Source organism: Gemella parahaemolysans (assembly GCF_053758945.1).
Genome location: NZ_JBSMTP010000004.1, coordinates 1 through 57671 on the forward strand (window position 1 = coordinate 1; position 57671 = coordinate 57671).

Here is a 57671-nt window from a genome sequence, read left to right on the forward strand (position 1 = left end):
AGTCGTTTCCATTGATTGTTACTTTTGATCCTTCTGGATAGTTGTTTCCGTCTGGGTCTGTTACTTTATATGTTACATTTCCACTTGTTGGATCTTGGTTTTCTTTCGCAATCCTTGGTACTTTACTATCTACTAGTTTCGCTGGTACTTCTACTTCGTTTCCTGCTTTCGGTAGTTTTCCATCTTCTTTTACTTTTGGCGTTTCATTTGTTTTCGCTTCTGGTAATTTGTCGTTTGGTACTGTTACTGTTCCGTCCGCTGCTACTGGGTAGTCGTTTCCATTGATTGTTACTTTTGATCCTTCTGGATAGTTGTTTCCGTCTGGGTCTGTTACTTTATATGTTACATTTCCACTTGTTGGATCTTGGTTTTCTTTCGCAATCCTTGGTACTTTACTTTTCGGTAATGTATTCACTGGAACTTCCACTGTTTCTGTAGAACCATCTGGATATGTCACAGTTGCTGTTACATACAATGAACCATTTTCTTTTGTTTTTACTACTTTATCAGATATAAATGTTAATCCTGTTACATCTTTATTAACATTAACTGTTCCTTTATCTGCAGTAAATGTTAATGTGTCTTTAATTTTATTAAATTCTTCATCTGATAATGATGCACCCGGTTCTGTAATATCTCTTTCAATTACTGGAGCAACCGTAGTTGGTGTGTACTTCGCTGCTTGTGTTTTAACTTTGAAAATTACACGGTAAGGATTTGTAGTGACATTATCTCTACTTCCATTTTTTTCCTTAATATTATTTTCTGCAGCATCCATTGCTGAAACATATCGACTTACAATTACGTCACCATTATTCCATAATGTATTAGCAGATTTTTCTCTACTTAGTGTACCTGTAACATTTAGTGTATAAGGTGCAGGCGTAATAGTATCTCCATTTCGTACAAGTTTATTATAAGTAAGTCCATAATTTCCTAGTGTTATATCTTTTGTACTTTGATCGAAGATTACTGCTTCTAATAATTTATTAGAATTATCTGTTATTGTTGCAATATCAAGATTTGTTTCTTCAGTTGGTGTGATATATACTACACGGTTTCCTTGTGCATCTATTTCTACATTCTTGAAATCAACTGTTGGTAGAATTGCATCTCCATTACCTGCTATTGCTGTTACAGGGGTACTCTCAACACCACCTGTAGCATCTGTCGTAATAGCCTTAGCAGTTACTGTTGAACCATCTTTAACCTTAATGTCTTTTAGTTTAAATACACCTGTTGTTGGATCAACTGTCAGTGGCGCACCTGAACCAAATTCCCATACTCCGCTACTATTTTTCTTAGCCGTGTATATTACTTCTGACGGATTTGTTCCTTCTTGTGGCGTAAATGTTACACTAACTTTATCGACATTTGTTTGATTTGTTGGTGTAATTTCTACATCACCATTATCTTTTGGAGTCACTGTTGGCGCTGTTGGTTTAACAAGGAATATTACGTCTTTTTCAATCGTTGTAGGTGTAAATGTTTTAACACCATTTACAGTATAGAATCCTGCACCGCCTTTGAATTTAACAACCGCTTTATAACCAGTTATTCTACCCGGTTCATTTAGTTTTGTATCATTTGAAACAACCTGATCATTCTTTTTCCATTCGAAGATCATTCCACCTGGATATAGAGAATCTGGATTGCTTACTGTAAGATCCGCTTTATCTACTGCCGCGAATGCGTGAGAATCACCTAATTTAGTATCTAAAGGTACTTCTTTTGGACTATTAACAAGATTAACATCCACAACTGTATACTTAAATTTATACGTTTTAGTATTTCCTGCAGCATCAGTTACAACTACGCTTGCTTCACGTGTTCCTGTAGTAGCACCACTTGTAGCTGCATCATCACCTTCTAGATTAACATTCGTTCCATTAGGCATTGCTTCTGTTTTATTTACACTTCGACCATTTGGAAGATTAGTGATATTAATAGAAGCCGTTGTTCCAGAATTATCATCCACTATAAATGTTGGATTAAACGTTGCACCTTTAAATATAACAAAACGATTATCTTCAGCATTTTCTGTTAAAGCTACTGGCGTGTTGTTTCCTAATTTAATTTTCGCTGTTGGCGCTTCTTTTTCTAGTTGCACCGTAACTGGTACAATTTTTGATTGTTGTACTTGAGTTGCCCAAGGACCATTTTCTACTGTCTTCGGTAATGTTACTTTTACATAACGAGTTACTGAGCCCTGTCCTGTCACAGTCTTATCAGTAAGAGCTGAACCATCTTGATTTACCCATTCATACGTAGTTCCAGTTGGAAGTTCTGGAGAATTGTCTGTTTTTATTACAGCTGTTTCTGCTTGGCTATCTGTTAAAGAATCTCCTGAGTTTACTGTGATTTCATTAGTATTTGCTTTTACATCAAACACCGTATGAACAATTTCACCTTCACGTCTTAATTTCGATAATTCATCTGTAGCCGTTGCAGTATATCTACCTTTTGGATAAGTTGCTCCTAGAATATATTTATATTCACCTACTCCTCCTGTTGTCGGATCAATGTCTTTATTAATTTCTCTAGGCATAACATGCTCATTAGGATTAGCTTTCGGTGGTACATCTTTGAATACTTTTTGCCCATTTTCTTCTGTTTCTTTTTTCACATACCAATTCATACCTTGAACTAGTCCACGATTTAAATAGTAGTTAGGATCCGTACTATTACGACGTACTCCTGCAAAATCATATACTTTGCTAGCTACTGGGAATGATAAATCTACATTATAAGTAACTTCTTTAGTAGTTGTAGCTCCATTTGGTAATTTGATAGTCGCAACAGCTTTTTTGCCTTGTCCATCAGTATCTGTATCAAATGTAAGCTGAACTGTAGAACCAGCTGGTAATTCATCAGTTTGTCCGCCTTCATTGACTTGAATTAATGTTCTCTTTTCATCGTCTGTTAATTTTTCAAATTGAATTAAATTAATTACCGGACGAACCGTTAAGTTATAACCAACTTTGAAGAATCCTAGACTTTCTTTTTCAGAAATATTTCCAGAAGTATCTGTTGCTTGACCTACTAGTTCATAAGTTGCTGGGTCAGCAGTTTTAATAAGACTGCCTAAGACTGTTTCACCTGTAGTTGTAGTAAGTTCTTGACCATTTCTAACTACTTGAGTTTCAACACCATCTTTTTTCACCCAAACATTAAGTTTATTACGAACGCTATTAGAATTTGAATCCGTTACGTCATCTTTATCATAGTTATCTGTTACTTTTACAAGTGAAGATGCTGTTATAGAAGTATCTGTTAATCTTGGAGCATCGTCTGCTGATGTTCCTAAATTATTAGAATCTGAACGTCCTACTATTGGTTTTATTGAATCGATTGGTACGAAATATAAGTTTACAACGTTTGTTGTATTATCTTTTGTTTCACCATTACGTTCTGCCAATGTTCCTGATGTCACCCATTTTGGACGTAAGTAAACTTGCGCTTTATGAATAGCTTGTTCACCATTTACTACATTATTTAATGTAAATTGTGGTAATCCATTTGCTGCAGCAATTGTCACATTTTGAAGAGTTGTACCTGTTCCCCCAGCTTTACCATTCTCAACTAATTTGTTCGCAGAATTTGATACATTTTTAGCTCCACCTAAACTTGCTTTTTCTACTAAATCAATAACATTAATGTAATTTCCATCTTTAAGGAAAGCTGTTGATGGTTTTTCTTGGCTAAATCCATCTCTACCTTGTTCTCCTTTTACTTTATTCACACCTTGAGTTGCAATAAATGATGGATTTTCAGTATGGTTAACCGTCCAACCTTCTTTAAGATTTAATAAATTCAATACTTCGTTAAAGTTAAACGACTGACCTTTTGTTGCATCGTAGTAATAAATTAAGCTACGATCGCCATTCACATTATCTTTAGATGTACTATTTGACCATGCGAATCCTTTATCTGTATCACGTCCTGGAACTTTTAATCCTTCGATATTTTCAAATTTGTAGTCTTTTCTAATATCCGCAAAACGAGTAATAAATCCTGTCGTTGTATTACCCTCTTTTTTGTTTGGATTTGCTTGTAAGAAAGCACGTTTTTTGTCTTTTGTAATTACGATTTCTCCACTATCAGAGATTTCAATATCTTCATCATTTAGATTTAGACGTTGGTTAGCATTTCTTAATGCAATACGAATACCTGTTTTTTCTGCATCGTTTAATTTTTGATCATTTGCTTGAATTATACGATTTGTTGAGTTTTCAGTTACAGGTAGTTTTGCTGTAACTTCTTTTTCATTACTATTTCCAGATAAAGTAGATACTCCACGGTGCGTAACTTTTACTCTAGAGTAAAGTGTTTCATCCGGTAAAAGACCATTAGGTCGAGATGTAGCATAATCGCTTCCACGGAAAGTATATTCTGTTTCTCTACTTCCTTGTGCAAATGCATGTTCAGCGATTGGGGTGTTTGGGTCACGATCACTATAAAGTTGAATAGTACGAATAGCAAATTTATTTACTGTTCCCACATCCGCATCACTTTCACCAATATTAACAATTTCTTTAACTTTAATATCAGGTCTCTCTCCTGCTTTACCGTAAAGTAGATCTTCTCCGCCATCAATTGTAGGTGCAGATGGATCTACGGCAACTAATAGTCTTCGATCTATAGTTCTTGGAGTGAAGATCGTTCTTGAAGTACTATTATCATTTGCAATATCTCCAACTTTATCACCCTCTCCAGCTCTAGTGAAATCTACAGAAACACCTCGTGCATAGTGTCCCATCGCAACAGAAGCTCCTTTAGACTTATCTGCTGGATTAGATGAAATAGCTCCACCACCGATACTATAACTCACACCTTCAGGAAGATAAGCATATCCTCTGTCAGTTTTATTAGCATCATCAATAACTTTCCAGTAATCTTTAGGATTGATATTATTGTCACCATTAGCTAGATTTACTGATTGACCGTTTTTAAGTCCGATAACATAACTCTTACCTGTTTGTTGTCCAGTATCAGTTGTTTCATATCCATTTTTAAACTCCATGTCAACAACACGGTATTTGAATTTCAATACACTCGTATCTTTTGATCCATCACCTTGAACTGTCAATGTTGCTTCATATTCACCTAAAGCCTGATCAGCAGGAACTACCCCGTTAGATAACCTTGCAGTGTATTTACTGTTTTCGCTTCCTGTTTGGACTCCACCTGGGAAAGGCGTAGCTGTTACATTCGTTGGTAACCCTGAAATTGTTACATTAGTGATTTTCCCTGAGTTATCCCATGCTTCTAGTTGCGGGTTAAAGTTAGCACCTCTAAACACTGTGAAGATTGGATCCCCAGCTGTTTGCCCGATTGAAATACCATTTAATGTTGCCTGAGGTTTTGCATTATCTGCTAAGTTAAATGTAACATTCTTTTTAATTTGTTTTGGTGCATAGATTGTAATACCAGCTGCTGTTGTTCTACCATTTAGTGCTGTATCTGGGAATTCTACAATAGCTTCCTTCGTTACAGTTTGAGCTGAATTTGGTAATGTCGTCTTACTAGTTTCATTATTTGCCCATAAGAACTTCATATCACCTGGGAAATACACATCAGCATTTGAAGTAGTTCCATTAAGTGTTGATGCCACGAATTGGTGAGAATCTCCAAGTTCACTTCCTGTAGCTACAGATTTTGGAGAGTTTTTCAATAATACATCAGCAATAATGTATTGGAATTTATACTCTGCAGCATTTCCGTTTTTATCACGAACAGACACAATTGCTTCACGAGTTCCTAATGGTGTAATAGGATCCACTACTTGGTTAGAGAAAGTAATTTCTCTACCATTGCTAACGCCTGTATGAGGAACATCTCTTCCACCTTGTTTATTAAACCATACTCCATTAGGAATATTTCTAATCATGAAGTTATCAGTTGTTCCTGAGTTATCATTAACAATAAATGTTGGGTTAAATGTAGCACCACGATAAACTAAGAATTTATTATCTGCAGCATTCGCTGTTAATGTACGAACTCTACCATCACCAGTTTTTATCGATACAGTTGGAGCTTCTCTATCAGGGTTTTTCGCTGTATCTCGAGCAGCGTCACTTGTATCACTGTTTAAGAATGTAGCTGTTGCTGTTACTGTAGATTGGTCTTTTACAGTTGGTTCTGTAATCGTAATTTTACCACTTCTACTATCTACTGTAATTCCATTTGGACGAGTACCTTGAATTGCCCATGAGTTTCCATCCTTTTTAGCGATAATCGTTTTAGGATTAGTTTCATTTGTAGGAACGTATTGGAATATTACTTTATCTGTATCTCCTTGTGGAGTAATACTTACCGTACCATCTGCAGGGCCAACTACTGAAGGTGCTGTAGGTTTTCTCCCTTTCATAGGTGTTAATAGACGAGTTTGTCCATCTGGATAAGTTACTTTGATTTTATCCGTATTTCCTGCTGTTGTATCGTACTCAAACTTCACTCCAGCATTAACTAAGTCTGGGTTGGCATTTTTAACATTTTGTAATACTTGATTTTTTACTTCTGGTTTTATTGCACCGTTTTGAACGTCAGCACCTGTAATCTCACGTACTGCAGGCTCATTTGGAACTGCTGATAGAAGTTTTACTGTTAGTGTTTTAGATGGTGTTGCTGTGTTTGTCCAGTTATCAGCTTTATCTTTTGCATTTAATGTGACTGTTAATCCACCATTAGGAATTGTAGTTCCGTTTAATTTCACTTTTAATAGAGCATTTACAGTTTTACCACCTGTTACTCCACCTTTAGCAGTAAATGTTGTAGCTCCAGAATTGTGGGCACCCGTAATACTATATTTTGCATTTCCATTAGCCGCTGAAGAGAATGCATTCATTCCATCTCCTAATTCATCATCCTGGATTTGAACGTCTAGAGAAACTTCACCTTTATTATTTGGTGTTACGAATAATGTTACTTGATTATTAGCAGGTGTTGTTGCTAAAGCTTTTCCTGTTTCTCCAACTTTTATAGTCGGAGCCATACCGTCGCCACCTACAGTTACAAGAGCTGATTTATCAGATCTTACATCTGTATGTTTATTATTTTTATAATCTAAGTACGCTGAAGTTGGAATAATAGACTGTGCGTAATATTTACCACTTTTAATTAAAACATCATTAAAGACTGCACTTCCATTTCGACCTGCGTTAACTGTTTTTACTCGTTCTGTTTTTGGAACTCCATTTTCCACATATTCACGGAATAAAGTGATCGGATAACCATCAGTACCATTTGAAACAGTTAATGTTTTAACTTGACCACGAGCTTTCGATAAGTTTTCAGTAAATGTAGGAGTTTTCGGCTGAATAGCAAACTTAATATTCAAGAAGTCTGATGATTTATCAGCGAATGTACGTTTTACTTTATATTCTACTAAACCTGGCTTATCAGCACCATGCATCCCGATTTGAGAGGCTGATAATTTATTCCCCTCTTTATCGTAGAATTCAAATTTTTGTCCTGCTGTAGTTGCTTTATTATCTGATGAAGGTGTATCACTTCCTACTCGAGCAGTATATTGGTGCATATCAAAGTTACTGTTATAGGCACCAGTAGCATCATAACCTAAGATACCATCAGCTTTAAATGGTTGATAGTCAAAATTACGTCCACCAAAACCATATGCCCCTTGTGGATATGCTGTATTATAGTGTTTTCCTTGTTTAATCAGGAATGTACCATTTCCTACTACGTGTAGTGGGAATCTGTCTGTATCATCTTTATCATACGCATGACGTCCATGCCATTGTTCCGCTAAGATACGACGTCCCCATTGTTGAACACGGTATCCAGATGCATAGTACAATTTATCCATTCTCGTATTGTTCGTGTTAGTCGTTTTGAACGAGATAGAATACGAATCACGCCCGTGAAGTTGGAAACGATAAACAGATTGAGTATTATCAGCAATTCTATTGAACATGTCATCTGATTTACGTGTTTCGCCATTAGCTTCTTCCAGACGACGGTAATAATACCCTGCATAAGCTTTACTTTTAGCTAATCCTTCTAAGCTCTCTTCCTCAGGTCCACCGTTTCTTCTTATTCCAATTTCTCTTCCTCTAAGGCTAGAGTTGGGATGAATATTCTGAAGTCTATTTAGCAAATCTCCAGATCCGCTTATTTCTGCTTCGTTACCATTTTGATCTGTTTTAACAATATTAATACTGTTATTTTCTACTCTTTGTCCCTTTGGAATTGAGAAGAAAGCATATCCGTCTTGTTGATCTTCATGGGCAGCATTAAAGGTAATCGTCCATAAATATCCACCATTAACTTCGTTTACTTCTTCATATACTAAACGTCTAACATCTCTTACAGGCGAGTGATTAGCGTTATTAGCTACTAAACTTTCTGTAAACGTATGGAATACATACGTATATTTATCATATGGTGAAGAACCTTTCGTACCATCTTCATAATAGTACTCTTTAGCAATGTTAAAATGATTTGACCCCTCACGAATTTGCCCAATCGCACGTGAACGACGAGTTACTGGTAACGCTTCAGATTGAGTACTAGATTGATTTTTAAGGAATCCTTCAGTAAAGTCACGAGCTTGTTTAAGGTCTGCTAGTGCTTTATTGAAATCTTCTTCAGATAATACACCATCTTCATGAGCCCCTAAAATTTCGTTTAACTTGTCATAATTAGCTTTGATTACAGCTACCTTAGCAGCATCTGCCCCATTTTTTCTAAGATAAGTGACAATATTCCCCATCTCTTCAGCTAATTTATAAGTATCTGCTCCGTTTTTATACGTCGGTAATTCTTTTGATGCAGTTTCTTTGTTAGAAGCCGCTGCTTCTACTTTTGGAGTTTCGCTTGTGCTAGCTTCTGGTTGAACTTCTGTAGTTCTTCCTCTTCTTCCTCGAGAGCTTCTAGCTGGTGTTGAGGTTTCTGTATTGGCAGCTTCCACCGTAGCACTACGATTTTCTCCTATTTGCTTAGTTTCTTCAGCTTTTTTATCAGTTTCAGCAACAGTCTCTTCTAATTTCTTTGTAGCTTTAGTTAATTCTTCAACTTGCGTCTTAACTTCTTCAGCTGTTGCTTTTTCATTTTTTAATACTTCTTTAGCATCTGATAGAACCTTATCTAGATCTTTTGAAATATTACTGATTTTTTCTTTTTCCGTAGACTTCACTAAAGTTTCTAATTTAATAGCTAGTTTACTTAGTTCTTCTTTTTCTACTTTTACCGCTGGTAGCGCCGCTACTGGCACATCGACTTTAATAGTCTTGTTTGCATTCCCAGAATCACCGCTAGCATCCTTATCGACATTTGGCGCAGCATTCGAAGTATTTCCAACATTTTGACTATCTTGTGACACTGGAATATTTTCTGCCTTAGCTGACATTCCACCACCAAAGAAAATAAGCGATGCTACAGCTACGCTGGCTGCACCAAAGTGATATTTTCTTATTGAAAAGCGCGTCAGTTTTTCGCCATCTTTATATTCATATCTCATAATATATATTTGTATCTCCTTTATATTTTTTTATTATTTAATTAGATGTTGTATAATCACATCTAGATATTTAGGATATAGTTACATAAATAATATAACAAGATAATAATTACATATATATAATACTTGCATAAATAAACTAGTGTATACTTCACAACAATCCTAAACATAATAATTATAATACACCAAAACTCTTAAATCAAATAAAAACTTACATTTATCAATACTTGATTCCATAATAAAATCTCTAAAAAATTAAAAAAATGGAAAATATAGAGATATTTTAAAATGCTTAAATATTTAAACATGTAGAAAACCCTTTATTTAAAAGTATTTATACAAAAAAAAAAAAAACTTTATAAAAACATAAAAATATACGTAATTTATTCTTTATTTTAAGTTTTAAAAAAAATTTTATTTTAACTGTTTTAAAGATATAATTTTATAGTTCAAAAATATGTTTATGATACCTATTCTGAAAACTTTTTTCTAAGTGTATAATTATTCATTCATATTTTTTCTTTCGAACTAAAAACGAACCATTATTACATATAAAACTAAAATAATAATTGTATATATCATATCAATATAATAAAAAATAATATATTGTTATATTTCAACATTATTTCCTCACTTGAATAAACTTTATTTTTATTACTCCACTTTAATTAATTAACTTTCATTACTTAATTTACATTTGTTAACAATTCTAAATAATTTTTTTAAAAGATACTGTTTTTTATACACCATCAACTAAAAATGTTAATTACACAAAATATATAATTATATATTAAAAATCTGCTTCTAAAAAAATAAAACAAAAATTTATCCTAGCAAAAGTAATTTCCCCTTATAAATCTAATACATATTTATTTTTTAATTAAAATATTAATTAAAAAAACTATTTGATTTCTTTTTTTGAAATAAATATTGTATAATTACATCAAAGGAGTTGACTTATGTTAAATTTTATAAAAAATAAAACAAATTTATCGATATTGATTTTTTATTTTATATTTAGTTTTTCTAGTTTATTATTTATATTACTAGCTGAATATAATAACAATAAAACACCTACATTATTCCTTAAGCAATTTGTTTTCTATTTCATTGGTCTTGGAATAATATACTTACTTCAGAAAATATCAATAGATTTTATAGAAAAATTCTCTATAGCATTCTATTTATTTACACTAGTTCTTTTGGTTGGAATATTCTTAGTACCCAATAATTTTGCTCCTATCGTAAATGGTGCACGTAGCTGGTACAATCTCGGACTATTCACCTTACAACCATCTGAATTTGGTAAAATAGCCACAGTAGCTATGATTAGTATGTTGATAAAAGAAAAGAGTTTTAAAGATAATACAGATACTGTTAAACTTTTAAAAATATCATTAATAATTTCAATACCTTTCGTACTAGTTCTAAAAGAAAATGACTTAGGTAATGGTTTATTTTTCATCTTTTTATTCTTAGGTTTAGTATTTTTAGTCTGCAATAAAGGAAAGACATTATTCAGAATTTACTCTGTAGTTATAGCTGGGCTAGCAATTATTATTCTTGCTGCCTTATATTTCCCAAGACTTCTAAGTCTAGTTGGATTAAAATCTTATCAGCTTAATCGTATCCTTTCATGGTTAAATCCTGAAGCATACAAGCTAGATTATTCTTACCAAATCACTCAAGTTCTTAGTGAGATTAAATTAGGTGGGCTTACAGGAACATTCGCTAAAAATAAAAACTATATAGATGAACAGTTTAATGATTTTATCTTTTCTATAGTTGCTAAAAACTTTGGATTTATCGGTGCTGCAATATTCTTAATTATCTTCTTTATATTCATACTAAGATTATTCAATATAATGAAAAAATGTGAACAAGGTAACTACAGCTATTACTTTATTTTATTAGCTATTTGTAGTTTTTGCTTCTCATTCTTCATCAATATTTTTTCAACACTTAGTATTATTCCTGTAATTGGTATAAGCATGCCATTTATAAGTTATGGTGGAAGTTCATTAATAGCCAATAGTATTCTCTTTGGAATAATTGTCAAAATTAATGCTACTATACACGAAGAATATATGGAAGATGAATATTACGAAAACTACGAAGAAGAATATGATGAAGCTCAATATATTGATGATTCTCATCCTTTAAATCCTATATACGAGAGTAACAACAATAACTATTACGAGGAAGAACCTCAACAATATAGAAGAAGTAAAAGAAAAAGATAAAAAAATGAGGATAGAAATTTTTTCTATCCTCATTTTTCTTTTTATTTTCTTACATCTTCAATGAATTTATCATCGATAGTTTCCAATAATTTTCCTAAAATTGATTTAGCTGCGTAGTAATCACGGATATCGAATACTGCATTATGAGTGTGAATATAACGTGCACAAATACCGATTACAGTTGTTGGAATACCATTTAATGCTTGGTGAATATTACCAGCATCTGTTCCTCCTGGTGAAGTGAAGTATTGGTATTTAATTCCATTTTCTTCAGCAAGTGCTACGATTTTTTCTCTCATATTAGCACGAAGTACCATAGTTCTATCAACTAATCTTACTAAGAATCCTTCTCCTAAGCGTCCGTTACTAGTTTCTTTTCCATCCATGTCGTTTGCTGGACTACAGTCTACAACGAAACATACATCAGGTTTAATCATATTTGCTGCCACAGTTGCTCCACGAAGACCTACTTCTTCTTGAACAGTAGCACAAACTACTAGATTGAAGTCTAATTCTTTATCAGCAAATTCTTCTAAGATTTCTGTAATAATTACACATCCGTAACGATTATCAACAGCTTTACTCATAAATCTGTTTTCAGTAAGTTGTTCGAATGTTGTTTTTGGTGTAACAAATGCACCTTCGCAAATTCCCATTTCTAAAGCTTCTTCTCTTGAAGATGCACCTACATCTATAGTCATATCGCTAATTTTTACATTTTGCGCTACTCCTGCAGTGAAGTGTTTAGGAATTGATCCTATTACTCCAGTGAATTTTTTCCCTTCATATGAAGTTACTGTGTAAGTTTGAGCTAAAAGAACATCTTCCCTAAAACCACCAAGTGTTTCAAATTTAAGCATACCATTTGGTAATACTTTAGTTACGATAAATCCAACTTCATCCATATGAGCTGAAATCATAACTGTTTTAGCATTTTCTTTTTTAGACTTTTTAATAGCATAGATTCCACCAAGATTATCGAACTTAATCTCATCAGCATATTTAGATAAATTTTCTTCTAAATATTTTGAAATTTCACTTTCAAATCCTGATGTTCCGTCTAACATTGTTAATTCTCTGAATCTTTCTATTGATTTACTCATTTTCTTATACCTCTTTTATGTACTCTATTGTTTCACTTTCTTTATTATAACGTACTTCATACTCGATATTGTTATTATCAAAATAGAACATTAAATATGAGTTTTCTTTTAAGTTTAGCGTATAACTATCTATAACATCATAACCTAATGCAATTAATTTGTTTCTACACCTGTCTATGTGATCATTGTTTAATTCTTGTTCTTCTGTTTTTTGATAAACTCTATATCCTGCATAAGCTGCAGCTAATGGCAATAATATTCTTTTTAATTTCATATTTTACCTCTTATCTGAATTCATCACATAACGAGTTAAATAATTCCTCACTAAATTCTAGATTTTGATGAGCAATAGGTTCATCTCGTTTATAATTACGTAAAGTGTCTTCGTAATGAGGTTTTTTCTCATTTTTATAGATTACCCCTGTAACAAGATCATTATGTTCTTCTAAGACTCTATACGCTTCTAATTTATTAGTATTATCATAACCTTCGATATCAGAAAGTTTTGTTAAGTTTTCTTTATACCACGCTGGTGTATTTTTGTAGTTATATGTTTTACATGGGCTAAACACGTTAACTAGTGAAAATCCATCATGATTGATAGCTTCTTCGAAGATTTGCATCATCTCTTTCATATCACCAGTGAATGCTTGCGCTAAGAATGTAACTTCACAAGATAATGCAATTTTCATAGCTGACAATGGTTTTTCCATTACACCTTCTAGGGTTGTCGTAGTTACTAAACCTTCATCAGATTTAGGTGACATTTGTCCTTTTGTTAATGCATAAAGTTGGTTATCCATTACTACGTATGTCATATTTACATTACGTTTCATAGCATGAACAGCGTGTCCAATTCCGATAGCATATCCGTCACCATCTCCACCCATTGCGAAAACTGTTAGGTCTTGGTTGGCTAGTTTTATCCCTTGTGCAACTGGTAGTGAACGTCCATGCAATCCTTGAACCCCATATGCTCTTGTGTATCCACTAATTTTCCCAGAACATCCAATCCCTGCAGAAATCACAACATTTTCAGGTTTAATTCCCAGATTTACAACAGCTCTATTTATACCCGCAAGTACCGAGAAGTCTCCACAGCCAGCACACCAATCGGGCTTAACATCATTTTTATAGTCTTTTAATGTTACTTTCAAATTATTTCTCCTCCTCTAGTAATTGTTCAACAAGTTGGTGAGTATAATAAATATCCCCATCATATTTTAGTAAACTTCCTATTTTTTCTGAATTGTGATATTTACTTGCAATCACTGTACGTAACTGTTTATTGTGATTATGTTCAACAATATATATTTTTCTATATTTGTCAAATGTATCTCGAATAGCTTGAGCTACTGGATAGATTTGACGAATATGCATAGTATCAATTTTCATACCTTGTTCTTGTAATTGCTTAGCTGCTTTATTTAGAACACCGTATGTTGAATTTACACCTACTAGAAGAATATCTTTTTCTTCATTGTGTTCATTTAGGACAAATGGTCTTTCTACTAATGCTGATTCTATCTTATTAGCACGTTTTTCTTTTTGACGTACTGTGTTACGTTTCACCTCAGAAGGTAATCCTACAACAGAGTGTTCATAACTGTTTGCGTTGTGGATTCCACCTTTTTGACCTGGGATAGTTCTGTTTGAAACTAATACATCAGTCGCATAACGTTTGAAGTAAATAATATCCTCTTCTGTGATTTCTTCTTGTTTTAATAGATTACCACGATCGATTTTCACTTGACTGAAATCAAAGTTAGGTACAGTTTCTTTATTCATACCTAATTGTAAATCCATTAAAACAATAACTGGCGTTTGATACTTTTCCGCCATATTAAACGCATCAATCATAGTGTAGAAACAATCTTCAACAGATGTTGGAGCTAATACAATACGAGAAGCGTCCCCTGTTCCACCGTATACTGCGTGGAAAATATCTGATTGCTCGGTTTTTGTCGGAAGCCCTGAAGAAGGTCCACCCCTTTGAACATCGACTATAACAACTGGTTGCTCTGCCATTGCTGCCATACCTAAGAACTCAGTCATTAATGAGATACCAGGTCCTGAAGTAGCTGTCATAGCACGTACTCCCGCGAAGTTCGCTCCAATAGCTACACCTAACGCTGCAATCTCATCCTCTGTTTGGATATATGCACCATTTACTAGTGGAAGTTTGTCGAATAAATATTCCATAATTTCTGTAGCTGGTGTAATTGGATATCCTGCATACATTCTACAACCTGCTGCTAATGCACCAAGACCTGCCGCATGGTTTCCTATTAACCACATATTTTTGTGAGTTGGATTTAATTTTTTTAAATAATATTTGTCATTAATATTATTTTCAATCATAAAATCATTCATAATCTCACGCCCTTTATCAAAGGCTTGAATATTAATATTTACTATTTCTTCACCTTTACTTGAAAATTTTGCTTCAATCATGTCGTAAAATATTTTTGAATCAATATCTAATAACGCTGAGCAAATACCAAGTGTAATTATATTTTTGATAATCGGATTAGCTATCTCTTTTGCCAACTCCGTTATTGGGAATACTGCAACTAATCCTTTAATTTCTTCTGAAATCTCTGGTTTAATTTTAGCATCCGCAATAATAATACTATTTTCATCTAATTCTGGAATATAACTGTCCAATGTAGATTGGTCAAATGCTATAAGAATATCTGTCTTATAATCTATAACATTTATTTTTTCTTCCGAAATACAAATTTTACTATTACTGTGTCCACCTTTAATTCTACTTGCGAAGTCTCTTGTAGAATACATGTGGTAACCTAGTGTATTTATTACTGTAGAGAAAATTTCAGCTGTACTTTCTAGCCCTTCACCTTGTTCTCCACCAATTTTCCATCCTAATTTATTAATCATATAATCTCCTTTAATCTCTTTCATTAGAAATTTAATCGTTGATTTCTCAATACTTTATTTTACCATATTTAAGAAAATTTTTCCATCCAATAACATTTATTATCAATACTATAATTCTCGTAAAATATAATAACTTCATAAATTCCTTCAATATATCCTTTGAATGTATTACTCATGAAATTTGTATAATATTTAGCAAAGCATAACTTTTTTAATATTTCTTTTTGTAAAATTTAATATACCTATAATCTATCTTACAAATTAAACAAATAACCATATTTACAAAATTATTTTAATACTTATCCTACAATTACAATATTATTAAACAAAGCCAATAATATTATAAAGATTAATATCATTACACAAAGAAAAAAGCCCTCGTAGAAGCAATTAACTTCCACAAGGACGTATCTATAGACGTGTTACCACCTTGATTTATAGTATTTTCACAAGTACTATCTCAATTAGTACTTAAAATATTACTATATAAGTACTCTCTGCTCTAACGGGCTACCCGTAGTAGTCTAACTATTCAACTACTAACACGAAAAGACCATCTTCATAGTATCAAATTTGATCCCTTTCCACCTAACGAGACTCTCTAAGCAAATATCAACTATTACTCTTCTTTCCAAAGTGTAATTTTAATTTTGTTATTTAAGTATAACAAGTTAGAAAAACCTTGTCAATGTTTTTTGAAAAACTTTAATACTATATATTTCTTAATCTCTTTATCTATTTTTTCTTTTTTCTTAATAATACTGCAGTTAATAATGCAACTACACCAAATGATGCTGTAGCTACTGAATTAATACCAGTGTTTGGTAGTTTTCTCTCAATATTTGTATCTCTAGATTTTTTTACTCCATACACATGGGTTGTAATACCATCTTTTTTAGATGTTTCAACTGTGTTATATCCTTTTGAGCTTAATAGAGGAAATTTTAAAATTTGTTTATACTTTTTAGCTTCATCTAAACCAAAGTCAAATTCGTGGTTTCCTACAGCCATAGCATCGTAATTCATTTTATTTAAAATTTCAGCACGCGCTTCCTCTTTTGTTGAATTAGAGATAGGTAAGCCTTGGAATGCATCCCCTGCATCTAGAACTACTGTTGTTTGATCTTTTTTGGCACGTTCATTTTCAATTACTGTTGCTAATTTAGCATCACCAACAACTGATGTATTTTTATCACGACCTTTTTCCTCTACGATACGTCCATGGACATCATTAGTATGCACTAATACTATGTCTTTTTCAGTTGTTTTTGGTGCAACTGCTGATGATGGTGCTGTAGTATCGGTTGGTAATAATGATGGTTTTACAGCTCCTGTTTTTGGAGCTACTGAAACCTCAGATGGCTCTGATGATGGTGTAGCTACTGGTGAAGTTGCTGGAGCTGGTGTTGACTCATCTGCGAATGCAGCTCCTCCTGAAGTTGCTATTGCTAACCCTACGATTGTAGCTGACGCTAGTGTGTAATTTTTTTCTTCATAATAACTTTTTTCTCACTTTCTTATTTGTAAATTAATAGTTAAACAATATCACAAATATACGGTTTTTCAATGCACTTTGTATAATTTTATAATGATAATATTTAAAAAACGAACTTTTTTAATGAAATTATTTTTCTTTTCTTTAAAAAAATAAAAAAAATCGAAATTAGATATAATCCAATCTCGATTCAATATTCTTATTTAAACATTCTTAAAAGTATTCTATCGCTTAATCTTGGGAATAATTGACTAATTTTAACAGCTAAAACTAGCTTAAATGGTAAATTAACTTCACGTTTTTTCTGCTCAATACCTTTTATTATCTTACTGACAACTAGTTTAGGCGTTAATGTTTTACCACCCATTGCTTTTTGATAACTCTTGTCTTCATCAGCGATATTAAAGAAATTTGTAGCTACTGGTCCGGGATTTACAGTCATAACATGAACATTGTCATTTTTTAGTTCTAGACGTAAAGAATTAAAGTATCCAATTAGAGCAAATTTTGTAGCAGAGTAGACAGAACTCTTTGGTGTTGCTATTTTTCCTGCCAGAGAAGCAATAGTAACAATAGTTCCAGATTTCTTTTCTCTCATTCTTTTAGCTATTTCAGTAGTTAATTGAATAGTTCCTATAACATTCGTATCAAACATATTAACAACATCATGATCGCTAAATTCACTAAAATCTTTCATAATCCCATAGCCTGCGCCATTGATAAGTATATCTATATCTTTTACAGATGAAAGTAGGTGCTCTACCTGTTCTTGAGAACCAATATCCACACTATATACTCTAGTCTTGACATTTTCAAAAGCTTCACATTTTTTAGCAACTTTTTCTAGAGCTTCTTTTCTACGTGCTACCAATATCAATTCCACATTCCCTTTTTGTGCATATTGGTGCGCCAATTCACGGCCTAAACCGCTAGAAGCTCCCGTTATTAGTATTTTTTGTTTACTATTTTCCATGTAATAATCCCTCTCTTATCCGTGTTTCGCCGCACAACTACATTGTCCTTTTAGACACTTACACGTAATAACCTCAGCTGCTGTTTTTCTTTTTTCTTTAAGCAACTCTATAATTTCATCAATATTACTTTTACTCAAATTATCTGTTTCAATTATGTTCCTAACAATAATATGAGTTCTTCTTTCACAAATTCTCTCTAAAAAATTTTGTGTTAATATATCTAAACATTCATCTTCAACGCATTTTGCTGAATATAAAAACTTATTTCCTTGTTTTCTAGTTTCTAAAAATCCTTTTTCTACTAACCTTGAAAGCAGGGTTTTAATAGTAGAAGGAGTCCAAGACTTCTCTTCTCCTAGCGTATCAATCACAAATTTACTTGTAGTTTCTTCATTACTCCAAACTACTCGCATTACTTCCCATTCAGCTTCCGAAATATTAATTTCCATTTATTATCATCCTTTTTTTCAGTTACATCTGTAACTATAATACTATTTTAGGAATATAATGTCAATTCTTAAAAAAGGAGTAACTCAAAAATCTTGATTTCTCATAAACCAATTTTGTCAAGTTACCCCGTACAGTTTATTATATATCTAAAAGCTTTTATAAAGCGAATTTAGATATCAATATTCCACTGTCTCTGTAAGTTTTCTTATAAATTTTTTAAAATTTAAGGCTTTTGAGACAACTCTTTAAGATTTTTCTTTAATTGGATGTCTAATAACTGTTTTAAGTTTCTCCGGTAATGTTTTTCTCACATCAGATATATAAATTTCATGGTGAAATCTTGTCTCGTTAATGTCTAATTCATACCCTTCAGAAATCATATATTCATGCATCTTAGCGACAGTTTCTAGCTCTTTATCATAAGGGCCAATATGCATACATTGTACACATTCTCCTTCATCATAGGTGAAAAATTCAACTTTCGAAAAATCTTCTTTTTTCTTTTCCGTTACTTGCTTAATAGCCCACTCAAATACTTCTTTTGTAACAAAATCTGGCATACGTATTAACGAAACAAACTTAAAATTTTGTTTATTAGCGTAATCAACACCTTCTACTCCTTCTTACCACCAAAACCCTTCTAACGGCGGAACGACAAAATCAAAGTAATTAGGGATTTTATAATCTCCCTTTTTACTCATCTTTATAGCGTATGCTACTGGATATAAAAGGTTTATCGATTTCTTATATTCACTATTTTCATCATTTGGATCCCCACTCCCCCTAACTGCAATATAATTAGCTTTCTCTACATTAACAATACTTGGTTTAGTCTTAGGGGCATATAAATGCTTAAGAGTTTTTTTAAAATCAACTGCCATGCTACTTCTCCAAAATAAAAATTATTCTATCTGATTCAGTATATCTTTTATTGTTTTTATCAAAGTCACAGAAATAATCTTTAACTTTAAATCCAATATTTTGAATTTCAGCAAGAACTCTTTGAATTTCATAAGTTCTTTGTGAGTGAAACTGTTCTAGTTTTTTATATAAACCATTGTTTTCTTTGATAAAGAACGATAGTTCACTCTCCACTTCCAATTCATTCTCTGTCTCATATGTAAACCAAAGATAACTAATCTCCTCATCTTCATAACCGAAAACTTGTTTTTCTAGCATATCTGTAACTTTTTTTGGAGTGTGGATATCAAATACAAATTTTCCACCTTTTTTTAAAGACAAGTATACTTCTTTTAATCCTAGTTTAAACTCTTCAAAATCTGATAAATAATTAAACACATCAAATGTACTTAATACAAAATCAAATTCCATATTCAATGATGATATTTCTAATAAATCCATCACAAAATAATTACAACCAGGAACTTTTTCACTAGCTATTGCTAACATTTGTTCACTGTTGTCCACTGCGAATACTTCTCCATATTGTTTTAGGGTTTGTAGCATAGTACCACTACCACAACCTAAATCAAGAACTAGAAGATTTTCTCTATCTTCTAATTCTTGACTAATAATATTTTTATAAGCATCGTAGTCGACATCCATAAGTTTATCATAAACAACACTTAAATTTTCGTACATATTATACACCTTTTATAGGATATTTCTCAAATAGTGCATCTAATTCATAGTATTCTCTATCGTCACGAGTCATGATATTTACTACTACGTCACCTAAGTCCATAAGAATCCATTTAGCTTCTCTTAGACCTTCTGTGCTATGAATTTCTCCACCGTTTTCTAATACTTGTTCTCTTACTTCTTGAGCGATCGCTTCTACTTGTCTGTTTGTAGGTGCGTGACAAATTACAGAATAGTCATATAATACTCCTGCTTGAGTTAAATCATAAGCAACGATATCATAACCGTGTTTATCATCACATGCATCTACAACAACTTTTAATAAGTTTTCTACTTCCATTTTCATCCTCTTTCTTTATTTTATTTTTTTATAATATGGAACATTACCACATATAATACATCATCTTCTGGGTATCTTTTTGCTAATTTATCGATTAATTCATCTAGAGTAACACCATAATACTTAGCATAACGTTCTGTTAAAGTATCCCTTGTTACAGGCTTAACTAAATCAACTTCTAATGTAGCAAACACTGTATCAGGATCTTCATAAGTCGTAGCTTCTAATAAATCACCTTTTTTAAAGTGAGCTTCACTCTTATTTCTAATTGTGATTGTTTTTTCATCAGCTAAGATTTTATCTTTATTTTTTTCTTTAAATCCAACACGATAGTTTTTAATATTATAATAGTTATAACAATCTAATAATGATGGGTAAATTCTTTCATCATTATCGATTAAATAAACTAACGTATACTTAGCAGCAAGTCTTACCGCTTCATCCAAATCATATTGAGATACTTCTGTAACCTCTGCTAGATGTGGGTGTTTTCTTTGTGGATCAGTATAGTCAGCTATGAAGATTATTTTTTCTAATAATGTCATGTGCTTTCTACCGAATGTGTGGTTAGCTACAGCAAGTTTAACTTCCTCATCTGCTACACCAAATTCTTCTTCGATAAATGCACTTGCTACAGGTCCATGAAGCACTTCTACTGGGTAGTCTAATAGTTTCCCATCTAAATTATGTAAAATTACATATTTTTTCATTAATACTTCATCCATTGGTTTACAAACATCATGCACTAATGCCGCTAATGCTGCTTTTTCTACGTTTGCTCCATGAATTTTCGCAAGATGTTTCGCTACTTCCACAACTCTTAATGTGTGCTCGTATCTTTTTTCTGGTAATATTTCTTTTACTCTATTTTGAATTTCTTGATATTCCATATAAACCCAACTCCTCTATATATGACCTACATTCATCTGTAATCATATACTTAATACTTTTCTTATTTTTTAAATTTTTCCTAATTAAACTAGAACTTATCTCGATTATTGGTGATTTCATTATCTCATAATTAATAGATTTATAAAACTCATCCCCTTCTACAACCTTACATAAATCCTCTTCATCACGAGCAACAAAAATAAAAGTTACAAGTTTTGCTAGTTCTCTTATATTATACCATTTTTTTAAGTCTTTGGCTCTATCTGTTCCAATAATAAAATAGATTTTTTTATTTTTATACAATTCACTAAAATACTTAACAGTATTATAACTATAACTTACACCCTCATTTGATATTTCATAGTTACTTACTTCAAACTTTAAGTTGCCTTTAATACTTAGTTTCGTCATCTCAAACCTACTTTTATCACTAGCTTCAAGTTCTCTACCTTTTAACGGTGTAATATACGAGGGAATAAAAATAACTTTCTCTAAATCATAAGTATCTAGTGCTGTTTCGGCAGTAATTAAATGACCAATATGAATCGGATCAAAACTACCACCATAAAGCGCAATTGACATCTTATTTCACCAACTCTATTTTTCTATACTTTTCCTTAGAGCTTTGTTTGTATAATACAATAGTGTGTCCAATTACTTGAACTAATTCAGATGAAGTGCGTTCTGATAAAATTTTTGCAACCTCATCTTTATCTTCTTCACAGTTTTGTAAAATACTTACTTTTAATAATTCACGTTTTTCTAACGCATCTCTAATTCCTTGAATCATGTCACTATTTACACCTGATTTTCCTACTTGGAAAATTGGTGATAAATGATGAGCCAATGCTCTTAATTGTCTTTTTTGTTTTCCTTTTAACATCTTATCCTCTTTTCTTATACTATATTATCGATTCACGTACAAATACTTCGATTTCTTCTGGCACATGAATATCAATCTTGCATCCACTATCGCTATTAACAGTAATCCATCCTAATCCAGAAATCACAATATCCATCTTTCTACTATCGATTGTGAAACTTTTCTTAACTTGATTATTGAAGATAGAAATATTATCTTCAAACGGCGGTTTCAATAATGTCCCTAAGTGCTTTTCAAACAGTTGATCTGCGTTACTTAGCTTTGTACGATGAATTTCTACTAAATTAGATGCATATAATGTGAAACTTTGACGTTCCCCTTCTACAAAATCCATTCTAGCCATACCACCGAAGAATAAACTTTGCTCTGCATTTAACTGGAATACACGAGCCTTAATCTCTTTTTTAGGCATTACTAGTTTTAAGCTCTGTGCATCTAGATAATGAGCTATATCATAATCCAGTATAATTCCTGGTGTATCATAAATACTAGTAGCGCGGTCTAACGGTATCTCTATCATTCCTAGTGTTGTCCCAGGGAAGTGAGAAGTTGTAATAACATTCTTATCCCCTGTTGTAAGTTCAATAAGTTTGTTAATGAATGTAGATTTACCAACATTTGTCGCTCCTACTATATAAACATCCTTACCATTTCGTAATTCATCTATACGACTTGCTGCTTCTTCAACACCTTGATTTTTTATCGCACTAATTAGAAGAATATCTTTAACTTTAATCCCCTTAGCTTTTAGCATCTTAAACAGCCATTGTTTTACTTTGTTTTGTTTAACAGATTTAGGTAATAAATCCAGTTTGTTAGCTACAAGTACTATATCTTTATTATTTCCTACAATATCCACTACATCTTCAATCCAACTTCCAGAGAAGTCGAAGATGTCTACTACTTTTACTATTAATGCATCTTTTTTTGATAGTGTTTTGATAAGTTGATAAAAATCGTCAGCTCCAAGTTGAACATCAGATACTTCATTGTAATTTTTTAATCTAAAACATCTTTTACAAACAAGATTACCATCTATACTTTTTTCTACTACACTTTTTGGTAAATAACCTTGTTTATTTTGATCTTCACTTTGAATCTCAACACCACAACCTATACAATAAACTTTATTACTCAATATGGCCTCCATTTTCTTTCTTACTATTTTAATCGATACCCTACTTTTTTCATTTTAGGGAATTTTTTTCTTCTTGTTAAATTTTGGATTATTAACCCTTCAAAAAATCTATTAATTCTAGTTTTAAATGCATCTGTTTTAGATATAGGCTTCACAAGAACACTCATAACTCCAAAACTTTTTGCTCCTAGTACATCAGTTAAAACTTGATCTCCTAAAATAATCGCTTCTTCGGGCTTTCTATTTAATTTTTGTAAAGCTCTTTTAAATCCAATTGTCAACGGCTTTTTTGCTCCAGCTACATATTGAAGATTTAATTTTTTGCAGAACTCTTCAACACGTTCTTCTGTATTATTAGACACTACAATAATATCGAAACCAGCTTTTTTCATCTTCTTTAGCCATTTATTCAATTCTTTTGTATCTTTTTTACTATCCCATGATATTAAAGTATTATCTAAATCAGAAATAATAACTTTTTTGTTGTGCATATTCATATACTCAACATCTATAAACTCATACTTTTCTATAAAATCATCTGGTGAAAAATATCTTTTTAGTACCATTTTCTTCTACTCAATAGCCTATAAAATAGTAGCTATTTTCTCTCCCATCTTGATTTCTCTATTTTCTAAATTCTCTTCAAGCAATATATTATCTTTTTCAAATAATAATACCACAGTAGAACCAAACTCAAAGTATCCTAATTCTTCACCTTTTTTTACATAAATACTCTCGTATGTAGGAATAATAGAATTCACATTTTGAGCACCTACAGGTATCATTGTATAATTAATTTTTCCATTAAGTTTATACACTTGTCTATAATTATAGCTTAGAATATTATCTCCCAATTCCAGACCTAGATTATTAACTGGATATGAATATTTACCTAAACTATAAGCATCCTTTACCTGACTATTCATCGGGAAGTGAATGCGATGATAATTTCTTGGACTAAGATATATTATCAGATATATACCATCCTTATATTTATCAGCAAGTTCACTATCCCCTACTAAAGTTTGAACATTATAAACTTGACTTTTCACAACGAATGTACTATCTTCACCTATAACACCTACCTCTGAAATAATACCATCAGTAGGACTTACTAACGAGTCTTCATCCTGATTAATTGGTCGAGCATCGGGACGTAATTTTCTAATAAAGAACTCATTAAGATTTTTAAAATCATCAATCTCATCTAAAATTTCATCAGTATTAATATCATAAACTTTAGCAAAAGGCTGTATCATTAATCTACTTAAATTAGACTTAGTTAATTTTTTTAGAGCCTTAGAACTCATATCACCATTTGTTAATTCAACACAAAGCTGAAACATTTTCTTTTTTAACATACCCGTCTCCTTATTAAATATCATGTTTTATTTTACTATAAAAATCTATTAAATACAAATGTTGAAAGGGGAAATCAAAAAATCAATAATATCCAGTAATAAAATTCATTTTTTTTATTTTTCAATAATTATTATATTATTTTATTCAATTCACACTTAAAAATACACATAAAATTATATTCTATAACTATACAAAAATACTATCAACAATACATTTGTATATTCAAATATATTAGAAAATTTTTATTTTATATCGTTGATTTTAATAATATAAAATTGTATAATATAATTATAATATATAAGCAAGGGAGTGAATCGACATGACGTTAAATAATAAAGTCAAAGAAAATATTATATTAACAACTGTCCAAAACGTTTGAACTAAGGGCTATTCTCTGACAAGTGTTCAGGATATAATAAAAAAGGCTAAGGCCCCTAAAGGAAGCGTTTATTACTATTTTCCTAAAGGAAAAGATGAAATTTATCTAGAGGCACTAGATAAAATTAACAGTAATGTAAAAAAAGAATTCAAAACAATTTCTCCAAAACTAGGGACTTTAGAGGAATATTTAACAAATGTTTTTGATCTCTTTATATCAAAAGGTAAAGCATGCAAACAAAGTGGTTTTTCACTGACATTATTAGCAATGGAAACTGCAGAGCTTTCTCCAATAATCGCAGAAAAATGTAGTGATGTATTAGAAAATTGGCGTTTATTACTCGCTGATGGGCTATTTGACAGAAATATTCCAGAAGATGTATGTAATCCAGTCAGTGAGTGGCTATTTACTAGTATTCAAGGCGCGTTAACCGCAAACAGAATCCACAAAGATGAAGCTTTTCTTTTTAATATAAAATCTTCAATAAAATTTGTTTCTACAGCCTCTCCTGAAACACTTAGAGAAGTATTCTCTAAGTCAGATGAAGACGAAGTTGTCGCATAAAAAATACTCTCTACCAAAAATTAAACATTATGGTAGGGAGTATTTTTATTTTAAATTGTATTTATCATTTGCATTGTTAAAGAATTAATTTTTTGGTTAAAAAATTTTTTTATCGCAGGATCAATATCCAATCTATCTAATGCCAACTCAAAGTCTTCTAACCAATATTTCGCTTCCTTAATAGAAATAGGAAGTTTCATATGCTTTTTTCTTAAATCGGGTGTCGCAAAGATAGAATGACCTGGTTCCCCTAAGAACAATCTAAAAAATTTCTTTTGTTCAATTTTAATCTTATCAAATCCTTCAGTAAATAATAGATTTATTCTATCATCATTGGGAATAATATCATCATACATGTACATAACCAATTCATCAATTTTCTCTTCTCCAATTTGTTCATACAGGTTCATAAATTCCTCCACAATTTATTCATATTTTTTTCACTTTTTGTCCTTATTTATATTAAACTACATTACTAACTATTTTTCAATTAAAACGATTAAATTATGAATAGTATTCTTCTTCATTATTAAATTATATTATATCTATAGAATTCGATTAATTTAGTGAAAATATAATTTTATAAAATAAAAGCGTAGTCTAGGTCATAGCCTATTCTACGCTTTTTTTATTATTTAAGTAATTTTTTGAATGCTTCTACTTTGTCAGTTCTTTCCCAAGTAAATTCTACATCTTCACGTCCAAAATGTCCGTAAGCTGCTGTTTTCTTGAAGATTGGTTTTCTTAAATCTAAAGTTTCAATAATTCCATTTGGTGTTAAACGGAATTCTTCTTTAATAGTTTTAACGATATCCCCTTCGTCAACTTTTGATGTGCCAAATGTTTCTACAAAAATTGATACTGGATGAGCCACTCCAATTGCGTAAGCTAATTGAACTTCAGCTTTATCACAGATACCACTAGCTACGATGTTTTTAGCGATATATCTAGCCATATAAGCTCCAGACCTATCTACTTTAGTAGCATCTTTACCACTAAATGCTCCACCACCGTGACGTGAGAATCCACCGTATGTATCAACGATAATTTTACGTCCTGTTAGTCCAGCATCACCAACTGGTCCACCAATTACGAATCTTCCTGTTGGGTTGATGAAATACTTAGTATTTTCATCTAATAAACCTTTATCTAGACATGGCTCAATTACATGTTTTTTAATATCTGCATGAATTTGTTCTTGACTTACATCTGCATCGTGTTGTGTAGAAACTACAATTGTATCAATTCTATTAACTTTATGATTTACATCATATTCGATTGTCACTTGTACTTTTCCATCTGGACCTAAGTATGAAAGAGTTCCATTTTTTCTAACTTCTGCTAATTGTTTAGAAAGTTTTTGACTTAGATAAATTGGTAGTGGCATAAATGTCGGTGTTTCGTTAGTTGCGAATCCAAACATAAGACCTTGGTCTCCTGCGCCTACTTCATTCTCTTCTTTTTGTTGTTTTGTTTCTAATGAATTATCAACCCCAAGAGCGATGTCTGGAGATTGTTTGTCTAATCCAACAAGAACTGAAATATGATCACCTGAGTATCCTTTATTAGGATCAGTATAACCAATTTCATTAATTGTATCACGTACAATTTGTTGGAAGTCAACGTTCGCTGTTGTTGAAACTTCTCCTACAAGTACTGCTAATCCTGTATTTACACAAGTTTCACAAGCTACACGACCGTATGGGTCTTGCTCTAAAATTGCATCTAAAATCGCATCTGAAACTTGGTCAGCGATTTTATCTGGGTGTCCTTCTGTAACTGATTCTGATGTGAATAAATATGTTTTGCTCATTTTTTTCTCCTAAAATATTTTTGTCTGATATTAATACAAATCTCCTCTAAATCCTTAATATCTTTTAAATTATAAAATAAAGACCTTATCTCATAGACAAGGCCTTTATTTATTACCTCATCGTTCAAAGTAAACTTTGCTAAGGAAAGCACCTTAATCAATTGATTAGGTTGCCGGAGTTCAACGGGCCTTATCCCTCACTCACTCTTGATAAGTATTTATATTTCTTTTATCAGCATATTAGATTTTAATACACTTTATGTTATTTGTCAAATGATAAAGTACAAAATTAATATTCAATATTATATTTACTTCTTTCTTTAAGAATTTTCTCCTTCAGCTTCTCCGCTTCTTCAATAGGCAAACAATCAATCGATAATCTGCTATATATCCCTGTTACTTGTATATTGGCTAATTTAAACTTATTTAAAATAGGTCCCGTATTTATAGTAACATCTTGAATAGTATTATACGGCAAAGTTTTCTTACTCTTGAAAAGTGCCCCTTCAACTTCCGACACACCCATTTCGTCTACTTCATAAGAATAATTTCTAATTACTAAAGGTGGGATAACTAAAGCGACTAGAGCATATATCGTTAATATTACTAATATACCTAGACCTAGGAACTTATAATTTATTTCAGTTTTAAAATAATCATATACACTTTTACCAATAACTGGTGATAATAGAACTAGAGCATATATCCCAAAGTGTATTCTCAAATATTGTATAGACCTTTGTGGTAAATTACGTGATTTTTTTTCAAATATTCTATTCATAACCTACCTCCGATACAATAAAATCTCTCTCTAATTTTTCTTTATATCCTTTATCATAATATTTCAACTTAATATCTGAGTTTACTCCAATAGAATTTATCGCTAGATGAGATAGGTCTCTTTTTTTCATAAAATAGTTTGTTCTACTATTTATAGTTCCTACTTTTTTCACCTTAATAAATTCTGTTATTATTGTTAATTGTCTCATAAATGTATTCTTAAAGTAATGTCTATCATATGAAAGTTCATTATATTTCAACATATAGTTTTTCACTAAAATACTATACGAAACTAAGACAAGATAAAGAGCAATCGAACTTAAAACTTTATACTCTAACTTCAAATCAATATTAGCGAAATATAAAATCGCAAATACTATTATCAGTAGAGGGCTACAATTAAACAAACTCCAACGATACATCGCCACTCTTGCCTTACCTTGTATTTTTTCACTCTCTAAGCTATCATAGTGATTTAAGTCTATTCCTAGATTATTTTTCACAAAATTCTGTGCAAAATCCTTTTTTACCAAAGGTAAGACATCTATCGTAGATTTTTGCTCACTTAAATCTTCCGATACATTATTAGTCAAAGTCTCAACAGATAATTTCGCTAGCCCAAAGAATCTATAACGTAACGGATATATTAATTTTACACTTTGAATTCTATCAATATCAATAACCAATGATTTTTTCGTTAAGAGTCCATATTTACACAGTAGATTATGATCTTTTGTCGTAAGGATAAAGTTGTAATATTTTATAATCGTAAAAATAATTGATGCTAATACTACTAAAATCATGAAAATTCCAATTATTATAAATAAGGCTGTTATATTCCCTGCAACTGATTCAGCATTTTTTTCAAGAAGTTCATCAAAGTAAGCTTCATTATCAAAAATAATCTTAAATACATCTCGAATCTTATCATTTAAGGCAAGTATTAATCCTAAAGCTGCAAAGAACCTAACTCGTAATAACCCATAAAATGCAAGGTCTTTTACAGACAATCGTAGTATTTCTCTTTGAATCTCTTCTTCCGTATTCTCGCGAACTACAGTAGTATCTTCATCGCGTTTTAAATCTCTTAATATATCGATTAAATTTAATGCGACTTCCTTTTTTAGAGGTTTTATCCTAATCTTACCTCCAACAAGATTAATATCTACAGAAAGCAGATTAAAAGCCTGGTACAATACATTGGAACTCATATCGATTGACTGGATATTTTCAAGATTTATATTTTTTGCTTCTTTATTTATTATTCCTTTTGTGTAAATTAATGCCCCATCGCGAACTTCGTAACTTTTTAAGAAATAATCAAATATACCTATTACTATTAGTAGAAGAATCCCTGCCAAAACTAGTAAATAATATTTCCAGTTTTGCTCTTTTAATGCCAGAATCATAAAAATACCAAACAATCTAAATCCTGTAATTACTGTATCCATAATAACCATAGGATGTACTCTATTCTTTTTAATATTATTCATCTTTATACCTCCTATAGTTAAGATTATTTTCTAGTATTTTTAACAGTAAGTTTTCTAACTGTTCTACATCCTTTTTAGAAACATAGAAGCCTAATTTTTCCGAACCTGTGTTTATACTAATCTTGTAAATATTGAACTTTTTTGATATTACATTTTGTTTAATTGTATAATCTAGTATATTTCTAAGCGGTGCTACTTTCTCCAACTTAAAAAATGTGTACATTAATGTTGAAGCTAATTTAAAATGTTCATCTGTAATTTCAAAAAACGTATTGTACTCATATTTGTCTCTTAACAATATTACAACACACTGATTTAAAAGCGTTAATCCTACTAAACTTATCCATAGTATGAGGTAGGTATTTACACCAAAAACCTCTTCAAACTTTGTAAATTTAAAAATTATAGAACCCAGAATAATACCAGTTAGACTTATTGTCCAATCAATAAAGAAGCTATAATTTATGGATATTCTTCCTATATATTTCCTCATAAAACTCCTCCCCTTTTATCATTAACAACCGATAAGATTTAAACCTCGTTCACGTTCAATCGTAGTCTCATCTCCATGGCCTGGATATACTATTTTCGCACCATCAAGCTTAAATAATACATTACCTAATGAATTTTTTAAAGCATCATAATCTGATCCGTATAAGTCATAACGACCAAAACCACTTCTAAATAATGCATCTCCTACTATTACAAACTTTCCAAAATCAAATGATACGCCCCCTGGAGAGTGCCCTGGTGTTGGTAAGACTGTAAAACTTAATCCAGCAATTTCGTATTTTTTATTTTCTTCAAACTCGAATTCTGCTGGATCAGTCATAGGTGGTCTTCTTAAACGGAACAATGTTGAACCATTAAAATCTGGATTTTGTAACCAATCACGTTCATTCCCTGAAATATATACCGGTACTCCATAGTGTTTTCTACATTCATCTAATGACATAATATGATCAAAGTGAGCATGCGTTAATAATATAGCTTCGATTTTTACATTTAATTCTTCTACAGCTTTTTGTATTCTGTCAAAACCTTCACCTGGATCTACAATAACTCCACGCCCATTTTTATATACTATATAGCAGTTTTCATCTACCATATCCATTACTATTCTTTTAATTTCTGCTTTTGCCATTTTCTCAAAACCTTTCCATAATTATCGTTACTTTTATTTTATCTTATTATCAACTTATTAACAAGTCTTGATTAGCTCTTTTTTTACTTTACTTATATTAAGCTCGCTTCACTTGACCTTATTTAATATTTTTTTTATACTGATATAGTATGATTTTCATAAAAACTTAGTTTTTTTCTAACTTTTTCATAATAAGTTAGAATTAATTATCTAAGAAAAAAGGAGAAATAAAATGAAATTAAATTCATTCGCTAAGTTTTCATTACTTAGTATTTCTATATTATTAATGTCACATCTTGCTATCTCTCCAGTAATTCCAAACCTATATAATTTTTATCATGCAAGTAACCCTAATATAGGTTTAGCTTCTGTCGAGAATTTAGCCACAATCCCTGCTATGATGATAACCATCTTCGTTCTTCTTAGCAATGGAGTTATTAAGTTTATCGGTAAAAAAAATACAGTTCTTCTTGGACTTCTACTAATATTTATCTTTGGTATTGTACCAGCCTTTACAACTAACTTTAAAGTTGTTTTAATTAGTAGACTTTTCCTCGGAGCTGGTATTGGTTTATTTAACTCACTTTCTATTAGTATGATAAGTGACTTCTTTGATGAAGAACATCGTGGTACTATGATTGGGCTGAGAACAGCATTTCTAAATATTGGTAAAGCATTAACTACATTTATTTCTGGATATCTATTAATCTATGGTATTCAATATACATTTTTAGTTTATACTCTAGCACTTCCTATATTTATAATTTTCCTATTATTTGTACCAAACGCAGAAAATACGAATAATAAGAAAGTTAGTATTAAATTCCATAAAGAGACTATCATTCTAACTCTCCTAACATTTTTAATAGGCATTTCATATATGGGAGCCACTATCAAAATTCCTACTCTATTAGCAGAAAAATATCACTATCAACCAGATATAGCTAGAAATCTATTAACGATTTTAGCTCTAAGTGGTATTCTTTCAGGAGTTATCTTCGGTATTCTTGTTAAAAGATTTAAAAATCTAACTTTACCTATAATGTTAAGTTTCATGACAGTCGGAAGTTTATTGTTTGCTTTAGCAAATAATATTATCATCTTCTATATTGCTGCTATTTTTATCGGAATCAGTTTTGTTGGAACGATGTCATTTAACTTCTTCTACATTTCTAAAAAGTTAGAAAACAAATTTATAAACTTTGCAACAAGTGTAATTTTAGTAGGCGGTAATGTTGGTGTGATCTTGACTCCAGTAGTACTTACAAAAATACCTGAAGCTCTACATCTTGAAAAATATACTACACCATTTTTCATAACTACTATACTAATGTTGATTTCTACATTAGTTAGTTACGCAGTATTAAGAAATAAAAAATAATATAAACTAAAAGAGGCACAACATATAATTTTTACGTTGTGCCTCTTATTATTAACTGTTTAATAATTCTTTATTTTTCTCTAAGAATTCTTTTAATTCTTTATCTGGAACCTGTCTAGCTAATACTAATGTTCTCAATGAAACATTATCTATTCTGCAAGTACAAAAAACCGCCATATTATCCTCTCCAGATATTTTACTACTTTCTAACCAATTTCTTGATCCTGTCTTAAACATGTTAATAAATTTATTTTTATCACTGAAAGTATTTGGAATTTGATATAAATCTGTTTCTTCGTGAACTACTTTGACTCCTGTTACTTCATAATAATATTTCCTCTCAGGTGATTCCATTACTATAACTCTATGACTATCAAAATAATCTTTCTTAGCAAACCAATTCATATTATTAAAAACCCTTGTATCTAAAGTTATTTTTTTCTCTTCTATTCCTGCACGAGCATGGCCAAATATCCATTTTACGTCACCTTGATTTAAATCTGATTTATTTTCAAAATCCATGAAAACTGCACCAATTAATGGGGCTGGTTTATTTTCAATACTGTATTCTAAGTATTTAGAATTATTAGTTGTCTGTAGAATTGGTTCTTTTAGTGAATCTCCACCATCCCCAGGAACATACATATAACCAATAACGTCATTGTTTATTAACTTTAATTCTTTAAATTTATTGTCCAAGTAATCTTTTTCAGCTTGATTAACTATGTACTCATCATTTTCCTTAGATTCTACTTTTTGCTCAACTCGAACCTGTGGTTCATTAGAATTTTTATTCATATAAGAATATATTCCAAATACTCCACCAAACACAAATAAAAACATTAAGACATACTTTATAATTTTACTTAATAAAGATTTATTATTATTCATAAAAATATTCCTTTCTAACAATTTATATTTCCATACCTAAACTCCATATTAGATTATATCATAATATTCCTGAAAATACTTCAAAATAAAATCCTTTAAACATAGTAAAGAAATCGAACTTTTTCTAAGTTCGATTTCTCATCATTTTGAATATTAAATATTATTTAAACTTGTCTAATATTAACAAAATCAGTTGGAGGTACATTTTCTTTCCCTAGGTCTGGCTGACCTGCTGTAATTAAGATAAAATCACCTTTTTTAGCCAAACCTGATTCTTTAGCAAATTTTGGTGCTAAACTTAACATTTCTTCCATAGGTAATGTTCTTTCTTCTATGAATGTTGTAACACCTCTTGTTAATGCTAATTTTCTAGCTTTTTGTTTCGATGGAACTACTGCTAGAATTTGAACTTTTGGTTTATACCTTGCGATAAACTTAGCAGTACTACCTGATTTAGTATATGTAACAATGTTATTCACATCTAGTGAATCAAGTAAATATTTTGTTGATAGTGATATTGCATGCGCAATATCCATCTTATGATTTTTATACTCATCGTCTTCATCTTCAAGGACTATATCTTGAGTTTCGATATAACTAATGATTTTATCAACTGTTTGTAAAGCCTCTTTTGGATAATTACCTGTAGCTGTTTCTTCTATTAACATTATTGCATCTACTCCATCGATAACCGCATTCGCCACATCAGAAACTTCAGCACGTGTTGGTCTAGGATTATAAATCATAGAATGTAGCATTTGAGTTGTTAAGATTACCTCTACAGTTGCATCATTAGCTTTTCTAATAATTTCTTTTTGAATACTTGGTAGATTTTCATACGGAAGTTCCATACCAAGTTCATCCCTATTAATCATAATAGAATCCGCAAATTGAATAATTTCATCGATGCTTTCATATGCTTCTTTACAGTCAATTTTCACTATTAATCCAATATCCTTTTTCCCTTGAACTTGCAATATATCTTTTACTTTTCGGATTTCATCTAGATTACTAACGAATGGACAAGCAACAAAATCAACATCATTTTGACAAGCAAAATGAACATTTTCTTCTTCTATTTTAATTAATTTATATTTACTCTCCGCATAAATATGATCTAAGTCATAAATTATTGCAGTATTTTTATCTAATTTGTCTCTTAATTCTTTTATTTTATTAATTCTATCAATGCAATCTTCTGTGCTCCCATAATATGTATCAATTAATACAGCATCCGCACCTTTAGCAACAATCTCCTCTAATATTCCCTCTGTACTATTTCCCAAAGTTGCTATAATTTTTGCCTTTCTAGTCATATATAACTACCCCACCTTTTTTAAAACGTTTTCTTTTTTTTAATTATAACACATTAAATTATTATTTTCTAGATACTTTTTAAAGTTATTGAAGTTTACAACTTCTTAATATTTAATTATCATTTTATTATTTATAAATATATACAGAACTGTTTTTTCAAATAACACTATAGAAACCACTAATTTTTCAGCATTTTCTTTCCCTTAAAGTAGCGCTAAATATTTTTTAAAATTTCTACTTAACTATAAAAAAGAGGTTATACTAACATTTGTATAACCTCTTTTCATTATTATTTTTATTTATTAGAAATAATAATTCAATACATTAAATGATTATTTCTTTTTTAGGAGCTACAATACCAGACTCAAGATAATCTAGGAATTCTCCGAATAGATTTTCCATTTCTGCATATGAGTTTAAAGTATTTAATTCTTTTTTAACTTTTGCTCCACCTTTAATACCCTTCATGTAGTATGCAGCATGTTTTCTCATTTCATGCACAGCTACTCTTTCAGGTTTAATTTCCATAAGTCTTCTTAGGTGAAGTAGACAAACGTCAATTTTTTCTCTTGGACTTGGTTCTTCGGTTAATTCTCCAGTTTCTAAGTACTTAACTGTACGATATAGCATCCAAGGATTTCCTAAAGCTGCACGTCCTATCATTACCGCATCACAATTAGTATCATCTAACATCTTTTTCGCAAGTTCTGGTGAAGTTACATCTCCATTACCAATTACTGGAATTTTTAATTCTTTTTTCACATCACGAATAACATCCCAGTTAGCTTTACCGCTGTACATTTGAACTTTTGTTCTACCATGGATAGCAATAGCACTAGCACCTGCACGCTCTGCATTTCTAGCGTTATCCATTATGTAAATATGCTCATCATCCCAACCCATACGCATTTTTACAGTTACAGGCTTAGAAACAGAATCAACTAATCTTGCAATTACTTCATATACCTTATCTGGATCAAGAAGTAATTTACTACCCGCATCAACTTTAGTAATCTTAGGTACTGGACATCCCATATTTAAATCAATAATATCAGCTTCAGTATTTTTGTCAACATACTTCGCCGCTTCTACTAATGTTTCAATCTCTCCACCGAAGATTTGTAAACTCAGTGGACGTTCTCTCGGATCGATATATAGCATATTCATCGTTTTTTTATTGTTAAATAAAATAGCTTTATCACTAACCATCTCAGCACAAACCAATCCTGCACCGAATTCTTTTGCTGTTAAACGAAATGCAGCATTACACACACCTGCCATAGGTGCTAAAACAACTCTATTTGGAATTTCGATTTCTCTAATTTTAAACATTCTTTATCCTTTCTTTTTACAATTTTTCTTTATATACACTTATAGGTTCTGTTATTTTTTCTAATGATTCTTTTATGTTTTTTCTGGCTATCTCTATACTGCCATACATTTCTACTAAAGGAGCTAAAACAAAGTTTCTATCATGAATATATTTATGTGGAACAATTAATCTTTCATCATTAAAGAATAAATCATTATATGTAATTATATCGATATCAATCGTTCTATTTCCCCAGTGTTCTTTACGAACTCGACCTAATTCAAGTTCTATTTTTTGAATCGTATCTAGCAGTTCATATGCGCCCAGTAAAGTTTCTACTTCTATGCACATATTTAAAAAGTTTTGATCAGCTATTCCACCCCATGCTGGAGTTTCATAGATCCTACTTTTCAAAATAATCTTAAGATTATTTTCTTCTATTTTTGTTAAAGCATCTTTTAAATACTGTTCTCTTGGCTCTATATTAGTTCCCAACGCTAGTATAATCATTATAAGTTACCAAACTCCTCACGCGATACTTCTATTACCACACCACATTTTTTAAAATGATATTTTATCGGTGCTCCTGGTTTATTAATTTTTAATTTTATATTTTCAACTTGTGAAAATTCGTCAAAAATATTTTTTAAAATTTCTCCAGCTAATCTCTCTAGCAAATTAAATGTATTAGTCGTAGCAGTCTTCACAACAACTTCTGTAATATCTGCATAACTAATACTATCTGTCATTTCATCACTGAACATAGCTTTCTTATAATTAAGCTCACATTCTATGTCAAAAATAAACTTCTGACCTAATTTATTCTCTTCTTCGAATAATCCATGATTAGCAAATACTTCAAGATTATCAATAAATAACACTGTTCTCATGATTAATACCTCTCAATCATTATTTTGCTTAACTATAAAATTTTATCATATTTCGACTTTTTTCTCTAATGATTATACTTACTTTAACTTATTTTTCATAAAAAAATAAAAATGACCCAAGAGTAATGATTTATTTAAATCAATTTTCTTGAGTCATCTCTCTACAAATTATTCAATAATAATTAGTTACGTTTTTTTCTTCCTAGGAAGAATGCCATCATTGCACTAATTCCAGCAAAAACTAATGAATTAGATGAATCCAATCCTGTTTTTGGTAGTACATTTTTTGATGAAATAGATTCTTTTGATGGAGTATTGTCTCTTTCATTCTCTCTACTTGGCTTATCTTCCGGAACAGGTTTTAATTCTGGTACTTCAGGAGTTGTTGATTTACTAAAGTCGATTTGAACAACTACAGGGTCGTGGTCAGAAGCACGTCCGTGCTCTTCCATAAATGAAGCATTGATATGTACCGGAGAAAATACTACTTTATCCTTGATATTTTTAGAAATTAAAATATTATCTAAACTTTGATTGCTTCCACGGTAGAAGTATGAGTATCTGTCTCCTTGTTCATGTTCAGCCATTAAGTTAACAAGTTCATTTCCTACGATTGTTTTTACACTATCTGAGAATTCAAAATCATTGAAGTCTCCAGTAAGAACAAATTTTAAGTTAGGATTTTGACGTAATCCTTCTTTAATGAAGGCATTAAGAATTTTAGCTTCTTCAATACGTTTTGCTTTTGTATTTTCTACTGATGGTTGATTAGAACCGTAGATTGCATCATCTCCTAATTTTGATTTTAAGTGGTTAGCAATTACTACTATTCTCTCACCTTTAAATTCAAATTCAGCAGCTAATGATTTTCTTACTTTTTCAAAGTGAACACTTGTTGGATCAACTCTAGCTGGGTTTTTCTCAAGGTGTCCATTTACAAAACGTGCTGCTTCTTCACTTCCACCTTTTTCTTTACCAATTAGAGTTACTCTCTTAGGATTGTATAAGTAAGCTACCCTAATGTTAGCACCTGGCTTCCCACCATCTTTTCCATCAACTGGAGCTATTTCAGTGTATTTATAATCTGGTCCACCAAGACTCTTAATTCTTTGAGCTAATTTCTCCCCACTCTTAACTCCATCAACAGTTCCATCATTAACTCCACCATTGTTATCTTGAACTTCGATTAGAGTAATAATGTCAGGACTGTGAACTTCCTTAATAAATGAATTAGCAATCTTATCAACTTTTTCCTCTGGTGTTTCATCATGACCACTGCTATTTGCTGAAAAGTTTTCAATGTTATATGAAGCAATAGTTAATTTATCTTCTGAAGGATAAATTTTTGATACTTCACGTTTTAAACCACCATCTTGAATTGCTGGTACACTAGATGGGTCGATTTTATATGTTTTATTTTTATAAGTAACTACTCCTATGATATTGTCATTAAAGTAATCTTTTGCTTTTGCTACAAATTTATTTCCTACAGTTACTGGTAATACTTCTGTATTTTGAACACCTGGGCGAAGATTCACCCCACCAATGTTATTAAGTTTTTGACCTTTGTAATCTCCTGGTAATACATAAATATCACCTTTATATTGTGGACCAGTAACTTTTGGTTTAGTTACTTCAACAAGCATCCCCTCTAGACTTTCCCAATAGTCTAATGCTTCAGTTTCTGGATTATATTTTGTTGGCGTATTATCCACCACATCTTTAGGCATTTTTTCTGAAATATTTAAAGCTTTTGGTAATTCTGCTTTACCTAATTTTGTTATAGTTGCGTTAATGATTTGAGTAACTGTTAAACTTCCTGCTGGTTTTTTAAAAGTTTGACCTGGTTTTACAGAGTACTCTTCCATATACCCCTCTTTAACAGTTCCTTGAACTTTTAGTAAGTCCCCTGATTCTACTTTATTCTTTGGATCTGTTGAGGCAACATAAATTGCATCAGATGTTCTTGGATTGTTATCTGATACTTTATCTTGAACATAGAATCCTGTTTTATCAGTCTTAGTTACAACAACATTGTTGATTACTACTTCTTTTCCAACTAAAGGACTTTGATGGCTTTCTCCTTGTACTTCACCTATATTTTTTACTTCTTTAGGTACTGTTACTTGAGCTGCTGGCGCAGTTGCTCTAGCCGGTGTACCTTCATTTTTATCTGTAGTAGCAGGCGTCACTACTTCTGTTTTTACTTCTGCCGCAGAGACTTCATTCACCTCAGCTGATAAGTAAGTAGCACCTACTCCTCCTAATACTGCACTTGCTAATAATATTGATAATTTGTATTTTTTCACAATATGAACTCCTTGTATATAAGTTTATACTAATTATTTTACTATTAATTTAATTAATAAGCAATATTAACTGTTTACCTTTACAAAAAAAATCTTCAATATAGATTTTCCTATATTGAAGATTTTTAGAATCAATAATTAAACTATTTAATTCTTCTCTTTTTCAGTTTGACAAACATAAATGATAAAATTATTACTCCTACCATTCCTATAAAGACTAACCAAGTATTTTCTATTCCTACTTTATCAGTCAGTACCCCATTTACAGATAATAATACTGCTACAATGATAGATTCAAAAGTATAAAATATAGAAACTGTAGTAGTCCTATTTTCATCACTTTTTACTAAATATTTATGCATAAATACATTAACCTGTATGCCCATTAAAGTGAAAAATACAATGTACATCATAAATAGTGCAAACTTAGAATATACATTTTGAATAAAAATAAACATTAATAGCATTCCAATATTTACTACTACAAATAAATATAAAATTCTTAGCTTCGATAATTTATCTGATAGTTTCTCGTATATAACACTTCCTAACATTCCACTAACCGATATACCAACCCAAATATACCCAATAATATCAGCGTCTAACTTTTCAAATACAGCTTGCCACTGGTTTGATGGACCAAGATCTAAAATAGAAGGAATAACAAACAGTAATATAAGAAATACACTACTTTTTACATAAAGTGTTTCTTTTAACGAATTTTTCACCGTAACTATTGAACCTTTTAACTTCTCAATAGATATTTTTTGTGTCTGTTCTAATTTTTTCATAAATAAATATGTAAATAAAAACGAAATAATAAAAACTGACATACTCAATATTATCGACAAACTTTTATAATAAACATACACGTACTTGGCACTTACAAATCCTATTACTGCTGAGAAAAATAATGAATATAACGAATTTCTAGAAAGTACCTTTTCTATATTTATTTCTTTATTATTTTTATTGTTTACATTAACCAACCAACTTGTTAAAGTTCCCGATTGAAATGACTCGGCAATAGCTGATATTATTGCAGATATGTATAATAATATTAAACTATTACTAAGTAACAAGACTAGACCTACAACCTTAAAAATCATACTTAATAATATACTGTTTTTTGCCCCTATATTATCGGTGATTGCACCACACGGAAGTTCAGTCATAAAAGACGCTAACCAAAAAATTGATAGATATAATCCGACTTCGGCAAAAGAAAAATCTTTCGATAGCAAGTAAATATATAAAATAGGATTAAAGAAAGATTGTCCGATTGTAAATAAAATACTATACAAATAATAAAACTTTGTATTATTCATCTTTTTCCCCTACAATCTTATACATTTTTCCATAATTATCTCTTTCTAAAAACTTATAATCAACAAGATATCTTCTAATTAGAGAATAATCTGGATAAATATCCTTTATTGCTTCATTTAATTCCTTTTCAGTAAATTCTAATGATTTTTCCTTTAACATCTCTAAAACTAACTGAAGAACAGGGAGCTTATTCTTTTCTTTTTTGGGAATTGTCGTTAATTTTCCATCTTTAAAATATTTTGCTTTTATTTCTTCCATAAAGCCGCTTCCTTTCTATTAATAAATTTTATTTTTTTTATACATTATTATACGAAAAAAAAATAAAGAATACAACAAAAAAATAAACCTCTAACACAGTTTAACCTATGTTAGAGATTTATGCAATCTAAATTAGTATTTAATTTTATTGACCTAAGACAAATACGTCTTCTGACTCTTTTTCTTCTTTTTTCGTTCCTTTGCTTAAAAAAGAAACTTTATTAGCAATTACAGACATTTGATAGTGTTTTACCCCATTTTTATCTGTATAAATATTGTTATTTAGGCTTCCTACTATATTAAGTAAACTACCTTTTTCACAGTATTTAGCTGTATTTTCTGCAGTTTTACCAAAAGTAGTAAACTCAAAAAATTCTGTATCATAATTTCCATCTTTATTTTTAAAATCAGATTGGACCGCTAAAGTTGCTTTAATATAGCTAACTTTCTTATCGCTTTCTTTTAATTCTGGCTTTTTAACTAGTCTTCCTATTAATATTACTTGATTAAGCATTATGTATCCTCCCTTAAAATAATAATTTAGATTGCTATAAAAACATTTGGAAGACTCTAATTTTATATATTTTATGTATCAAATACCTTATTATAATTTTAAAATCTTATTTATGAATTAAAGTTACAAATACTTCCCCATCTTCTAAAAACTCTGCATTAATGTAATTATCCCCATCAAAATGAAGAACTTTTCCCGGTTCTACAATATGAATTTCTTCATCATTTAAAAACACTTGTATTTTTCCTTTAACACAAGTAAACACTACAAAAGCTTCTGGATGGTTGTGTTTCGCTATTAGTTCACCTTGTTTCCCTGCTTTTTTTACTAATTTAAATCTATCGTGTTTTTTTAACAATCCCGCTTCTTCAAAAATTGTTCCAACGCTCATATCAATTCTCCTTATTTTAATTTCATCCTCATAAATAATTCCTTTAAAAACGTTTTCTTATCTTTATTATAAAACTTTTTACTATATAAAACAAATAAAATCCGTTTAAAATTCTAATTAATTAAGAGGGAGCGACTCAAAAATCATGATTTCTGAGAAATCATTTTTTTAAGCCACTCCCTACAAACTTTATCAAATATCAAAAGCTAGTTTAAAGCAAATTAATATATCAATAAATCATTGTATCTATAAATTCTTATATTAACCTTTTTAGAAATCATTATATGTATATGTCCCTGTACCCCTATACTCTAGTGCAAATCGGACCATTTCTTTTCCAAATAGACTAGCCTCAATCGGACTATATTTTTTTGCTTTACCTTTCAGTAAAATTTGGAATATTGGAGAAATTCTCATCAATAACTCCTCAAAAAATCTCTGATTATCGCGTTTAGTAATAAGAAGTGATGGTTGAAATATTCTAAGCGTTCCAAGATTCATCTCTTTTAGCTTATCCTCTAGTTCACCTTTCAATGAACTATAGAAGTTTTTCGACTTACTATTTGCACCTATAGCTGAGACAACATTAAAACTTCTTACTTTCTCTTCACAAAGTTTTGCGAAATTCACGGTATAATCAACATCGATTTTCCTTTGATTTTCTTTTGAACCTGCTATTTTTATTGTTGTTCCAAGAGCTGCAAAGACATCTGCATCATCTAGAATACTTGTATCGAATCTCATATTTTCAAAGTCTATAACTATCTTAGTTAATCTACCATCTTCTGGTAATCGTGATATAGAGTTTCTCCCAAGAATATAAATTTTCTCGTAGAAATTACCATCTAATATTTCTTTTAAAATTTCTTTACCTACAGCACCCGTTGCACCTATTATTGCTACAGTATTCCCCATTTTAATTCCTCCTTAGAATAATAATGAAATTAAAGCCAATATTGGTAAACCACCTTGTTTTATAATTATCTTCTTATCACTAGTTAAACCACCGTAAATTGCAACAAGAATAATATAAATTAATAACATTCCTACAATTTCTTTAGGATTTCTTGATAAAAATGCTCCGTACAGTAATCCAACTCCAATTAATCCATTATATACACCTTGATTTTTAAATAATGTATTCAGATTAGGTCTTTGTAATTCCTCTTTTTCTATATTAAATACTCTACTTGTACTATCAGAATCTGTAGCAAAAGTTTCTAAATACATAATATAGAAAAATAATAATGCTACTAATACTGTTAAAATTGTTGTTATTATACTCATCCTTTATACCTCTTTTATTTTAAATTATCATTAAATTTATTAAGAAGAATTTCCAACTGTTTAAAATCATCATCTGTAAACTCCTCATCAATTAACGTTCTAATATTAGTTTCTTTGACGCACTGATTTATCTTACTCATAGAAAATTGTGTAATTTCAACTAACACTTCCCTATTATTATCTTCATTACGTCTTTTTCTTACATATCCTCCCTCTTCCAATTTTTTCAAATGCCTTGTTATAGCAGCTGCATCTATTTCTAATATTTGTGCCATTTGCTTAGGTGTAGCGACCTCTACTTCATACAAATATTTAATTATTTGGAATCTGGTTAAACTAATTCCCAATTTCCCCTCGAAAATATTTGTAACTTTCCTCTCTAATAATTTTATTTCATGTAGTAATTTTACAAATTCTTTAACGTCCATATTTTCCTCCTTTATCAATTGACTTGTCAATTATCCGATATAAATAATCCTACTATATTATAATTGACTTGTCAATTTTTTATTTTTGTAGGGTTTTTTCTTACAAAAAGTGTAAGGTATTTTCTAAAAGACAAAAACTTTATACAATGCCATTTACAAACGCTTTCCAGTCTTATATAATAATTTTATAAGTTAAATAGTTTAAGTAAATAAGCAATTAACAATTATACTATTGCAGATAAAACTTCTAAATAAAAAGGTTTTTCTACATATCAAACTATTTTAATTTAATATTATATATAATTGAAGTTAAGGAGGAATTTAAAATGTTCTCATTTCTAAAAGCTTCAGCACCTAAACCGAGAATCGACAGTGCTCGTACAGATGCTGAATATAAAAAACTTCGATGGCAAGTATTCTCAGGGGTATTCATTGGATACGCAGCGTACTATCTAATTAGAAAAAACTTCTCACTTGCTATCCCTTATTTAATTGACCAATACGGTTACTCTAAAGCTGATTTAGGGAAAGTTTCACTTGCCCTATCATTAGCATATGGTTTCAGTAAATTCATCATGGGTAACGTATCAGACAGAAGTAATCCTAAGTACTTTATTACTATTGGTTTAGTTGCTTCTGCTGCTGTCAGCTTAATTTTTGGTCTTGTTCCTGCAGTGCTATCTTCATTAACATTAATGATTTTCTTATCAGCACTTAACGGATGGTTCCAAGGTATGGGTTACCCACCTGGTGCTAAAACAATGACTAACTGGTTCTCAGCTTCTGAGCGTGGTGCTTGGTGGAGTTGGTGGAACGTTTCTCACAACCTTGGTGGTGGATTAATCGGACCTCTTGCACTTTTAGGACTTTCTGTTTTTGGTGCTTGGCAATCATTATTCTACTTACCAGCGACTATTGCTATTATCTTAGCAATTATTATGTTCTACCTAATGAAAGATACTCCAGAATCTGAAGGTTTACCACCTGTAGATGAATGGAAAGGTGAAAAAATTGTAGAAAAAGTTGAATCTGCTCATACATTATCAGCAAAAGATATCTTCTTTAAATACATTATTAACAATAAATTCCTATGGGCTATCGCAGTTGCTAACGTATTCGTATACTTCGTACGTTACGGAATTATCGACTGGGCTCCAACATACTTAAAAGAAGTAAAACACTTCTCTGTTGACAAACAAAGCTGGGCTTACTTCTTATATGAATATGCTGGTATCTTTGGTATGTTAGCTAGTGGTTACTTAAGTGACAAAGTGTTCAAAGGACACCGTGCTCCTCCAATGTTATTATTCTTAACAGGAGTACTTGTTGCAGTATTCATTTACTGGAAAAACCCTCCAGGTAATCCACTTATCGATAACATCTGTCTAGTAGCTATCGGATTCTTAATCTACGGACCTGTTATGATGATTGGTCTTCAAGCAGCGGACTTAGTTCCTCGTGTTGCTACAGGTACAGCTACTGGTCTTACTGGTCTATTCGGTTACCTACTTGGATCAGCAAGTGCTGGTTATGTAATGGGTAAACTTGTTGACGTGTTCGGATGGAACGGAGGTTTCTACGCATTAATTATTTCTTGTGTATTAGCATTCGTATTCATCGCATTAACATTATTCAAGAAAACATCTAAACAATTAGAAAACTAATATAAAAAACATCTCTATCAACTAAGATTATTAATCCTCCTTAAATGATAGAGATGTTTTTATTAAGATTAGTATCAAAAGAAATAAAAATACAGGACCAGTATACTTCTATGTCCTGTATAAATTACATTCTCTATAAGATTAAGTTAGATTTTAAATATTCTACTAGCTCACTTCTTTTTTTCGTATTAGTTTTTTCCATTAGACGTTTTTTATACGTATCCACAGTTTTAACACTTAGAAATAATTTTTCTCCAATATCTGTGAGTGTATAACCTTCTACAATATATCTACCTACTTCTTTTTCTCTTTCGCTAAGTTCGATTTCTTTATCCTCTTTGAATAATTCATAGAAAATCGTAGTATATTTATCATTTAGATATATTTCATCTTTTAACATAACTTTATCAATAGCTTGAAGTATTTCTTCATGAGCTGTACTCTTTGTTACATAACCAGAAGCCCCTAATTTAAATGCTTTTTTTATATAAGATTTATCTTCATGCATACTTAAAATAATTACTTTTGTATTTATTTTCTTTTCTTTTATAACTTCTAATATATCATATCCACTTCCATCTGGTAATGATATATCACATATAAACAAATCATAAATATTATTATTAATCTTTTCTAAAAATTCTTTTTTGCTTGAACAATCATCAATACCACTAAATTCCATGTTATCTTCTAGAAGAACTTTTATACCAATTTTTATCAATTTGTGATCATCAATCAATAATATTTTCATCATTTTTCTCCTCTATTATCATTTCTGTTTTAAATTTACACATAAGTATAGTTGCATACTTGTTATTTTTTAATAATTTAAATTCACCAGAAAAATCAAAAATTCTTTCCTGTATCCCATATATTCCTAAACGTCCTTGTTTTTTTGCTAATTCCACACGTTCTTTAGTCAATCCTATTCCATTATCTGCAATAGTTAAAATTATATAATCTGTATTTTCATATAATTTAATTTGTACTTCTGTAGCACCAGAATGTCGTTTTATATTTGATAGTGATTCTTGTACAATACGATATAACGTAATATCAAAGTTATTATTTTTACCACCTTCATAGTTAGAATAGAAATTGACATCTATCCCATATAAATTTTTATAATCCTCAACATATTTCGTAATTACTTCACTTAAACTTAATTCCGCACTAGGTGGTCTTAAATTAACAGCAATATTTCTAATATTACTTAAGCTATTTTCTATTTCAGACTGAATCAATATCAACCTGTCTTTTTTCTTTTTATCACTTTCTTTTTCTACTAAGTTACTTATAAGAAATAATAAACTAGCTAGAGATTGGCTTACTTCATCATGAAGTTCCCTTGAGAGCATTTTTTTCTCTTCTTCTTGAATTCTAAATATTTTATTCAATAGATAATTATTTAATTTCTTGTTCTTTTTATTATTTTCAACCATTTCATTTATAGAACTAACAAGAACATGAAAATCCCTACTATAATTGTCTTTTTCAATTTTAGTCCTATAGTCACCCTCACGTATAATTTCATCTGTTACTAAAGTTAAATCTTGAACGGGTTTTTCAATTAGTTTAGAAACATAATACGCAATAACTAATAACATAACAAATACTATCATATTTAGAATTAATATTCTTAAAAATTGACTATATGTTTTCATATAAATATCTTTTGTATAAAAACCAATTCTTATATAACCAATATTAACATCATCTATAGATGAAATATATTCTAATAACTCACCTTTTGAACTTCTATATTTTTTAAAATTATTTAACTGTTCATCACTGAATGTTACAATTTTTTGAGGGACTTCTTTTAATGTTTTACCTAGAATATTTTTCTCATTATCATAAACTATAATATAAGCTACTTCACTATTTAATGAAGCACTATGTATCTTCTGATGTATCTCATACGTGTTTTCTGTTTTTATATTTTCTGAAATATTACCTGAAAGTTGATAGTAAGTCTGCGTAATTCTATCTTTTAGAGCACTTTCCAATATATTTTTATTATTAACATAAGTATACGCTAAAATTACACTTAAGTATATCGTATAAATTACAATGAAAAATATAATAATCTTATTTTTTATCTTTAACTTCGCCATATGCTAATCCTCACTTATTAAATTTGGATAATCACTAGCCTTTGTTTCTTCATATTTTTCAATTTGTAGCTGTGACAATGTATTTTTTATATTAGCATCTTGATTTATTGATATTAATATTTGTTTAAGTTTATCTTTTTCTTCATAATTTTTATGTGTTACTACTGGCCCTGTTGCAACCTCAGGAAATGTCTTTATAATTTTAATATTAAAAGCTGTATCAGGGAAATTGTTATACAAATACTGTAATGCCCAATCGTCAACTATTGCTGCTTTCACTGTTCCATTAGCCACTTGATTTATTGATTCCTCGTGACTATGTGTAAAATAACTATTACTAAAAAACTTATTCACCGACATTCCATTTTTTTTAAAATAATCATTCATCGCCAAATACCCAGAATAACTGTATGTATCTACAAATGCAAAACTCTGATTTTTTAAATCTTCTATATTATTTATATTTGAATCTTTTTTAGTAATAACTATAGGATGATAATATGTTTTCCCCCTATTAGGCCTAGCTAACAATTCTAATGAATCCTTATCTTCATACAATGAATATGCTCCTGTCGATAAAAATGCAACATCTATCTTATTATTTTTAAGTAATACGTTAATATCTCTATAGCTTTTTTTCTGTATTAATTTCACTTTTTTATTCAACTTCTCACCAATATAATTAGCCAACTCTTTTTCTAAAATATAACTCTTATTATCCCCAGTTACTGAAATTAAACCAATTCTTAAAGTTTCATCATCCTTTGTACTATTATCAACAGTTTCAGTAACTTCTGAGAAATCTATATACTCTTCTTGTTTGTTTTTAAAGACAAAAGGTAATATTATTAATAGCACTATAGAAAGGATTACTACAAGAAAACTTGTAACTATTTTCTTCATTTTATTATCCAACCTTCTAAATATCTTTTTCCAATAAAATATAATTACTATATTAATATTTTAAAAATTATTTAACAAATAGAATTAATACTATTTATCTTTTATTAATAGTATAACACTTTATTAACAATGAAAAAAGAAAAAATTACTAACTTTCAATTAGTAGCTATCTTCTTAAAAATTCAACAACTATAGTATACTTATGTTATTGTTAAAATACCAGAATTAAATATTGCATTTTTAATTCTAAATACTGTCTTATATTGTTATTTCTATTAATACTAAATAAAAAAGGAGTGATTAAATCTCACTCCTTCTTTTAGTTTAGATACTTGCTAGCCTCTCTTATACTAAGATTAGTCATATTAGCTTTATTTTCTTTAATAAATTCTCTAACCCACTCTGGATTAAATTTAGAATAATCTCGAAGTGCCCAACCAATAGCTTTATTAATGAAAAATTCACTATTACCTAGGTTGTTTACTAAAATATTATCTAAAATTTGTTCATCTACTTTATCTTTAAGTGACAATTGGTATAAAATAGCTACTCGTCTTAACCAAATATTACTATCCTTACTCCACTCAAGCATTATTTGATCATAACCTTCAATACGAATAACTAAGCTTCCCACAACCTTAGCAAGTAAATCAACAGTATCCCACCAAGATTTTGTAACTATTAGATATTTTAATCTTGAAATATCTTCACGTTTTAAAAATCTTTGTATTGCTTTCAGATAATAGACAACCGCATATTGAAATTCTCTTTCTTCTTTATTCCAACAACGCTCAACAAAATCCCAATCAATGGTTTTAGTCTTTCTAGCATCTGGAAAATATTTTTTATAAATTTCCGTTCTAGTTCCACCACGTATACCTAAAAATCTAAATTTATCTTGCATATACTTTTCCATTGATTCAGCTAAAAGTTCATTACTATTTTTTTCGAAGTCAGTTATTAAATCTGATAATTTCATAATTTATAATAAAAATTCTTATCTGTTATTTTCTAAACTTGCTTTAATGAATCCAGCAAATAATGGGTGTGCTTTTTCCGGACGTGATTTAAATTCTGGGTGGAATTGACCAGCTACAAACCATGGGTGTTCAGGAATTTCCACGATTTCAACTAACTTACCATCTGGACTAACTCCTGATAATACCATTCCTTTTTGAGTTAAACGATCACGATAGAAGTTATTGAATTCATATCTGTGACGGTGACGCTCAGTAATATTGATTTCTCCATATTCTTTGTGAGCTACAGATCCTTCTGTTAATGTACATGGGTAACTTCCTAAACGTAAAGTTCCTCCCATTTCTACAACATTTTCTTGATCCGCTAATAAGTTAATAATTGGGTATGGCGTATTTGGATCTAATTCTGATGAGTGTGCTCCAGTTAAACCACATACGTTACGTGCAAACTCAACAGCAGCAAGTTGCATACCTAAACAAATACCGAAGAATGGTACTTTATTTTCACGTGCGTATTTAATAGTAGTAATTTTACCTTCAACTCCACGATCACCAAATCCACCTGGTACAAGGATTCCATCTGCATCTTTAAGATACTCATGAACATTTTCTTCTGTAATATCTTCAGATTGAATCCAATCGATTTTCACTTTTGCATTATGTTTGTATCCAGCATGTTTTAGAGATTCTACAACTGAGATATATGCATCATGAAGTTCTACATATTTACCTACTAATGCGATTCTTACATTCTCTTTTAAGTTATCCACTCTATCCACTAATGATAACCATTCAGTCATATCCGCTTCTGGTGCAGTTAAACCAAAATGATTTAACACGATATCATCAATTTTTTGAGCTTTTAGATTTACTGGTAATTGATATAAGTTACTTACATCACGACTTTCAATAACATTTTGTTTTGGAATGTCACAGAATAATGAAATCTTAGCACGTAGCTCATCGTTTAGAGCAAGTTCATTTCTTACTACAATAATATCTGGTTGAATACCTAAACCACGTAATTCTTTAACAGATTGTTGTGTTGGCTTAGTTTTCATTTCTCCTGCAGCTTTAATGTACGGTAATAATGTGCAGTGAATAAAGCATACATTTTCACGGCCTAAATCACTACGGATTTGACGGATTGCTTCTAAGAATGGTAAAGATTCAATATCTCCTGTTGTTCCACCGATTTCTGTAATAACTACATCAGCGTCACTTGATTCTCCTGCTAGTAATACTCGTGATTTAATTTCATTTGTTACGTGAGGAATTACTTGAACTGTTCCTCCTAAATAATCTCCACGACGTTCTTTTTCGATAATTGAAGAATAAACACGTCCTGCAGTTACGTTAGAATACTGTCCTAAGTTAACATCGATAAATCTTTCATAGTGACCTAAGTCTAAGTCAGTCTCCGCCCCATCTTCTGTAACGAAAACTTCTCCGTGTTGATATGGACTCATTGTTCCAGGGTCAACATTTAAATATGGATCAAATTTTTGTAATGTTACTTTTAATCCTCTATTTTTTAATACACGACCTACTGATGCCGCTACAATACCTTTTCCTAATGATGATACTACTCCACCTGTTACAAAAATATACTTTGTCATTGTGTTCTCCTTCTATTAAAAATAATAAACCCCCTACGAAAACTTCGCAGGGGGTGGTTTCTTAAATCACTCTTTAAGAGTGCCCGTATATTATTCTAGCATAACGCTAAATTTTTAGCAACTAAAATAATTCGATATATTAAATTTTTCTTTTAGTATTTATTAAAAGAATTTGAATGAACTGAATGGATAGTATCTTAAGGTTACTTTCCCTATCATTGCTTCTTTCTTAACAAATCCAAATACACGGCTATCTGTACTGTGTTGTCTGTTATCTCCTAATACAAAGTATGTCCCTTCTGGCACAGTTTTAGATTTTGTACTACTTAAAAATTCAATATTGAAGTCTGGTGTAAATGGTGCAGTTCCAGAAGCATTAGCTTCTTTTATTTTTTGAGCTAAGTACGGTTCGTCAACTTTTTGTCCATTCACATATAATACATCATTTCTGTATTCAATAGTATCTCCAGGAACTCCGATTATACGTTTAATATAATCATCAGTTTCATTTGCATGGAAGACAACCTCGTCTCCACGCTCATAATTTTTACTGAATTTATTAACAAAAACCTTGTCGTTGTCAGCAAATGTATAATCCATCGAATGTCCTTTTACTGTAAAAGGTGCAATAAGGTATGTGCTTATAAGAAGGTAAATAGCAATAGAAACTACTACAACTACTACCCATTCAATAATTTCTCTTAAAATTTTCACTAGTATATCCCTCTTTAATTTTTAATATATGATAAATTATTCTATCATATATTAATATAAAAATCAAAAATAATTCCCTTATATTAATAATATCAAAATATAGAATATTATTTTGTAAGCACTATTATTGTATTTTTTTATCTATATGCTATAATTATCTATACGGGAGTCTGTGAACAGTCTGAGAGGAAATATTAATATTTCGACCGAACCTGATCTGGATAATGCCAGCGTAGGTACACTTAGCTTAAAGACAAACTTAGACCCCCCTTATATTGTAAGGAGGTTTTTTATTTTGATAAATTGCAGTATTGCATTACAAATTCTTCCGCTTGATAATCATGATGGAAGATTAAAAATCATAGATAAAGTTATCTATTTTCTACAAAATAAGCATTCAAATGTAACCGTTACTCCATTCGAAACTGTATTTGAAGGTGAATTCAATGAGCTTATGGATACTCTTAAAGAATGTCTTATCCTAGCGGGTGAGGATAGTAAAAATATTTTTGCAAATGTGAAAATTAATTATGGAGAAGTTTTAACTATAAATGAAAAAATTGACAAATTTAATCAATAAATATGCAGCAACTATTTCAATGTTGTTCCTAGTGATTATTTGGCAAGGAGCTGGTAATCTCGGACTACTTCCAAAATACATCATACCTACACCTGTTGAAATAGTAAAAGCATGTATAAAAAATTACGAACTATTAATATTTCACAGCAAAATCACCCTACTCGAGGCTGTAATAGGTCTATTCCTAGGGATAGTCATAGCATGGCTTCTTGCTTTAATTATGGATAGTATTCCTATATTTAACAAGGCTATCTATCCCCTTCTTGTATTAACTCAAACTATACCAACTATTGCAATTGCACCTATTCTTGTTTTATGGTTAGGATATGGACTTACACCAAAAATTGTATTAATTGTTATAACAACAACTTTCCCAATAGTTGTAAGTATACTAGATGGATTTAGAAACTGTGATAAAGATATGATTACTTTATTACAACTAATGAATGCCAGTAAATTACAAATACTTTGGCACGTAAAAATTCCAACTAGTCTTAGCTACTTTTATGCCGGACTTAGAGTGAGTGTATCTTATGCCTTTATAGCAGCAGTGGTTGCTGAATGGTTAGGTGGATTTGAAGGACTTGGAGTTTATATGATTAAAGCGAAAAAATTATTTGAATACGATACTATGTTCGCAATCATAATACTAGTATCTGTTATCAGTTTATTAAGTATCGAACTTGTTAAACTAAGTGAGAAAAAATTTATTAAATGGAAATACATAGGAGAAAATCATGAAAAAGATATTAACTAGCATTTTTGCTTTTATCTTAGCAATTTCATTAACTGCATGTAGTACAGTTAATAAAAATGCAGAAAAAAAAGAACTTAAAAAAGTGGATTTCGTACTTGACTGGGCGATTAACACAAACCACACTGGTTTATATGTAGCTAAAGAAAAAGGATACTTCGCTGAAGAAGGTATTGACCTTGACATTAAGCCAGCACCTGAAGACAGTACTTCTGACTTAATTATTAATAATAAAGCACCTTTTGGTATTTACTACCAAGACTCAATGGCTAACAAACTTTCTAAAGGTGCAGGAATCACTGCCGTAGCTGCAATTATCGAACACAACACTTCTGGTATCATTTCACTTAAGAAAAACAATATCAAAGAACCAAAAGACCTTGAAGGTAAAAAGTATGGAACTTGGAATGATCCAGTAGAATTAGCAATGGTTAAATCATTAATCCAAAAGCAAGGTGGAGATGCTAACAAATTAAATCTAGCTCCGAATACAGATACAAACTCTGTTACTCCACTAGAAAATGGTCTTTTCGATGCTGCTTGGATTTACTATGCATGGGATGGTAAATTAGCTGAAAGCATGAAATTAGATATTAACTACTTCTATCTGAAAGATTTCAATAAAGATTTAGACTACTATTCTCCAGTAATTATTGCTAATAACGATTACTTAAAAGAAAATAAAGAAGAGGCTAAAAAAGTTCTTAGAGCTATTAAGAAAGGATATGTCTACGCTATAGAACATCCTGAAGAAGCTGCAGAGATTTTAATCAAAAATGCTCCAGAATTAAAAGATAAAAAAGATTTCATCCTTGAATCTCAAAAATATCTATCTAAACAATATGCATCAAACAAAGATCACTGGGGTGAATTCGATGCTAACAGATGGAATACATTCTACCGTTGGGTTAACGAAAACAAAATTACAAAACAACCTCTTGCAGAAAACACTGGATTCAGCAATGACTATATAAAATAATGAATATACTATCAATAAAAAACTTATCTTTCAATTATCCAAACAATAAAATACTAAAAGATATAAACATTCATGTCGATAAAGGTGAAGTCGTATCTATACTTGGTGGTAGTGGTGTTGGTAAAACCACACTTTTCAATATTATCGCAGGTATAAATCCTCTTCAAAGTGGAGAAATCTCTATAAAAGGTAACACAGACTATAAAGGTCGTGTAAGTTACATGCTTCAAAAAGACTTATTATTGGAACATAAGACTATTATTCAAAACATTATACTTCCTCTTTTAATAAGAAAAATTAATAAAAAAGAAGCAGAAGAAGAAGCAATTAGAAACCTGAAATTATTTAACCTTTACGAATATAAAGATAAATATCCTAGTGAATTAAGTGGAGGAATGCGTCAAAGAGTAGCACTTTTACGTACATATATGTTCAAAGAAGAACTATTCTTACTAGACGAACCATTTAGCGCACTTGATGCTATAACTAAAATATCACTACATTCTTGGTACCTTGAAATCAAGAATAAACTTGATATAACTACTCTACTAATCACCCACGATATAGACGAGGCTATTGACCTAAGTGACAGAATTTATATCATTAAAAATAAACCTGGTGAAATTGTGTCTGAAATAAAAATAAATCTTGATGAACAAAATCAAGATGAACAAAAACTTAAATATAAAAAAGAGATACTAAATATACTTGGATTATAATAATACACCCTAGCGTGAACTTTCACACTAGGGTGTATTTAATTATTTATAAATACTATATTTTTTATTGATTAAATAGATTAACACCGCAGGTATTACTGCAAAAAACATTAATTTGTATCCAAATACTTCCAACGCAAGAAATATAGGTGCAATGTATGTCTTAGTTGCCGCTGAAAATACTAAACAATATCCTAAGGCTGCTGTTACTAAAATAGGTAGGCCCAACCAAGTTCCTAAAATCACACCACAAGTCGCTCCAATCGCAAATAACGGCGTAACCTCTCCTCCGCTAAAGCCAATCCCCGTACAAACTGCTGTTAATACGATTTTTAGCATAAAATCATAAACTTGAATCTGTTCAAAGTTTGTAAAAGATATCCCAATTAAATTCGTACCTAACGAGGCATATCTGTACTCGAAAACGAAACTAGTTAATATAAAAGCTGCTAAAAGTATCCATGTTATATTCTTATTAATAGCTACTAATTCTTTTATTTTTCTTTGAAGGAGAACAAATAAGATTCCTACAAAAACAAAAATAACTCCAACTAAAACTAATTTAGAAATAAACTCTAAATTTATATTAATTTCACTTACATCTATTGCCACGAAGAATTTTTCCAAACCTAATTTATGTGACAAAAATGCACTTATATACGCTGCTACAATATATGTTACATACTCATAAATTTTATTTATTGTAAAGTTAAATTTGCCACTAACAACCTCTAAAATGAATACTACAGCAGCTAATGGAGTTTGGAATAATCCAGCAAAACCACAAATCATTCCTAATTTTACGAAAAATTGTTTTTTCTCTGTACTGAAATCATTTGAAGCCATATTACCACCAATTGCTCCACCTAATTGCACAGCTACTCCTTCACGTCCTACACTCACACCGAAGCTATGTGCCAATAAAGTATTTAAAGTCAAAATAAACGGAAATTTCCATGTAACTTTCTCTTTTTTATTAGTTGCCGCTTCAATAAAATACTTCATACCTATCGCACCGGTATGTAAATATTTATTACTAAACTTAGTAAAGATTAATATCAATGGCGTTAAAATTAATAAATACTTGTAATAATTACTAGTTAACTCTATTAGCTTTAATAACGTTTGACCAAATAACGAACAACAAATCGATATTAATAATACAGTGCTCACTACTCTTATGTAATAATTTTTCAACATATTATCTACACTTCTCTCCTTTAAATATAAATCTGAGAGAGAAATTCAACTAAATTCCCTTCTCAGATTCTTTACTATTGATTCTTCTTAAAACTTAGATTTGATTTTTTCGGTTGATCATAACTGAATCCTTCTCCTATAATATCATGAACTTCGGTTATTGTCACAAAAGCCCGAGGATCAATTTTATAAACTAAAGATTTCAATTTTCCTATTTCATTTCTTGAAACTACACAATAACCTATATTCAAATCTTTCTTAGAATAGCTTCCTTGTCCTTTTATATAAGTTAACCCACGACTCATATCTTCTTGGATTTTTTTAGTGATAAGTTCTATTTCAGATGAAACTATCATTACACCTTTTCCAGGAACTCCACCTTCAACAACATAATCTATTACTTTAGTACATATAAAAATATAAATTAAAGTATATAGAATCGCTGGAAAACTCTTAACTACCACAAATGTTAATACAATGATAATACCATCAATAATTTGAATGATTCTTCCGATTGAACTACCTGTATAAAGTTGAACAATTTTTGCTACTATATCTACTCCCCCTGTTGTTCCTCCTGCTAGAAAGACTATCCCTAGACCTAGACCAGCTAATAATCCTCCAAATACAGCAGCCAGCAACCTATCTCCACCAAGATCTATTACTATATGATACTTTTCAAATATTCCTATCCAAAATGTTAACATAATAATACCATAAACTGTATATAGCATCATTTTCCTATCTAGCATTTTATATCCAATAATTAACAAAGGAATATTTACTAGTATAGTACCAATAGATACCGATAATCCAACTGCATATAAGAGTAATAATGCTATCCCTGTTCCTCCACCTTCTGCTAATTTATTCGGTACATTAAAATGCATAATAGCAAAAGAATAAATAGCGCATCCCAAAGATATTATAAATAATTCTTTTAAAATTTTTTTGAAATTTATATTTTTAACATTTTTTCTCATAGTGCACCCCCAAAATCAATCTCATCCTAATTATAACAGGTTTAACAATGTTAGACAACTACAGTAAATAATATTTTTACTCCTTTATTTTTATAAATTTCATCTTTTCTTAGACATTATTACAAATTTGTACTATAATTATAATATAAATATTGGAGGTTGACTTTTAAAATGAATAAAAACTTCATACCTAATTATCTTACCCTTTGTAATATTTTTTGTGGTTTTATGTCTATTTTAACAACATCACATAAATATTTTATCTGGGGTACTGTCTTTATTATTTTAGCCATGCTTGCAGATAGATACGATGGTATTGTCGCAAGAAAACTTGGAGTTGTTTCTGAAATAGGTCACGACTTAGATTCACTATGTGATGTGGTAAGCTTCGGAGTTGCTCCTGCCATGCTCGTTTTTGAAATATTTGTTACTAATGATAAACCATCAACTTTATTAATGGTTATTGTAGCTATTCTTTGTGGTATATACGTATGTTGTGGGGCTTATCGATTAGCTAGATTTAATGTTACAAAAATGAAAAATGGATATTATCAAGGAGTTCCTATTACTACATGTGGAACAGTACTTGCAATAATTGCACCAATTAAATTACCAAGTATTGCAATACTAATACTATTAATAATAAGTTCATACTTAATGATAAGTAATATAAAAATAAAAAAAATATAAAAAATGTTATAATTGTAATGTGTACCAAAGATTCTGGACATGTATATATTTAGTTTAAATAAGTGGATGTTTCCCTATATTATACAGGAGGCATCCATTTTGTTTTTGATTGAATTCTCTTATTCTTGTAGTAATATATATTATATCGTGAATAAATTTTATATATATTTATTCTACTTAGAAGTTAACATCACGAATATTATAATTAACCTTTTATAATTGATATTTTATCCCAAAATAAGTAACCCTAAAAAATAGTTATTACTTTAATTTTACTTTTATTTATTATATAATCTTATAGGACTATATTAAATTTTATATAAGGAGCATCTTAATGATATTTACAGAAATTAGCGGCGACGAACTACAAATAGTACAAGAAAAAAATAATAATCGTTACTTTTTACAACAAGCTGCTGTATATAG

Annotated in this window: 54 protein-coding genes, 1 pseudogene and 1 riboswitch (1 of these 56 running past the window's edge); of the genes and pseudogenes, 11 read left to right on the top strand and 44 right to left on the bottom strand. The window is 30.5% G+C overall.

What is annotated here, in order from left to right; all coding sequences use genetic code 11:
- The coding region (locus ACWOBP_RS03785) for a YSIRK-type signal peptide-containing protein (protein WP_455337521.1) at positions 1-9481 on the bottom strand (9481 nt) is incomplete at its 3' end.
- Between the two features lie 959 nt (positions 9482-10440).
- Between ACWOBP_RS03785 and ACWOBP_RS03790 the strand changes: the two genes are divergently transcribed.
- A complete protein-coding gene (locus ACWOBP_RS03790; RefSeq protein ID WP_455337522.1) occupies positions 10441-11724 on the top strand; it encodes an FtsW/RodA/SpoVE family cell cycle protein in 1284 nt (427 codons plus the stop codon).
- A 41-nt stretch (positions 11725-11765) separates the two neighbouring features.
- On the opposite strand, the gene ACWOBP_RS03795 is transcribed toward ACWOBP_RS03790, so the two are convergent.
- From ACWOBP_RS03795 to ACWOBP_RS03815, 5 genes are all read right to left on the bottom strand, one after another.
- Positions 11766-12827: a M42 family metallopeptidase gene (locus tag ACWOBP_RS03795; RefSeq protein WP_455337523.1), complete on the bottom strand. Its 1062-nt coding sequence runs from the start codon at positions 12825-12827 to the stop codon at positions 11766-11768.
- Between the two features lie 4 nt (positions 12828-12831).
- Positions 12832-13101, bottom strand: coding sequence for a hypothetical protein (locus ACWOBP_RS03800; protein WP_455337524.1), 270 nt, complete (start codon positions 13099-13101; stop codon positions 12832-12834).
- Positions 13102-13111: 10 nt separating this feature from the next.
- Positions 13112-13984 (bottom strand): 2-oxoacid:ferredoxin oxidoreductase subunit beta, encoded by an 873-nt coding sequence (locus ACWOBP_RS03805; protein WP_455337525.1) that lies wholly within the window; start codon positions 13982-13984, stop codon positions 13112-13114.
- A 1-nt stretch (position 13985) separates the two neighbouring features.
- Positions 13986-15728, bottom strand: coding sequence for a 2-oxoacid:acceptor oxidoreductase subunit alpha (locus tag ACWOBP_RS03810; protein ID WP_455337526.1), 1743 nt, complete (start codon positions 15726-15728; stop codon positions 13986-13988).
- 735 nt (positions 15729-16463) lie between these two features.
- Positions 16464-16970 carry a metallophosphoesterase gene (locus ACWOBP_RS03815; protein WP_455337527.1) on the bottom strand — a complete coding sequence of 169 codons (507 nt, stop codon included), beginning with the start codon at positions 16968-16970 and terminating at the stop codon, positions 16464-16466.
- 7 nt (positions 16971-16977) lie between these two features.
- On the opposite strand from ACWOBP_RS03815, the gene ACWOBP_RS03820 reads away from it, so the two are divergent.
- Positions 16978-17211, top strand: a complete 234-nt coding sequence (locus ACWOBP_RS03820) for a hypothetical protein (protein WP_455337528.1) — start codon at positions 16978-16980, stop codon at positions 17209-17211.
- Positions 17212-17422: 211 nt separating this feature from the next.
- On the opposite strand, the gene ACWOBP_RS03825 is transcribed toward ACWOBP_RS03820, so the two are convergent.
- From ACWOBP_RS03825 to ACWOBP_RS03875, 11 genes and pseudogenes are all read right to left on the bottom strand, one after another.
- Entirely contained in the window at positions 17423-18196 is a 774-nt protein-coding gene (locus ACWOBP_RS03825) for an SDR family NAD(P)-dependent oxidoreductase (protein ID WP_455337529.1), read from the bottom strand.
- Between the two features lie 15 nt (positions 18197-18211).
- Positions 18212-18646, bottom strand: coding sequence for a CopY/TcrY family copper transport repressor (locus ACWOBP_RS03830; RefSeq protein ID WP_455337530.1), 435 nt, complete (start codon positions 18644-18646; stop codon positions 18212-18214).
- Positions 18647-18892: 246 nt separating this feature from the next.
- Positions 18893-19528 (bottom strand): annotated as a pseudogene (locus tag ACWOBP_RS03835) (GyrI-like domain-containing protein).
- Position 19529: 1 nt separating this feature from the next.
- The gene (locus ACWOBP_RS03840) at positions 19530-20249 is read right to left on the bottom strand and encodes a class I SAM-dependent DNA methyltransferase (RefSeq protein ID WP_455337531.1); all 720 of its coding nucleotides are present in this window, start codon (positions 20247-20249) and stop codon (positions 19530-19532) included.
- A gap of 1 nt (position 20250) precedes the next feature.
- Positions 20251-20589, bottom strand: coding sequence for a ribosome silencing factor (gene rsfS, locus ACWOBP_RS03845; RefSeq protein ID WP_004264102.1), 339 nt, complete (start codon positions 20587-20589; stop codon positions 20251-20253).
- A gap of 20 nt (positions 20590-20609) precedes the next feature.
- Entirely contained in the window at positions 20610-21479 is an 870-nt protein-coding gene (yqeK, locus tag ACWOBP_RS03850) for a bis(5'-nucleosyl)-tetraphosphatase (symmetrical) YqeK (protein ID WP_455337532.1), read from the bottom strand.
- Entirely contained in the window at positions 21454-22062 is a 609-nt protein-coding gene (gene nadD / locus ACWOBP_RS03855; protein ID WP_455337533.1) for a nicotinate (nicotinamide) nucleotide adenylyltransferase, read from the bottom strand. The genes yqeK and nadD overlap by 26 nt, the downstream gene beginning before the upstream one ends.
- 1 nt (position 22063) lies before the next feature.
- Positions 22064-22363, bottom strand: a complete 300-nt coding sequence (gene yhbY / locus ACWOBP_RS03860; protein WP_003147122.1) for a ribosome assembly RNA-binding protein YhbY — start codon at positions 22361-22363, stop codon at positions 22064-22066.
- A 19-nt stretch (positions 22364-22382) separates the two neighbouring features.
- On the bottom strand, positions 22383-23501 hold the full coding sequence (gene yqeH / locus ACWOBP_RS03865) for a ribosome biogenesis GTPase YqeH (RefSeq protein WP_455337534.1): 1119 nt from the start codon (positions 23499-23501) through the stop codon (positions 22383-22385).
- Positions 23502-23524: 23 nt separating this feature from the next.
- A complete protein-coding gene (locus tag ACWOBP_RS03870) occupies positions 23525-24067 on the bottom strand; it encodes a YqeG family HAD IIIA-type phosphatase (protein WP_455337535.1) in 543 nt (180 codons plus the stop codon).
- Positions 24068-24085: 18 nt separating this feature from the next.
- A complete protein-coding gene (locus ACWOBP_RS03875; RefSeq protein WP_455337536.1) occupies positions 24086-24862 on the bottom strand; it encodes a phosphatidylserine decarboxylase in 777 nt (258 codons plus the stop codon).
- A gap of 395 nt (positions 24863-25257) precedes the next feature.
- On the opposite strand from ACWOBP_RS03875, the gene ACWOBP_RS03880 reads away from it, so the two are divergent.
- The gene (locus tag ACWOBP_RS03880) at positions 25258-25806 is read left to right on the top strand and encodes a TetR/AcrR family transcriptional regulator (protein WP_455337632.1); all 549 of its coding nucleotides are present in this window, start codon (positions 25258-25260) and stop codon (positions 25804-25806) included.
- A gap of 50 nt (positions 25807-25856) precedes the next feature.
- Here the strand turns inward: ACWOBP_RS03880 and ACWOBP_RS03885 are convergent, their stop codons facing one another.
- The 6 genes from ACWOBP_RS03885 to ACWOBP_RS03910 all read right to left on the bottom strand — a co-directional run bounded on the left by ACWOBP_RS03885 (position 25857) and on the right by ACWOBP_RS03910 (position 31036).
- Positions 25857-26216, bottom strand: coding sequence for a truncated hemoglobin (locus ACWOBP_RS03885; protein WP_455337537.1), 360 nt, complete (start codon positions 26214-26216; stop codon positions 25857-25859).
- A gap of 221 nt (positions 26217-26437) precedes the next feature.
- The gene (metK, locus tag ACWOBP_RS03890; RefSeq protein ID WP_455337538.1) at positions 26438-27619 is read right to left on the bottom strand and encodes a methionine adenosyltransferase; all 1182 of its coding nucleotides are present in this window, start codon (positions 27617-27619) and stop codon (positions 26438-26440) included.
- A 114-nt stretch (positions 27620-27733) separates the two neighbouring features.
- Positions 27734-27836: riboswitch (SAM riboswitch) on the bottom strand.
- Positions 27837-27908: 72 nt separating this feature from the next.
- The gene (locus ACWOBP_RS03895; RefSeq protein ID WP_455337539.1) at positions 27909-28400 is read right to left on the bottom strand and encodes a PH domain-containing protein; all 492 of its coding nucleotides are present in this window, start codon (positions 28398-28400) and stop codon (positions 27909-27911) included.
- Positions 28393-29892, bottom strand: coding sequence for a PH domain-containing protein (locus tag ACWOBP_RS03900; protein ID WP_455337540.1), 1500 nt, complete (start codon positions 29890-29892; stop codon positions 28393-28395). The genes ACWOBP_RS03895 and ACWOBP_RS03900 overlap by 8 nt, the downstream gene beginning before the upstream one ends.
- Positions 29885-30385: a hypothetical protein gene (locus ACWOBP_RS03905; protein ID WP_455337541.1), complete on the bottom strand. Its 501-nt coding sequence runs from the start codon at positions 30383-30385 to the stop codon at positions 29885-29887. The genes ACWOBP_RS03900 and ACWOBP_RS03905 overlap by 8 nt, the downstream gene beginning before the upstream one ends.
- A 21-nt stretch (positions 30386-30406) precedes the next feature.
- A complete protein-coding gene (locus ACWOBP_RS03910) occupies positions 30407-31036 on the bottom strand; it encodes an MBL fold metallo-hydrolase (protein WP_455337542.1) in 630 nt (209 codons plus the stop codon).
- A gap of 232 nt (positions 31037-31268) precedes the next feature.
- Between ACWOBP_RS03910 and ACWOBP_RS03915 the strand changes: the two genes are divergently transcribed.
- Entirely contained in the window at positions 31269-32417 is a 1149-nt protein-coding gene (locus tag ACWOBP_RS03915) for an MFS transporter (protein WP_455337543.1), read from the top strand.
- Positions 32418-32468: 51 nt separating this feature from the next.
- On the opposite strand, the gene srtB is transcribed toward ACWOBP_RS03915, so the two are convergent.
- The 13 genes from srtB to ACWOBP_RS03980 all read right to left on the bottom strand — a co-directional run bounded on the left by srtB (position 32469) and on the right by ACWOBP_RS03980 (position 43343).
- A complete protein-coding gene (gene srtB / locus ACWOBP_RS03920; protein WP_455337544.1) occupies positions 32469-33308 on the bottom strand; it encodes a class B sortase, LPKTxAVK-specific in 840 nt (279 codons plus the stop codon).
- 164 nt (positions 33309-33472) lie between these two features.
- Positions 33473-34624 (bottom strand): pyruvate kinase, encoded by a 1152-nt coding sequence (locus tag ACWOBP_RS03925; protein WP_455337545.1) that lies wholly within the window; start codon positions 34622-34624, stop codon positions 33473-33475.
- 325 nt (positions 34625-34949) lie between these two features.
- Positions 34950-35957 carry a tRNA dihydrouridine synthase DusB gene (gene dusB, locus ACWOBP_RS03930; protein WP_455337546.1) on the bottom strand — a complete coding sequence of 336 codons (1008 nt, stop codon included), beginning with the start codon at positions 35955-35957 and terminating at the stop codon, positions 34950-34952.
- A gap of 16 nt (positions 35958-35973) precedes the next feature.
- Complete coding sequence (folK, locus tag ACWOBP_RS03935; protein WP_455337547.1) at positions 35974-36447, bottom strand: 2-amino-4-hydroxy-6-hydroxymethyldihydropteridine diphosphokinase; 474 nt, start codon at positions 36445-36447, stop codon at positions 35974-35976.
- Positions 36447-36827 (bottom strand): dihydroneopterin aldolase, encoded by a 381-nt coding sequence (folB, locus tag ACWOBP_RS03940; RefSeq protein ID WP_455337548.1) that lies wholly within the window; start codon positions 36825-36827, stop codon positions 36447-36449. The genes folK and folB overlap by 1 nt, the downstream gene beginning before the upstream one ends.
- Positions 36828-37009: 182 nt before the next feature.
- Positions 37010-39136 carry an endonuclease/exonuclease/phosphatase family protein gene (locus ACWOBP_RS03945; protein WP_455337549.1) on the bottom strand — a complete coding sequence of 709 codons (2127 nt, stop codon included), beginning with the start codon at positions 39134-39136 and terminating at the stop codon, positions 37010-37012.
- Positions 39137-39279: 143 nt separating this feature from the next.
- Positions 39280-40464 (bottom strand): MFS transporter, encoded by a 1185-nt coding sequence (locus ACWOBP_RS03950; protein WP_455337550.1) that lies wholly within the window; start codon positions 40462-40464, stop codon positions 39280-39282.
- Complete coding sequence (locus tag ACWOBP_RS03955; protein WP_455337551.1) at positions 40457-40723, bottom strand: DUF2087 domain-containing protein; 267 nt, start codon at positions 40721-40723, stop codon at positions 40457-40459. The genes ACWOBP_RS03950 and ACWOBP_RS03955 overlap by 8 nt, the downstream gene beginning before the upstream one ends.
- A gap of 145 nt (positions 40724-40868) precedes the next feature.
- On the bottom strand, positions 40869-41237 hold the full coding sequence (locus tag ACWOBP_RS03960; RefSeq protein ID WP_455337552.1) for a single-stranded DNA-binding protein: 369 nt from the start codon (positions 41235-41237) through the stop codon (positions 40869-40871).
- A 106-nt stretch (positions 41238-41343) separates the two neighbouring features.
- On the bottom strand, positions 41344-41628 hold the full coding sequence (locus ACWOBP_RS03965; RefSeq protein ID WP_455337553.1) for a DUF1637 domain-containing protein: 285 nt from the start codon (positions 41626-41628) through the stop codon (positions 41344-41346).
- Between the two features lie 270 nt (positions 41629-41898).
- Positions 41899-42543, bottom strand: a complete 645-nt coding sequence (locus ACWOBP_RS03970) for an NAD(P)H-binding protein (RefSeq protein ID WP_455337554.1) — start codon at positions 42541-42543, stop codon at positions 41899-41901.
- 12 nt (positions 42544-42555) lie between these two features.
- Positions 42556-42915: a DUF1304 domain-containing protein gene (locus ACWOBP_RS03975; protein WP_455337555.1), complete on the bottom strand. Its 360-nt coding sequence runs from the start codon at positions 42913-42915 to the stop codon at positions 42556-42558.
- A gap of 14 nt (positions 42916-42929) precedes the next feature.
- Complete coding sequence (locus ACWOBP_RS03980) at positions 42930-43343, bottom strand: MarR family winged helix-turn-helix transcriptional regulator (RefSeq protein WP_455337556.1); 414 nt, start codon at positions 43341-43343, stop codon at positions 42930-42932.
- Between the two features lie 326 nt (positions 43344-43669).
- Here ACWOBP_RS03980 and pgtP point away from each other — a divergent pair, with 326 nt between their 5' ends.
- Positions 43670-45007 carry a phosphoglycerate transporter protein PgtP gene (gene pgtP / locus ACWOBP_RS03985; protein WP_455337557.1) on the top strand — a complete coding sequence of 446 codons (1338 nt, stop codon included), beginning with the start codon at positions 43670-43672 and terminating at the stop codon, positions 45005-45007.
- Positions 45008-45140: 133 nt separating this feature from the next.
- Here pgtP and ACWOBP_RS03990 read toward each other — a convergent pair whose 3' ends face one another.
- The 6 genes from ACWOBP_RS03990 to lepB all read right to left on the bottom strand — a co-directional run bounded on the left by ACWOBP_RS03990 (position 45141) and on the right by lepB (position 51340).
- Entirely contained in the window at positions 45141-45758 is a 618-nt protein-coding gene (locus tag ACWOBP_RS03990; RefSeq protein WP_455337558.1) for a response regulator, read from the bottom strand.
- On the bottom strand, positions 45739-47124 hold the full coding sequence (locus tag ACWOBP_RS03995; RefSeq protein WP_455337559.1) for a sensor histidine kinase: 1386 nt from the start codon (positions 47122-47124) through the stop codon (positions 45739-45741). The genes ACWOBP_RS03990 and ACWOBP_RS03995 overlap by 20 nt, the downstream gene beginning before the upstream one ends.
- Positions 47125-47127: 3 nt before the next feature.
- On the bottom strand, positions 47128-48027 hold the full coding sequence (gene phnD / locus ACWOBP_RS04000; RefSeq protein ID WP_455337560.1) for a phosphate/phosphite/phosphonate ABC transporter substrate-binding protein: 900 nt from the start codon (positions 48025-48027) through the stop codon (positions 47128-47130).
- 319 nt (positions 48028-48346) lie between these two features.
- A complete protein-coding gene (locus ACWOBP_RS04005) occupies positions 48347-49006 on the bottom strand; it encodes a DNA alkylation repair protein (RefSeq protein WP_455337561.1) in 660 nt (219 codons plus the stop codon).
- Positions 49007-49024: 18 nt separating this feature from the next.
- A complete protein-coding gene (locus tag ACWOBP_RS04010; RefSeq protein ID WP_455337562.1) occupies positions 49025-50626 on the bottom strand; it encodes a CTP synthase in 1602 nt (533 codons plus the stop codon).
- A 162-nt stretch (positions 50627-50788) separates the two neighbouring features.
- Entirely contained in the window at positions 50789-51340 is a 552-nt protein-coding gene (gene lepB, locus ACWOBP_RS04015) for a signal peptidase I (RefSeq protein ID WP_455337563.1), read from the bottom strand.
- Positions 51341-51635: 295 nt separating this feature from the next.
- On the opposite strand from lepB, the gene ACWOBP_RS04020 reads away from it, so the two are divergent.
- The 4 genes from ACWOBP_RS04020 to ACWOBP_RS04035 are packed head-to-tail and all read left to right on the top strand — an operon-like array spanning position 51636 to position 54372.
- A complete protein-coding gene (locus ACWOBP_RS04020) occupies positions 51636-51920 on the top strand; it encodes a thiamine-binding protein (RefSeq protein WP_455337564.1) in 285 nt (94 codons plus the stop codon).
- Positions 51892-52677, top strand: coding sequence for an ABC transporter permease (locus ACWOBP_RS04025; RefSeq protein WP_455337565.1), 786 nt, complete (start codon positions 51892-51894; stop codon positions 52675-52677). Before ACWOBP_RS04020 ends, ACWOBP_RS04025 begins: the two co-directional genes overlap by 29 nt.
- Complete coding sequence (locus ACWOBP_RS04030) at positions 52658-53653, top strand: ABC transporter substrate-binding protein (protein WP_455337566.1); 996 nt, start codon at positions 52658-52660, stop codon at positions 53651-53653. The genes ACWOBP_RS04025 and ACWOBP_RS04030 overlap by 20 nt, the downstream gene beginning before the upstream one ends.
- Positions 53653-54372 carry an ABC transporter ATP-binding protein gene (locus ACWOBP_RS04035; RefSeq protein WP_455337567.1) on the top strand — a complete coding sequence of 240 codons (720 nt, stop codon included), beginning with the start codon at positions 53653-53655 and terminating at the stop codon, positions 54370-54372. Before ACWOBP_RS04030 ends, ACWOBP_RS04035 begins: the two co-directional genes overlap by 1 nt.
- Before the next feature lie 42 nt (positions 54373-54414).
- Here ACWOBP_RS04035 and ACWOBP_RS04040 read toward each other — a convergent pair whose 3' ends face one another.
- Both ACWOBP_RS04040 and ACWOBP_RS04045 read right to left on the bottom strand, forming a co-directional pair.
- Positions 54415-55572: a chloride channel protein gene (locus ACWOBP_RS04040; RefSeq protein ID WP_455337568.1), complete on the bottom strand. Its 1158-nt coding sequence runs from the start codon at positions 55570-55572 to the stop codon at positions 54415-54417.
- 74 nt (positions 55573-55646) lie between these two features.
- Positions 55647-56555: a YitT family protein gene (locus ACWOBP_RS04045; protein ID WP_455337569.1), complete on the bottom strand. Its 909-nt coding sequence runs from the start codon at positions 56553-56555 to the stop codon at positions 55647-55649.
- A gap of 171 nt (positions 56556-56726) precedes the next feature.
- On the opposite strand from ACWOBP_RS04045, the gene pssA reads away from it, so the two are divergent.
- Both pssA and ACWOBP_RS04055 read left to right on the top strand, forming a co-directional pair.
- Positions 56727-57245 (top strand): CDP-diacylglycerol--serine O-phosphatidyltransferase, encoded by a 519-nt coding sequence (gene pssA, locus ACWOBP_RS04050; RefSeq protein WP_455337570.1) that lies wholly within the window; start codon positions 56727-56729, stop codon positions 57243-57245.
- Positions 57246-57579: 334 nt separating this feature from the next.
- On the top strand, positions 57580-57671 hold the 5' end (the start) of the coding sequence (locus tag ACWOBP_RS04055) for a peptidoglycan bridge formation glycyltransferase FemA/FemB family protein (protein WP_455337571.1). Its footprint extends 1159 nt past the window's final position; 92 of the gene's 1251 nt are visible here — the first part of the coding sequence; it begins with the start codon at positions 57580-57582; its stop codon lies beyond the right edge, outside the window.

Coding starts and splice junctions, on each gene's coding strand:
- ACWOBP_RS03790 (WP_455337522.1), top strand. CDS start 10,441: ATGTTAAATTTTATAAAAAATAAAACAAATTTATCGATATTGATTTTT.
- ACWOBP_RS03795 (WP_455337523.1), bottom strand. CDS start 12,827: ATGAGTAAATCAATAGAAAGATTCAGAGAATTAACAATGTTAGACGGA.
- ACWOBP_RS03800 (WP_455337524.1), bottom strand. CDS start 13,101: ATGAAATTAAAAAGAATATTATTGCCATTAGCTGCAGCTTATGCAGGA.
- ACWOBP_RS03810 (WP_455337526.1), bottom strand. CDS start 15,728: ATGATTAATAAATTAGGATGGAAAATTGGTGGAGAACAAGGTGAAGGG.
- ACWOBP_RS03820 (WP_455337528.1), top strand. CDS start 16,978: ATGTCTTTTTCAGTTGTTTTTGGTGCAACTGCTGATGATGGTGCTGTA.
- ACWOBP_RS03825 (WP_455337529.1), bottom strand. CDS start 18,196: ATGGAAAATAGTAAACAAAAAATACTAATAACGGGAGCTTCTAGCGGT.
- ACWOBP_RS03830 (WP_455337530.1), bottom strand. CDS start 18,646: ATGGAAATTAATATTTCGGAAGCTGAATGGGAAGTAATGCGAGTAGTT.
- ACWOBP_RS03840 (WP_455337531.1), bottom strand. CDS start 20,249: ATGTACGAAAATTTAAGTGTTGTTTATGATAAACTTATGGATGTCGAC.
- rsfS (WP_004264102.1), bottom strand. CDS start 20,589: ATGGAAGTAGAAAACTTATTAAAAGTTGTTGTAGATGCATGTGATGAT.
- yqeK (WP_455337532.1), bottom strand. CDS start 21,479: ATGGAATATCAAGAAATTCAAAATAGAGTAAAAGAAATATTACCAGAA.
- nadD (WP_455337533.1), bottom strand. CDS start 22,062: ATGTCAATTGCGCTTTATGGTGGTAGTTTTGATCCGATTCATATTGGT.
- yhbY (WP_003147122.1), bottom strand. CDS start 22,363: ATGTTAAAAGGAAAACAAAAAAGACAATTAAGAGCATTGGCTCATCAT.
- ACWOBP_RS03870 (WP_455337535.1), bottom strand. CDS start 24,067: ATGGTACTAAAAAGATATTTTTCACCAGATGATTTTATAGAAAAGTAT.
- ACWOBP_RS03875 (WP_455337536.1), bottom strand. CDS start 24,862: ATGTTAAAAAAGAAAATGTTTCAGCTTTGTGTTGAATTAACAAATGGT.
- ACWOBP_RS03885 (WP_455337537.1), bottom strand. CDS start 26,216: ATGAACCTGTATGAACAAATTGGAGAAGAGAAAATTGATGAATTGGTT.
- metK (WP_455337538.1), bottom strand. CDS start 27,619: ATGAGCAAAACATATTTATTCACATCAGAATCAGTTACAGAAGGACAC.
- ACWOBP_RS03895 (WP_455337539.1), bottom strand. CDS start 28,400: ATGAATAGAATATTTGAAAAAAAATCACGTAATTTACCACAAAGGTCT.
- ACWOBP_RS03900 (WP_455337540.1), bottom strand. CDS start 29,892: ATGAATAATATTAAAAAGAATAGAGTACATCCTATGGTTATTATGGAT.
- ACWOBP_RS03905 (WP_455337541.1), bottom strand. CDS start 30,385: ATGAGGAAATATATAGGAAGAATATCCATAAATTATAGCTTCTTTATT.
- ACWOBP_RS03910 (WP_455337542.1), bottom strand. CDS start 31,036: ATGGCAAAAGCAGAAATTAAAAGAATAGTAATGGATATGGTAGATGAA.
- ACWOBP_RS03915 (WP_455337543.1), top strand. CDS start 31,269: ATGAAATTAAATTCATTCGCTAAGTTTTCATTACTTAGTATTTCTATA.
- srtB (WP_455337544.1), bottom strand. CDS start 33,308: ATGAATAATAATAAATCTTTATTAAGTAAAATTATAAAGTATGTCTTA.
- ACWOBP_RS03925 (WP_455337545.1), bottom strand. CDS start 34,624: ATGACTAGAAAGGCAAAAATTATAGCAACTTTGGGAAATAGTACAGAG.
- dusB (WP_455337546.1), bottom strand. CDS start 35,957: ATGTTTAAAATTAGAGAAATCGAAATTCCAAATAGAGTTGTTTTAGCA.
- folK (WP_455337547.1), bottom strand. CDS start 36,447: ATGATTATACTAGCGTTGGGAACTAATATAGAGCCAAGAGAACAGTAT.
- folB (WP_455337548.1), bottom strand. CDS start 36,827: ATGAGAACAGTGTTATTTATTGATAATCTTGAAGTATTTGCTAATCAT.
- ACWOBP_RS03950 (WP_455337550.1), bottom strand. CDS start 40,464: ATGAATAATACAAAGTTTTATTATTTGTATAGTATTTTATTTACAATC.
- ACWOBP_RS03955 (WP_455337551.1), bottom strand. CDS start 40,723: ATGGAAGAAATAAAAGCAAAATATTTTAAAGATGGAAAATTAACGACA.
- ACWOBP_RS03960 (WP_455337552.1), bottom strand. CDS start 41,237: ATGCTTAATCAAGTAATATTAATAGGAAGACTAGTTAAAAAGCCAGAA.
- ACWOBP_RS03965 (WP_455337553.1), bottom strand. CDS start 41,628: ATGAGCGTTGGAACAATTTTTGAAGAAGCGGGATTGTTAAAAAAACAC.
- ACWOBP_RS03970 (WP_455337554.1), bottom strand. CDS start 42,543: ATGGGGAATACTGTAGCAATAATAGGTGCAACGGGTGCTGTAGGTAAA.
- ACWOBP_RS03975 (WP_455337555.1), bottom strand. CDS start 42,915: ATGAGTATAATAACAACAATTTTAACAGTATTAGTAGCATTATTATTT.
- ACWOBP_RS03980 (WP_455337556.1), bottom strand. CDS start 43,343: ATGGACGTTAAAGAATTTGTAAAATTACTACATGAAATAAAATTATTA.
- pgtP (WP_455337557.1), top strand. CDS start 43,670: ATGTTCTCATTTCTAAAAGCTTCAGCACCTAAACCGAGAATCGACAGT.
- ACWOBP_RS03990 (WP_455337558.1), bottom strand. CDS start 45,758: ATGAAAATATTATTGATTGATGATCACAAATTGATAAAAATTGGTATA.
- ACWOBP_RS03995 (WP_455337559.1), bottom strand. CDS start 47,124: ATGGCGAAGTTAAAGATAAAAAATAAGATTATTATATTTTTCATTGTA.
- phnD (WP_455337560.1), bottom strand. CDS start 48,027: ATGAAGAAAATAGTTACAAGTTTTCTTGTAGTAATCCTTTCTATAGTG.
- ACWOBP_RS04005 (WP_455337561.1), bottom strand. CDS start 49,006: ATGAAATTATCAGATTTAATAACTGACTTCGAAAAAAATAGTAATGAA.
- ACWOBP_RS04010 (WP_455337562.1), bottom strand. CDS start 50,626: ATGACAAAGTATATTTTTGTAACAGGTGGAGTAGTATCATCATTAGGA.
- ACWOBP_RS04025 (WP_455337565.1), top strand. CDS start 51,892: ATGAAAAAATTGACAAATTTAATCAATAAATATGCAGCAACTATTTCA.
- ACWOBP_RS04030 (WP_455337566.1), top strand. CDS start 52,658: ATGAAAAAGATATTAACTAGCATTTTTGCTTTTATCTTAGCAATTTCA.
- ACWOBP_RS04035 (WP_455337567.1), top strand. CDS start 53,653: ATGAATATACTATCAATAAAAAACTTATCTTTCAATTATCCAAACAAT.
- ACWOBP_RS04040 (WP_455337568.1), bottom strand. CDS start 55,572: ATGTTGAAAAATTATTACATAAGAGTAGTGAGCACTGTATTATTAATA.
- ACWOBP_RS04045 (WP_455337569.1), bottom strand. CDS start 56,555: ATGAGAAAAAATGTTAAAAATATAAATTTCAAAAAAATTTTAAAAGAA.
- pssA (WP_455337570.1), top strand. CDS start 56,727: ATGAATAAAAACTTCATACCTAATTATCTTACCCTTTGTAATATTTTT.